General features: G+C 38.5%; 46 protein-coding genes and 1 riboswitch (1 of these 47 running past the window's edge). Of the genes, 42 read left to right on the forward strand and 4 right to left on the reverse strand.

Annotation, left to right across the window (positions count from 1 at the left end):
* The first annotated feature begins 105 nt into the window (after positions 1-105).
* The 3 genes from GJU32_RS23670 to GJU32_RS19465 all read left to right on the forward strand — a co-directional run bounded on the left by GJU32_RS23670 (position 106) and on the right by GJU32_RS19465 (position 7,710).
* Positions 106-228, forward strand: coding sequence for a hypothetical protein (locus tag GJU32_RS23670; protein WP_274381834.1), 123 nt, complete (start codon positions 106-108; stop codon positions 226-228).
* Positions 229-380: 152 nt separating this feature from the next.
* Positions 381-1,688, forward strand: coding sequence for an HD domain-containing protein (locus GJU32_RS19460; protein WP_155593583.1), 1,308 nt, complete (start codon positions 381-383; stop codon positions 1,686-1,688).
* A 625-nt stretch (positions 1,689-2,313) separates the two neighbouring features.
* A complete protein-coding gene (locus GJU32_RS19465; RefSeq protein WP_196426745.1) occupies positions 2,314-7,710 on the forward strand; it encodes a collagen binding domain-containing protein in 5,397 nt (1,798 codons plus the stop codon).
* Between the two features lie 182 nt (positions 7,711-7,892).
* Here GJU32_RS19465 and GJU32_RS19470 read toward each other — a convergent pair whose 3' ends face one another.
* Positions 7,893-8,549 carry a class A sortase gene (locus GJU32_RS19470; protein WP_155593585.1) on the reverse strand — a complete coding sequence of 219 codons (657 nt, stop codon included), beginning with the start codon at positions 8,547-8,549 and terminating at the stop codon, positions 7,893-7,895.
* Between the two features lie 88 nt (positions 8,550-8,637).
* Positions 8,638-8,823 carry a 2-hydroxymuconate tautomerase gene (locus GJU32_RS19475; RefSeq protein WP_004231516.1) on the reverse strand — a complete coding sequence of 62 codons (186 nt, stop codon included), beginning with the start codon at positions 8,821-8,823 and terminating at the stop codon, positions 8,638-8,640.
* A 166-nt stretch (positions 8,824-8,989) separates the two neighbouring features.
* On the opposite strand from GJU32_RS19475, the gene GJU32_RS19480 reads away from it, so the two are divergent.
* Positions 8,990-9,508 (forward strand): YwhD family protein, encoded by a 519-nt coding sequence (locus GJU32_RS19480; protein WP_155593586.1) that lies wholly within the window; start codon positions 8,990-8,992, stop codon positions 9,506-9,508.
* Between the two features lie 334 nt (positions 9,509-9,842).
* Here the strand turns inward: GJU32_RS19480 and GJU32_RS19485 are convergent, their stop codons facing one another.
* Positions 9,843-11,915: a transglycosylase domain-containing protein gene (locus tag GJU32_RS19485; protein WP_155593587.1), complete on the reverse strand. Its 2,073-nt coding sequence runs from the start codon at positions 11,913-11,915 to the stop codon at positions 9,843-9,845.
* A 318-nt stretch (positions 11,916-12,233) separates the two neighbouring features.
* Here GJU32_RS19485 and speB point away from each other — a divergent pair, with 318 nt between their 5' ends.
* From speB to GJU32_RS19590, 21 genes are all read left to right on the forward strand, one after another.
* Positions 12,234-13,106: an agmatinase gene (speB, locus tag GJU32_RS19490; protein ID WP_155593588.1), complete on the forward strand. Its 873-nt coding sequence runs from the start codon at positions 12,234-12,236 to the stop codon at positions 13,104-13,106.
* A 277-nt stretch (positions 13,107-13,383) separates the two neighbouring features.
* The gene (locus GJU32_RS19495; RefSeq protein ID WP_155593589.1) at positions 13,384-13,659 is read left to right on the forward strand and encodes a hypothetical protein; all 276 of its coding nucleotides are present in this window, start codon (positions 13,384-13,386) and stop codon (positions 13,657-13,659) included.
* Positions 13,660-13,683: 24 nt separating this feature from the next.
* Positions 13,684-14,316 (forward strand): membrane protein insertase YidC, encoded by a 633-nt coding sequence (yidC, locus tag GJU32_RS19500; RefSeq protein ID WP_155593590.1) that lies wholly within the window; start codon positions 13,684-13,686, stop codon positions 14,314-14,316.
* A 160-nt stretch (positions 14,317-14,476) separates the two neighbouring features.
* Positions 14,477-14,908 carry a YwiB family protein gene (locus GJU32_RS19505; RefSeq protein WP_155593591.1) on the forward strand — a complete coding sequence of 144 codons (432 nt, stop codon included), beginning with the start codon at positions 14,477-14,479 and terminating at the stop codon, positions 14,906-14,908.
* Positions 14,908-16,575: an arginine--tRNA ligase gene (argS, locus tag GJU32_RS19510; RefSeq protein ID WP_155593592.1), complete on the forward strand. Its 1,668-nt coding sequence runs from the start codon at positions 14,908-14,910 to the stop codon at positions 16,573-16,575. Before GJU32_RS19505 ends, argS begins: the two co-directional genes overlap by 1 nt.
* Before the next feature lie 317 nt (positions 16,576-16,892).
* Positions 16,893-17,282 carry a MerR family transcriptional regulator gene (locus GJU32_RS19515; protein WP_155593593.1) on the forward strand — a complete coding sequence of 130 codons (390 nt, stop codon included), beginning with the start codon at positions 16,893-16,895 and terminating at the stop codon, positions 17,280-17,282.
* Positions 17,275-18,777, forward strand: a complete 1,503-nt coding sequence (locus GJU32_RS19520) for a class I adenylate-forming enzyme family protein (RefSeq protein WP_155593594.1) — start codon at positions 17,275-17,277, stop codon at positions 18,775-18,777. The genes GJU32_RS19515 and GJU32_RS19520 overlap by 8 nt, the downstream gene beginning before the upstream one ends.
* 1 nt (position 18,778) lies before the next feature.
* Positions 18,779-20,446, forward strand: coding sequence for an acyl-CoA dehydrogenase family protein (locus GJU32_RS19525; RefSeq protein WP_155593595.1), 1,668 nt, complete (start codon positions 18,779-18,781; stop codon positions 20,444-20,446).
* 57 nt (positions 20,447-20,503) lie between these two features.
* Positions 20,504-20,686: riboswitch (cobalamin riboswitch) on the forward strand.
* Positions 20,687-20,828: 142 nt separating this feature from the next.
* Positions 20,829-21,800 (forward strand): ABC transporter substrate-binding protein, encoded by a 972-nt coding sequence (locus tag GJU32_RS19530; RefSeq protein WP_155593596.1) that lies wholly within the window; start codon positions 20,829-20,831, stop codon positions 21,798-21,800.
* A complete protein-coding gene (locus GJU32_RS19535; protein ID WP_155593597.1) occupies positions 21,797-22,798 on the forward strand; it encodes a FecCD family ABC transporter permease in 1,002 nt (333 codons plus the stop codon). Before GJU32_RS19530 ends, GJU32_RS19535 begins: the two co-directional genes overlap by 4 nt.
* Entirely contained in the window at positions 22,795-24,255 is a 1,461-nt protein-coding gene (locus GJU32_RS19540; protein ID WP_155593598.1) for an adenosylcobinamide amidohydrolase, read from the forward strand. Before GJU32_RS19535 ends, GJU32_RS19540 begins: the two co-directional genes overlap by 4 nt.
* A gap of 12 nt (positions 24,256-24,267) precedes the next feature.
* Positions 24,268-24,831 carry a cob(I)yrinic acid a,c-diamide adenosyltransferase gene (locus GJU32_RS19545; RefSeq protein ID WP_155593599.1) on the forward strand — a complete coding sequence of 188 codons (564 nt, stop codon included), beginning with the start codon at positions 24,268-24,270 and terminating at the stop codon, positions 24,829-24,831.
* 228 nt (positions 24,832-25,059) lie between these two features.
* Positions 25,060-27,294, forward strand: coding sequence for a heterodisulfide reductase-related iron-sulfur binding cluster (locus GJU32_RS19550; protein WP_155593600.1), 2,235 nt, complete (start codon positions 25,060-25,062; stop codon positions 27,292-27,294).
* 197 nt (positions 27,295-27,491) lie between these two features.
* Complete coding sequence (locus tag GJU32_RS19555; protein ID WP_155593601.1) at positions 27,492-28,697, forward strand: acetyl-CoA C-acetyltransferase; 1,206 nt, start codon at positions 27,492-27,494, stop codon at positions 28,695-28,697.
* Positions 28,697-29,548 (forward strand): 3-hydroxybutyryl-CoA dehydrogenase, encoded by an 852-nt coding sequence (locus GJU32_RS19560; RefSeq protein WP_155593602.1) that lies wholly within the window; start codon positions 28,697-28,699, stop codon positions 29,546-29,548. The genes GJU32_RS19555 and GJU32_RS19560 overlap by 1 nt, the downstream gene beginning before the upstream one ends.
* Positions 29,549-29,607: 59 nt before the next feature.
* Positions 29,608-30,744 carry an acyl-CoA dehydrogenase gene (locus GJU32_RS19565; protein WP_155593603.1) on the forward strand — a complete coding sequence of 379 codons (1,137 nt, stop codon included), beginning with the start codon at positions 29,608-29,610 and terminating at the stop codon, positions 30,742-30,744.
* A 188-nt stretch (positions 30,745-30,932) separates the two neighbouring features.
* Positions 30,933-32,069 (forward strand): acyl-CoA dehydrogenase, encoded by a 1,137-nt coding sequence (locus GJU32_RS19570; RefSeq protein WP_155593604.1) that lies wholly within the window; start codon positions 30,933-30,935, stop codon positions 32,067-32,069.
* A gap of 3 nt (positions 32,070-32,072) precedes the next feature.
* Positions 32,073-32,705, forward strand: a complete 633-nt coding sequence (locus GJU32_RS19575; protein WP_155593605.1) for a TetR/AcrR family transcriptional regulator — start codon at positions 32,073-32,075, stop codon at positions 32,703-32,705.
* Positions 32,706-32,798: 93 nt separating this feature from the next.
* Positions 32,799-36,047: a fused isobutyryl-CoA mutase/GTPase IcmF gene (icmF, locus tag GJU32_RS19580; RefSeq protein WP_155593606.1), complete on the forward strand. Its 3,249-nt coding sequence runs from the start codon at positions 32,799-32,801 to the stop codon at positions 36,045-36,047.
* Positions 36,048-36,510: 463 nt separating this feature from the next.
* Entirely contained in the window at positions 36,511-37,050 is a 540-nt protein-coding gene (rpoE, locus tag GJU32_RS19585) for a DNA-directed RNA polymerase subunit delta (RefSeq protein WP_196426746.1), read from the forward strand.
* A 443-nt stretch (positions 37,051-37,493) separates the two neighbouring features.
* On the forward strand, positions 37,494-39,086 hold the full coding sequence (locus GJU32_RS19590) for a CTP synthase (protein ID WP_155593608.1): 1,593 nt from the start codon (positions 37,494-37,496) through the stop codon (positions 39,084-39,086).
* A gap of 49 nt (positions 39,087-39,135) precedes the next feature.
* Here the strand turns inward: GJU32_RS19590 and GJU32_RS19595 are convergent, their stop codons facing one another.
* Positions 39,136-39,666, reverse strand: a complete 531-nt coding sequence (locus tag GJU32_RS19595) for a DUF2529 family protein (RefSeq protein ID WP_155593609.1) — start codon at positions 39,664-39,666, stop codon at positions 39,136-39,138.
* Between the two features lie 155 nt (positions 39,667-39,821).
* Here GJU32_RS19595 and GJU32_RS19600 point away from each other — a divergent pair, with 155 nt between their 5' ends.
* The 17 genes from GJU32_RS19600 to GJU32_RS19680 all read left to right on the forward strand — a co-directional run.
* Entirely contained in the window at positions 39,822-40,181 is a 360-nt protein-coding gene (locus tag GJU32_RS19600; protein ID WP_155593610.1) for a response regulator, read from the forward strand.
* A gap of 428 nt (positions 40,182-40,609) precedes the next feature.
* Positions 40,610-41,464, forward strand: coding sequence for a class II fructose-bisphosphate aldolase (locus tag GJU32_RS19605; RefSeq protein ID WP_155593611.1), 855 nt, complete (start codon positions 40,610-40,612; stop codon positions 41,462-41,464).
* 149 nt (positions 41,465-41,613) lie between these two features.
* Positions 41,614-42,264: a fructose-6-phosphate aldolase gene (gene fsa / locus GJU32_RS19610; protein ID WP_155593612.1), complete on the forward strand. Its 651-nt coding sequence runs from the start codon at positions 41,614-41,616 to the stop codon at positions 42,262-42,264.
* A 62-nt stretch (positions 42,265-42,326) separates the two neighbouring features.
* On the forward strand, positions 42,327-43,613 hold the full coding sequence (locus GJU32_RS19615; protein ID WP_155593613.1) for a UDP-N-acetylglucosamine 1-carboxyvinyltransferase: 1,287 nt from the start codon (positions 42,327-42,329) through the stop codon (positions 43,611-43,613).
* A gap of 94 nt (positions 43,614-43,707) precedes the next feature.
* Entirely contained in the window at positions 43,708-44,664 is a 957-nt protein-coding gene (glpX, locus tag GJU32_RS19620) for a class II fructose-bisphosphatase (RefSeq protein WP_155593672.1), read from the forward strand.
* Positions 44,665-44,892: 228 nt separating this feature from the next.
* On the forward strand, positions 44,893-46,176 hold the full coding sequence (gene rho, locus GJU32_RS19625) for a transcription termination factor Rho (RefSeq protein WP_155593614.1): 1,284 nt from the start codon (positions 44,893-44,895) through the stop codon (positions 46,174-46,176).
* Between the two features lie 130 nt (positions 46,177-46,306).
* Entirely contained in the window at positions 46,307-48,208 is a 1,902-nt protein-coding gene (locus tag GJU32_RS19630; RefSeq protein WP_155593615.1) for a helix-turn-helix domain-containing protein, read from the forward strand.
* An 89-nt stretch (positions 48,209-48,297) separates the two neighbouring features.
* Entirely contained in the window at positions 48,298-50,022 is a 1,725-nt protein-coding gene (locus tag GJU32_RS19635) for an ABC transporter ATP-binding protein (protein WP_155593616.1), read from the forward strand.
* 46 nt (positions 50,023-50,068) lie between these two features.
* Positions 50,069-50,869: an ABC transporter ATP-binding protein gene (locus GJU32_RS19640; RefSeq protein WP_155593617.1), complete on the forward strand. Its 801-nt coding sequence runs from the start codon at positions 50,069-50,071 to the stop codon at positions 50,867-50,869.
* A gap of 38 nt (positions 50,870-50,907) precedes the next feature.
* Complete coding sequence (locus tag GJU32_RS19645) at positions 50,908-51,960, forward strand: FecCD family ABC transporter permease (RefSeq protein ID WP_155593618.1); 1,053 nt, start codon at positions 50,908-50,910, stop codon at positions 51,958-51,960.
* On the forward strand, positions 51,957-52,991 hold the full coding sequence (locus GJU32_RS19650; protein ID WP_155593619.1) for a FecCD family ABC transporter permease: 1,035 nt from the start codon (positions 51,957-51,959) through the stop codon (positions 52,989-52,991). Before GJU32_RS19645 ends, GJU32_RS19650 begins: the two co-directional genes overlap by 4 nt.
* A 122-nt stretch (positions 52,992-53,113) precedes the next feature.
* Entirely contained in the window at positions 53,114-54,163 is a 1,050-nt protein-coding gene (locus tag GJU32_RS19655; protein ID WP_155593620.1) for an NAD(P)/FAD-dependent oxidoreductase, read from the forward strand.
* A gap of 199 nt (positions 54,164-54,362) precedes the next feature.
* Entirely contained in the window at positions 54,363-54,566 is a 204-nt protein-coding gene (gene rpmE / locus GJU32_RS19660) for a 50S ribosomal protein L31 (RefSeq protein WP_054611246.1), read from the forward strand.
* Between the two features lie 115 nt (positions 54,567-54,681).
* Positions 54,682-55,254, forward strand: a complete 573-nt coding sequence (locus GJU32_RS19665; RefSeq protein ID WP_155593621.1) for a thymidine kinase — start codon at positions 54,682-54,684, stop codon at positions 55,252-55,254.
* Between the two features lie 446 nt (positions 55,255-55,700).
* Positions 55,701-56,777 carry a peptide chain release factor 1 gene (prfA, locus tag GJU32_RS19670; protein ID WP_155593622.1) on the forward strand — a complete coding sequence of 359 codons (1,077 nt, stop codon included), beginning with the start codon at positions 55,701-55,703 and terminating at the stop codon, positions 56,775-56,777.
* Entirely contained in the window at positions 56,764-57,624 is an 861-nt protein-coding gene (prmC, locus tag GJU32_RS19675) for a peptide chain release factor N(5)-glutamine methyltransferase (protein ID WP_155593623.1), read from the forward strand. The genes prfA and prmC overlap by 14 nt, the downstream gene beginning before the upstream one ends.
* 44 nt (positions 57,625-57,668) lie before the next feature.
* A protein-coding gene (locus GJU32_RS19680; protein WP_155593624.1) for a stage II sporulation protein R crosses the window boundary here: on the forward strand, positions 57,669-57,671 show its 5' portion. It continues 585 nt past the right edge of the window; 3 of the gene's 588 nt are visible here — the first part of the coding sequence; its start codon is at positions 57,669-57,671; the stop codon falls past the right edge of the window.

A 57,671-nucleotide genomic window follows, 5' to 3' on the forward strand; every position in this document is an offset into this window, starting at 1 on the left:
CGCTTTTCCCGCAGGAGTCGCCGCCCTTCGTTCCAATCAACTTCTACATAAAGAAATCCATATTCATATGTGATAAAAAGTAAAATTTCGAGGTGATCAACTATGATGACGAAAAATCAAATCAATGAACGTGAACAATTAGAAATGTTAACGATTGATCAATTAGTTCCTAAAGATCATTTAGTGCGAAAACTAGAGGCTGCTATTGATTATTTTGAGCATTTTTAAGTTGCTGTGAATATTAGACCGATAGAAATTTACAATAAATAGACATATGGCGAAAAAAGGTTGTTAGTATCTATAGAAAAAAGTTAATAAGTATGCTAGTCCTAGATTAATCGCATATAATAGAACTATAACAAAATGGGGGTGCTATACAAATGACATATGCAAACGCTAAATTGCAAGAAGAAAAGGTATTTAAAGACCCTGTTCATCGGTATGTACATGTTCGAGATCAAGTGATATGGGATTTAGTGGGTACAAGAGAATTTCAGCGTTTACGTAGAATTCGTCAGCTTGGTACCACATTTTTAGTATTCCATGGAGCGGAACACAGTCGCTTTAGCCATTCTCTTGGTGTTTATGAAATTGTACGACGCATAGTAGATGATATCTTCGTAGGTCGCCCAGATTGGGATGAAGGTGAAAGATTATTAGTATTATGTGCAGCCCTTTTACACGATTTAGGGCATGGTCCATTTTCACATGCCTTTGAAAATGTTTTTGAGCTTGATCATGAATACTATACAAGGCAAATTTTATTAGGTGATACGGAGGTAAATGCCGTATTAAAAAAAGTAGCAGATGATTTTCCAGAAAAGGTATCACAAGTGATTGAAAAGACGTATCCAAATAAGCAAGTCATCAGCTTAATTTCAAGTCAAATTGATGCTGATCGTATGGATTACTTACAGCGTGATGCTTATTTTACAGGTGTTAGTTATGGTCACTTTGATATGGAACGGATTTTAAGAGTGATGCGTCCGCGAAAAAACCAAGTGGTCATAAAAGCAACAGGAATGCATGCTGTGGAAGACTATATCATGAGTCGCTATCAAATGTACTTGCAAATTTACTTCCACCCTGTATCACGAAGTGCAGAGGTTATACTAAATAACATTTTAAAACGAGTAAAACAATTAAACGTGGCAGGTTATACATTTAAGCATGAACCTACTCACTTCCTAGCATTTTTCCGTAATGCGATTACGCTAGAGGATTATCTTGCATTAGACGAGAGTATACTTTTTACATATTTTCAACTATGGATGCAAGAGGAAGATGCTATTCTAAGTGATTTAAGTCGACGCTTTGTTAATCGTAAGCTATTCCAATACATTGATTTAGATCCAGGGGTTGAGTTAGATAAATATCAAAAACTTCAGGAGCTTTTCAAGCAGGCAGACTTGAATCCAGATTATTATCTTGTTCATGATACAACGGCAGATTTGCCATATGATTTTTACAGACCTGGGGAGGAAGAAGTGCGTGTGCCCATTTTTTTAGAAATGAAAAATGGTGAGCTACGTGAGCTTTCTCGTGAATCCATTATTGTTGATTCCATCTCAGGTCGTATGAAAAGAGACCATAAAATCTATTTTCCATTAGATATTTTAGAGGATGATTCCACACATTCAGCCATTAAGCAGCAAATACTAACGTTGTTAAGAAAAGACGGAAAATAAAATATATATGAGTAAAGCAGTAAACACGTTCAATTAGAACGATTGTTTACTGCTTTTTTTGTATAAATATATGATTTGTTTAGAAATTGTTCAGTACCGTTAGTTATAATGTAGCGAAAATAATAAAAGGGGGGTGAGGCCCATTATTCAAGATATCGCAAAAGTAATGTTTGTAAAACAAAGAGTGAAAAAAACCATTTGTTGTTAATTCTAATGACCTATATTAGAATACTTATTGGCCATTATTCACATTGGCACCATGTTAATAGAAGGAAAGAGGGAGCAACCGATTGTTTGTAGCATTCCTTTCCTTAACATCGAAAGGATGCAATCGTCACAAACATTTATCTTGATTCAATAGAAGGCTCCTCCTCTATAGGGGGAAAGAATGCTTGTTTCTTTTTTAGCAAGTGTTTAAACGCCCATTGAATTAAGATAAAGCCCCAGCGGATGTCACAGATTTTGACAAGAGGTCTGTACGACACAGGAGTAACCGTTGTCACAGGACGTGACCATTTTAGGTTAATCTCCACTCGTCAGCTCAAAAAAATCTAGACGCAATTACGTCGAGGCGTAATTGATAGCTCTCTACCTATAGGAAAAGAGGAGCGATATGAGGAAAAAGATGAACATCGCAATGCTGACCATGTTGTTAGTGTTTCAAACACTACTTAGTCCACTGTCAGTATTTGCAGCAGAAGCCCCTTCTACACCACCGGTCGACAAAGACAATGTTACAGATTTAACTAAGGGAGGTACTGATGAAAACCTCTCTACATCACCAGTCGACAATGGCACAGATTTGATAGAGAGTGATTCTAATGAAGAAGACCTTTCTACAAATCAGCCAGAAAACGAAGGCACTGAGCAAGTCCCAGAAGGAGAAATTGCTGAAGATGTAGGCGATGCTAGTAAAGAAGAAGATAAAGATGAAGAAACAGCAACTGATGACTCGGCAAAAATAGTGCCGTTGAATGTGGGACCGCCTGATCAAGTTGTCGATAGAGATGGTGAAAAATTCAAAGAGCAGATCGTTCTAACAATTGATGGTACACCTGTAACTGGTACATCAGTTGAAGGAAAAGTCGGTGACACAATAAAATTTAGAGTAGATTTATCATTAGAGCCCGGGCATACCTATGGTGAAGGTTCTATACTGACTTACGAATTACCAGCACAATTTTCAGGGTTAACTGGTAATAAACAGCTATTTTATAATGGTGAAGTAATTGGAAAAGTGGCAGTTTCAGGGCAAAGTGTTAGCATTACATTTACAGATGCTATTCGAGATGAAAAAGGTGTAGGTACACTAGTTGAAGATATGTTTTTTGAAATTACAGGAACTCTACAATCTGCAAATAATAGCTGGTCAGAAACAATACAAGTACCAGGTTTCCAAGATATTACGCTTGATTTCACACCAGTAAGCAAAGGTTCAGCCATTACTAAAAGTGGTGTTGCAGATAATGATGCAAAAAATAGCGAATACATTACATGGACTGTAGATGTAAATACGAATTTAGCTGTTAATACAGATGGTGGTACAACAACATTTACAGATACACTGACGGGTGCTCATACATTTGATTCTATCGAATCAATATCAGAGCTAAATATATCTCCAAATGGTGCTATTACAGAAGGGGCAAAAATAACACCGTTACCTACTATTGTCGGAACAACAATGTCATTGGAGTTGCCTAATAAAGCACATACAGGTTACCGGATTGTCTACAAAACAAAAGTGAATGATTTAGGTATCATCCCACCAGCAAAGTTTGATAACACCGCTAGCTATAATGGGATAACAATTCCGAAGGTAACGGTAGAGGTTGGTTTCGACACACCTTTAGAAAAAATAGTGTCTAAGCCAAAGGTAGAATCTCAAGGTGTAGTAACTACTGAATGGACAATTAAATATAATCATAACAAGCGTACAATTCCAGCTGGCTCAGCAAAACTATCTGATACATGGACTACGGGTCATGAATTATATGGTAGTGTAGAAGTATATAAAAATGGCTCTCTAACTCCTGAAACTAGTGATAGCTACAAAGTTACTAGCAAAACAGATGGTCTAGGTTTTGATTTGGAGTTCCAAGATGGAGTGGCAGATGCGTATACAATTAAGTATAAAACAAAGCCAGATACTAACACTTATCCAACGACAAACCGTACTATAACAAATACAGTAACTCGTGAAGACTTTACGGACCATACTGGTTTAAAGAATAAGGTCGACACGACATACTCTCCAGAAATTTTCGTATTAAATAAAACAGCTGAAGGTGTTAATTACGAAGCTAAAACAATGGATTGGAAAATTGTTGCGAATCAAGCGAAATACACATTAGCGGTGGGTACAATATTTACTGATACGTATGGAGGGTCATACCTTACACTAAAAGATGGACTAACAGTTAAAGCAGGAGGAATCACTTTAACAGCGGGTACTGATTATGAATTAGTTAAAACGGATGATACAGTTGATGGGCAAACAAGAGAAACCGGATTTGTAATTAAATTGTTAAAATCTGTTAGTGATCAAATGGAAATTGAGTATACAACCGACTATGAAATTAAGGATACTGGTACAAACACGCGTGTATACAAAAACCAAGTAACATTAAGTGACACGGGTATACCTAATTTCGGAACATCTACAGATTCAGCTACTCAAGATATTGTAGGTGAACAAAAAGCAAATGGTAAGAAAACAGGCTCTTACAATTATGAAACAAAAACATTCCATTGGGATGTAGAGCTAAACTTTAACTACAACACTATAACGAATGCGATATTTAAAGACATATTACCAGCTAGTCAAACAGTAACAGAACTTAAAGTAGTAAAAGGTACGTTGAGTGCAGGAGGTAATTTTGTGCCAAGCACGGATCCGAATGATACGAAAACGATTGATGTTACAAATATAAAAAATGAAATTGTCCTTGAACTAGGCACGATTACAACCCCTTATAAAGTGACTTACCAATCGAAAGATGCGAATGCTGTGTATCCTCATGGTTCCCTTATTACGATTAGCAATGAAGCAAAATTATTCTCACAAGGTAACGAAAATTCACCTAATGCAACATGGCATAAAGATGTACCAGTTGCACATACAGAAAAAATCATAGACAAAAAAGGGACATCAACATCAACTTCACCACAAGTAAATTGGAACTTTAAATTTAACTATGCACAGTCACAATTAAGCAATATTGTGATTACAGATACAGTTGGTAAAATTGATGGCGACCCAGCACAGTTAATTTTAAAAGATTCATTCAAAGTGTGGGAAATGAATTTTAAAGGTACTGACTCAACACCTGTTAAAGGTCAGCAAGTTACGTTAACAGATGAAAACTTAACAGTTGATACAGTAGCAGGAACGTTTGAATTAAAATTACCAAATGGCGATAAGGCGTACTATGTTGAGTATTCTACTGTGTTTATGGGACCAAGTGGCAGTAAGGTAGATAACATAGTAAATGTTAGCTACGTAAGTGAAGAAGGAAATAGCGGTTCTAGCGTGGTTAATGACCTTGTATTCAAATATGATGCTGGTGGTAAAGTTGGAACAGTACCATTCGTTATTTTAAAAACAGACGCAGCAACAGGCATGCCTATGGATAACGTTAAATTTGATTTATATGGTCCATATACAGGTAATACGTTATTAACATCTGGTTTGACTAATGCTGATGGTTATTTAAACTATGGATTAAAACTGGCACCAAGCGCAAATGCAACTAAGAAATACAAAGTAGTGGAAGAAACACAAGTTGGTTACGAACCTCTGACACAAGAGTTTGTGCTTGATCGTGATAAAATTGAAAAATCGGGTAAATATGCTGGTTATCAAGTAATCAAAATTGAGAACAAGCCATTAACAGGTTTTAAATGCGACAAATTTGAATTAACGATATACGATGTTGACGGAAATAAAGTTAACAATGAAAAAGTAAAATTAGTGAATAAAACAACAGGTGTAGAAGAAGAGTATACTGTAACAAATGGCACAATGATATTTAAACGTGAAGCTGCGGTATCAGGTTCAGAACCTATTCTTCAGGCTGGTAAATATGATGTTATTTATGATGGTGAAACGTTAAAAGAGATTACAGTTGAATATAATGACATGTGTAATGCTGAAATCCAACCAGCACCAAAATGTGAAAACTTCACAATTGTTGTGAAAGATGAGCAAGGCAATATTCGTAAAAATATTACAGAACTAACATTAAAGCAAGGTACAACGGTGGTGAAAAAGGTATCACCAGGTGCAGAAGGTAAGTTTATTGTTGATTCCAATAAAAACAATCCTGCAGATGGTGTGAAACCAGGTGAATACACATTGTACGAGGGCAATCAATTCTTAGGAACAGTCGTACTAACATATATGAAAAGCTGTGATTATGAATTTACAGTTATACAAGCACCGAAATGTGAAACATTCGAATTAACTGTCAAGGATGTTGATGGAGAATTAGTAGCTGATAATACTGAAGTAACGATTAAAGATATATCAGGTAAGACGGTAGCTACTGAAAAAACAAAAGATGGTAAAGTAGAATTAAAAGATTTAGAGCCAGGTGTTTATCAAGTGTTTGATAAGGATGGCAATAAAATTGGCGATTTTTCAAGCAATATTAATTGTCAAGCAGTAGTTCAACAGAAACCAGCTTGCGACCGCTTTACAGTAGAGCTGAAAGATGAAAATAATGTATTGGTTAAAGCGGGTAAGGATGTTGTCATTAAAGATAAATCTGGCAATGTTATACCGACAGTGATAGAAGCAGATGGTAGTATGACTTTTGCTTCTGAAGATGTACCAGCAGGTGAGTATCTAGTATATGACAATAAAGTTTATTTAGGTAAAATTGTAGTTTCCTATAAACTAACTTGTAAAACAGCGTTAACAATTGCTCCTTCTTGCCCAGACTTCACATTAACAATTAACAACATGTATGGTCAGCCACGTGTAGGCGTGAAAGTTACCATTACAAGTGAAGATGGTTTAGCAGTAGAAGAAAGTGGTTCGCCAGAGTTTGTTACAGATAGTAAGGGTCAAATTACAATTAGTAATTCCATAATTAAGCCAGGTAAGTATATTGTTAGAGAGAACGGTAAAACAATTATTGGTACAGTTATAGTAGGTAATACATGTGAGGCTAAAATACAACCGATACCACCTACTACAGATCCAAATAATCCAGATCCGGGACAGCCAGTAGATCCGAACAATCCAGATCCGAATAAACCGGTAGATCCGAACAATCCAGATCCGAATAAACCGGTAGATCCAAACAATCCAGATCCAAATAAACCAGTGGATCCAAACAATCCAGATCCAAATAAACCGGTAGATCCAAACAATCCAGATCCAAATAAACCGGTAGATCCGAACAATCCAGATCCAAATAAACCGGTGGATCCAAACAATCCAGATCCAAATAAACCGGTGGATCCGAACAATCCAGATCCAAATAAACCGGTAGATCCAAACAATCCAGATCCAAATAAACCGGTAGATCCGAACAATCCAGATCCAAATAAACCGGTGGATCCAAACAATCCAGATCCAAATAAACCGGTGGATCCGAACAATCCAGATCCAAATAAACCGGTAGATCCAAACAATCCAGATCCAAATAAACCAGTAGATCCGAATAATCCTTCGACTCCTGGTGATGGTGGTACATCTGTACAAAATATCATTGATCAAGGGAAACAACTGCCACCATACAATCCATCTAACGCAACAAAAGATACGTTAGATGCTTATAAAGATTTCCTTGATAACTATAGTAAGCTATCAAAAGATCAGCAGGCTGAGGTAGCTCAATCTATTGATATTAATAAAATCAAAGCAGATGCAGAACGCTTAGAAGCGCTGTTAAGAGCACAAGGGAAATTACCGCAAACAGATGGAGCGAATCAAACAGCTCTTGTATTTGTCGGTTTACTTCTTGTATTTGGAGCAGTTTGGTTAATGCGTCGTCGTCAAACAGAGGCATAATAATAAAAAGAGGCTGGGACAAAAAGAAAAAATGTTAGACCGATTGTATTTCGGTCTAACACTTTTTTGATTTAGGAAGGAACACTCTATTCATTGAAGCAAAAAAGTTATTATCTGTTTTCGCTATTTTTCAAAATAGTCGAGTTCTGTCCCAGCCTCTTTTTGTGTAGACATTGAACATTTTAAAAGGTTCCTTTGGCATTTTCTAATGAATAGCTTTGAACAAAGTCTGCTTGTATAGCCAGTCGTTTGGAACCTTTCTCTGCACAAGTAATCAATGTTAATGTAGTTTGATCAGGAATATCATCAATGATATAAACATCTGTTGCAGCGATGATTTTTTTCATTGATAATTTATACTCATATACATCCGTCATATTCGTGACATAAATGATGTCGCCTACCTGCGCTTGATAGAGTGGACTAAATAAAATATTTTTATCCTCAAAATAATGGCCTGCCAAAGCATAGTTCCCCTGACCGAGCTGTTGATTGGGTTTCATTGTACCGGCTCCAATGGCAAGTACAGAATTCCCAACCCCCTTTAAAACGGGCAGTTGCATATGTACGCTTGGAACGGCAATACTTCCGATAACAGGCAAATCGCTTGCCTTAAGCTGTGCTTGGAGTACTTCAGCAATGGATAGTGATTGTACGGCATCAAACTCAAAATCAGCATCGGCTTGATTGTTATTTTCAATGTCCTCTGCACTGTAATCAGTTGTATTTAATTGGTCACTCAAATGAGCAATAATAGCATTTTGAAGCGGATTAATAAAAATTAATAACAGGCCAATGATTAGTACACCAATGAGCAGGGCCAGTTTAAGTTTATTCATTTTGTACATCACATCCTAGTAAAAAATGATGGCGTGGTTGTAAATTTAAAAATGGGCAGAGCACTAGGCCACTCTACCCGTTTTCATCTTATTTATCACTAAAACGGACCCCTGCAACGCCGTAATGGTTTTTAGACATTTCTTCGATAAAAACTGTTACATTTTCTGCAGGTGCATTGACTGTGCGAGAAACGGCCTCTGTTACTTCCTTTACAAGGGCACGTTTTTGTTCCTCTGTACGACCTTCAAGCATTTTCACTGTTACGTATGGCATAATATTGCCTCCTTTATAGAATAATGTTGTATAGTTAGTTTATAAGAAAGTATAAACTTCTTACTTGCGTTGAGGCATATACGCGATGTCGAAAATTGTGTTTAATATGACAAAAAGTGCGTCGATATGCTTTCCTTTATAATAGCAGAACGGAGGATATTTAAGTATGACAAATGAAGAAAAACCAAAACAAAAAATGGGCTTTACCATTATAAAAAATGATCCAACAGATGGGCATAAAGGGTTTGGAATCGGTTCACTTTCATTAGAGAATGTATCGCCCGTTATTATTGATGTAGAAGAAGGAACGGCTTCTGTTGAAATCGGTGCAATGCATGCTCGTAGTGACGTTGAGCGAGGGATAAAATTTACAATGGACCGTGCTGATTCTGAGGGTGGAAAACCATATTGGTTAGTGTGGGTGACGATAGATCATAAAGAAGATGGACCATATTATGCGGGTGTAACAGCTTGTGAAATGATAGTGAACCGTGAAAAAAGACGGGGCTATAAAATTCTAGCTGATCATGTGAACAAAATGGATAAATCCATGAAGCGTCATATTATTGTAGAGCATATGGATGCACCGTCTAAAAAAGTATTGGCTACTTTCCTAGAGCAACTTAATCCGGAGCTATGGGGACGTAGTGATGAACAATTGCGTCAAGATTTATTTGTCGAATAGACCTATAATGATTGAACAATCTGTGACATTTTGCGATCACTTTCGATATTAGGTTGAAAGTGGGTTTGAAACAAAGTAAACTTGAGGCAGAGCTTACATTTTAGTAAGCTAGGACACTTGGTATCGCGAATGTGATGAGCGCTATGCGGCATTTGAACAACCCAAGCCAAATGCCCCATGATGCTCATACTTCGCTTACCATAAAAAAGAAAAGCTTTCTGTTCCCACGGACACGTTTCCGGGGAAGAGAAAGCTTTTCTTATTTTTTTATATCAGTTACTTTGTCGAGAGCCTTCATAAAATAGAACGTGTTATGATTGAAAAGGTTTCCGAGCTATTGTTTATTTTTTTCTTCGCCTTTAAAAAGTGAGAAGGGCAACATGTTCCAAAATTCTCCCCATGTATTACTGTCGAGAATATCGAAGTTTGTACATTTTTCAGTAGGTACATCCTTCGCCTCTATATAGACAAGACGTTGTTTAGGACAAGCATCAGTCGCAAGTTTACCTGTTTCGATATCAATGACAACGCCTTCTACACCTTTAGGTTTTTTGAAATCCTCATTTTTCGTCCCTTTATTGACATTCTCCATAAAGTCAATCCATATTTGCTTTGTGGCAGCAGTATCTTCTTTTGTTGTAAGGTTTTTACCTTGGTCATAGCCATTCCACACACCAGCGGTTAGATTCGGTGTAAATCCGATTAGCCATTGGTCACTATTGGTAGAACCTGATTTAGCTGCATATGTGTGTGTCATACGAGAGCGAATACTAATTCCCGTAGCAGGTGAGTAATCACTGAAAACTGGGTCAAAAATACCTGTCATCATCTCTGTTAAGATGTAGGCATTTTCTTTTGAAATGGCCGTCTCTGTTTTGCCCGTAACACCTTTGTTTTCATAAATAACGTCACCGTGTGCATTTTTAATGGACACAATGGTTGTTGGGATTGTTTGCTGTCCTTGTGACGCTAAAATATTATAAGCATTCGTCATTTCATATAACGTCGTTTCAATAGTTCCGAGTGCGATTGATAAATTATCCTTCGCCCCAATCCCTACACTAAATCGGTTTGCCATATCATGAAATTCTTTGAAGCCAATGTCCTCTAATGTTTTCACTGCGTAAATATTATCTGAAATCGCAATCGCTTGTGCCATAGTCATATCGTGATCAGCAAACTGACCATTCACGTTTTTAGGTGCATAAGTTCCACGTCCATTATCATAAGTAAAGGTTGTTTCACCAACATCTAAAAAAGTAAGGGGTGTGTAGCCATTTTCTAGTGCTGCTGCATATAAAATGGGCTTAATAGTAGAGCCTGGTTGACGTTTAGCCTGTGTGACACGATTAAAGGAACTTACTGAATAGTCACGACCTCCAACTAATGCAGTGACAGCACCGGATGTAGATTCCATACTAACGAACGCTGTTTGGAGATCATTCGCAGGCATGTTTTTCGCTACAGCCTCTTCGGCAGCTTTTTGATGTTCAAGATTAAGCGTTGTTTGAATCGTCCAACCACCTTCACTAATATCGAGGTTTTTTGATTTTAAAATTTCACTTGCCTCTTGCCATGCCACATCAAGGAAATAAGGGGCAACAGATTTTGTTGCAACCCAACTATCATTTTTTAAGACGAGCTGTTCATTTTCAGCACGGGTTTTTTCCTCTTGAGTAATAGCACCTTGATCTCCCATTAGTTTTAAAATAACGTGTTGTCGATTCGTTGCCTTTTCTAAATTGGCAATTGGTGAATAGATGCTTGGTCCTTTTGGTACACCTGTTAACATTGCTGCTTCTGCAAGTGTTAAGTCAGCAGCAGATTTACCGTAGTAAAATCGACTGGCGGCTTCTACGCCATACATGCCATGGCCGTAGTATACGGTATTTAAATAGCCTTCTAGTATTTCATCCTTGTCATAAAAAACTTCTAATCTATAGGCATACAGAGCTTCATTTAATTTACGTGTCCAAGATTTCTCGTGGGAAAGATAAAGGTTACGTGCATATTGTTGCGTAATTGTACTAGCCCCTTGTACTTTTCCACCGGCCTTAATATCCACTAAAATGGCACCAGCAATACGTGAATAATCAAAACCACTATGTTTATAAAAATCTTTATCCTCAACAGCGACTACTGCTTCTTTTAAATAGGGTGACATCTCATCTAGACTAACCCAATAACGTCGTTGATTTGTAAAGTGATCTCCAATTTGGTTCTCATGTTCATCTAGGAAAATGGAAGCTTTCGGTACGGTTAAAGGGGGTGCACCAGCCATTTGAACATAGATGCGTAGTGCAACAAATGCTACGACAATTGCAGATGCAAAGGCAACAAAAAGAGTAAGGGTTTTACGTGTGCGCTTTACACGCTTTTGCTTTCGATGATAGCTTTTTCGTTCCATCCGACTTCACCTCGTTTTCTCACAACTTCGAACTTAGCTTTAGTATGTGTTCGAACATGCATCTTTAATCGAAATTCTAACTAAAAACTATTGCACTTTATTCAAAAACATCTATACTTTTTTTGTACTACTTGAAATGATAGCATTCGACAGAAAAATCACGCCTTGTAGATTTTAATCGAAATTTGCTAGACATTCCAATAATGTATACGAGGATGAAAGGATACAGGTTTCATTACAATCCTGTAAGCCATAATAGAAGAAATTTAAGTAATGTACTATTAAAAACAATATTTTAATAATAACGGAGGGCTAACAATGAGATTTGATGAAGCTTATTCAGGAAATGTTTTTATAAAAAGTCATCCTACTTATGAGGATGCACAGGCAGTGATTTATGGAATGCCAATGGATTGGACTGTAAGTTACCGTCCTGGATCACGTTTCGGTCCACAGCGTATCCGTGAGGTATCTATTGGTCTTGAAGAATACAGCCCATATCTAGATCGTGAGCTTGAGGAAGTAAAATACTTTGATGCAGGCGATATCCCACTACCTTTTGGGAATGCACAACGTTCATTAGATGAAATTGAAAAATTTATTGAGAAATTAGTAGCGGATGGCAAAATTCCTGTCGGTATGGGTGGGGAGCATTTAGTATCTTGGCCTGTGATGAAGGCTGTATCTGCAAAGTATGATGATCTGGCTATCATTCACTTTGATGCTCATACGGATTTACGTGTGGAATATGAGGGGGAGCCATTATCTCACTCAACGCCAATTCGCAAAATTGCAGAACATATCGGACCGAAGAATGTTTATTCATTTGGGATTCGTTCAGGAATGAAAGAAGAATTTGAATGGGCAAAGGAAAACGGTATGCACATTTCAAAATTCGAAGTGCTTGAACCGTTAAAAGAGGTTCTACCAACATTAGCTGGACGCAATGTTTACGTAACAATTGATATCGACGTTTTAGATCCAGCACACGCACCAGGCACTGGTACAGTAGATTGTGGCGGTATTACATCGAAAGAATTACTAGCTTCGATCCACGCTATTGCAGCAAGCGGAGTAAATGTTGTAGGTTTTGACCTAGTAGAAGTAGCACCTATCTACGATACATCAGAAATGACAGCAAACACAGCCTCTAAATTATTACGAGAAATGATTTTAGGCTGGGTAAAATAAGGAAGACTTTATAAAGGTTGATATGAAGCGGTTTGAGTGGGGTTTAGCTATGAGCTAGCCCCACTTTGTATTTTTATCTCAATTAATAGCTATAAAATAATTATTCGGATATTTCATTTTCTGAAAAAAATATCGAAAATTGATCAAACTATCTGCTTGTTTTATTTGTTAACTATGGATGTACTAATATAGTAAAAATTTTATCATGTGGATTTATTTGACTCATTATTCATAATACGAATATAATTTTTGTAAATAAAAGGGGAGGAGGAGTATTATGATTTGGTCAGTTCTCATTAATGATCTATCCATCTTTATCAGTACAATGGAATACTTTTGGCTAGTTGCTTCTTTGGTTTTAACTGTTTTAAGTGTTCATTTACACCTATACTTTGCCAATAAAATAACAGTTCAAGAACTGAAAGATGAAGAATTTGAAATTGACTATGACATCACAAATACTTGGACTCCACCTATGCTAACGTGGTTTGTACTGTGTATTAGAACGTCAGAAGACAATGAGGAAGAAAGTGTATCTCCTAGTTTAATTTAGATTTTAAAACTAGGAGGAATAGCATTGTTTACTTTTTTAACACAACCTATCATTTACTTGATTCATTTCATACATTCTTTTACAGGAAGCTATGCGATTAGTGTCATTGGCATTACGATTGCAGTAAGGTTAATTCTTATGCCGTTATTTATTCAATCGGCAAAGCACCAGAAGAACTCGAAAGAATTAATGACGTCAATCAAGCCTGAATTAGATGAACTTACTGCTAAATTGAAGAATAGTAACGATGAATCTGAAAAACAAATGGTTCAACATCAAATTCAACAGTTAACATCAGATTCATTGAAAAGTACTCTAGTAGGTTGTTTACCAATCATCATTCAATTACCTATATTATTTTCACTGTACTACGCGATTAAGTTAGATGCTGTCATTGCAAGTGAAAATTTCCTTTGGATGAATTTAGGTACGATAGATAGTGGGATTTCGATTATTGCTTGTTTAATTTATTTCATTCAAAGCTGTATCACTTTAGAGAAAAATCAACCAATAAATATGAAGGTTATGGTGTTCATTAATCCAATCATGATCCTCATTTTCAGTCTGTTTAATCCTGCGATTATTCCAATCTATTGGACAGTTAGTGCTTTATTATTAATAGTTCAACAATTGATCATAAAAAAATGGTATAGATAGAATGACAGACAATCCTCTCTTTCGATAATGTGAAGAGAGGGTTTTTATTTTCTGTAATAAACTCGTTTCGGTGCTCTACATGACTTCTATCTTGAAAAAACAATGGTATTCATCCTATAATAAAAAGGTTATAGTAAAAGATTAAAAAGGAGCGTCCGTTATGGCGAACGAAGTAAGATCGCAAGTGAACATTAAGCTCATTTCTACGATTCGTCCAAGTGATGGAGAGTCCGAAAGTTTTGAAATGTGGCTCAAAGGGCAGCTACTTGAAAAAGCAGGAAGCTTGTATTTGAAATATGAAGAGGTGCAGGAGGATAAAACCGTCCGCACTACGATGAAGTTAGGTCATGAAAAGGCATTGATTATGCGTGCTGGAGCTGTCAATATGCGGTTACCACTTAACATAATTGAACAACAAAGAGGGCATTATGAGAGTGAGTTTGGTTCAATGCCCCTCGTTATAGACACGAAAAAAATGATGTTTACGAAACAGGCAGTAAGCGGAGATTTCCATGTACAGTACGATTTACTAATGGGTGGGCAATCCGTTGGCAACTATACATTAGATATTACATTTACGGAGGTACAATGATGAACGCAGTAGAACAAGTACAACAGGCTATTAAAGCAGCAATAGCTAAGGCTGTTGAAAAAGCAGGCTTAGTTGAGGCTGGCACAGAATTATCGATTCACTTGGAAACACCAAAGGATAAAGCGAATGGTGATTATGCAACAAACATTGCGATGCAATTAACAAAGTTAGCTAAAAAGCCACCTCGTGCGATTGCGGAAGCTATTATAGAAAACCTTGATACGGCTGGTACAGACATTGAAAAAATCGACATTGCTGGACCTGGTTTCATGAATATCACAGTGCGTAAAGATTTCCTAACAAGTGTAGTTACACAGGTTCTTGAGCAGGGTGTTGACTATGGTCGTTCGAATGCTGGCGTAGGGGAAAAGATTCAAGTGGAGTTCGTTTCCGCGAATCCTACAGGCGACCTGCATTTAGGGCATGCACGTGGAGCATCTGTCGGCGATTCATTGTGTAATGTATTAGATATGGCTGGTTACAGTGTCTCTCGTGAATACTATATTAATGATGCAGGGAATCAAATTAATAACTTAGCATATTCATTAGAAGCACGTTATAAACAAGCATTAGGCTTGGATGCTGAAATGCCAGAGGATGGGTATCATGGCCAAGATATTATTGACATTGCAGGTAAGCTAGTGAAAGAGCATGGCGATGCGATTCTATCAAAATCAGAGGAAGAGCGTTTTGCATTCTTCCGTCAGCACGGTTTAGCGTTGGAATTAGATAAATTAAAAACAGATTTAGCAAACTTCCGTGTAAACTTTAATGTCTGGTATTCTGAAACGTCACTTTATGAAAACGGTAAAATCGAAGTAGCATTAGATAAATTAAAAGCAAACGGTCATGTGTTTGAAGAGGACGGTGCAACGTGGTTCCGCTCAACAACATTTGGTGATGATAAAGACCGTGTATTAATTAAAAATGATGGTTCTTTCACATATTTAACACCAGATATTGCTTACCATGAGGATAAAATTGTCCGTGGCTTCGATAAACTAATTAATATTTGGGGAGCTGACCACCACGGCTATATCCCACGTATGAAAGCAGCGATTCAAGCACTTGGCTATGATCGTGACACATTAGAAGTAGAAGTTATTCAAATGGTTCAGCTTTATAAAAACGGTGAAAAATTCAAAATGTCTAAACGTACAGGAAACGCAGTTACAATGCGTGAGCTTGTGGAAGAGGTTGGCTTAGATGCAGTTCGTTACTTCTTCGTGAAAACAGCGGGCGACTCTCATATGGACTTTGATCTAGATCTTGCTGTATCTCAATCCAATGAAAACCCAGTGTACTATGCGCAGTATGCACATGCACGTATTTCATCCATTTTACGTTCAGCAAATGAACAAGGTTTTGCTGCAACAACAGAACATCTTAACCTGTTAACAGCAGAAAAAGAAATTGATTTACTGAAAAAAGTGGGCGATTTCCCAAGAGTGGTAGCTGAAGCTGCGAAACACCGTACACCACATCGTATCGCAAACTATATTCAAGAAACAGCAGCTGCTTTCCATAGTTTCTATAATGCGGAAAAAGTATTAGATGCTACAAACAAAGAGTTAACAGAGGCTCGCTTAGCATTAATTACGGCTGTACGCACAACAATTGCCAATGCGCTACGCGTAATCGGCGTATCTGCACCAGAAAAAATGTAATACCATTTTTAGCCCCTAACATGTGTTAGGGGCTTTTTAAATGGAAAAATTTTGAAAGTGGTGGATAAAACAGAAAAAGTGACGGATAGTATTTCGAAAGTGACGGATAGTATTTCGAAAGTGACGGATAGTATTTCGAAAGTGACGGATAGTATCTAGAAAGTAACGGATAGCATCTAGATAGTAATGGTTAGCACACTCACCACACGCAGAATAGCTGTTTTAAACATTATTTTTTCTGTTAATTCAGAAAATTTTGTTGCGGTTTACGTTAACGTCAATGGTATACTGTTGCCAAATAGGGAGGGGGAGATGGTTTGAAGACGATACAGGAAGTGGCACAGCAGTTTAATGTGTCTACACGAACAATTCGTTATTATGAGGAACTTGGACTTCTTTGTCCTCATCGTTCATCGGCCAACCAGCGAACCTTTTCGAAAAAAGAATTGGCGAAGCTCAAGCTTATTTTCAGAGGGAAGCGTTATGGATTTTCATTGGAGGAAATCAAGGAGATGGTTTTACTGTTTGATTTTGATCGCTCGGGAATTCAACAATTGGAGCGAACTGTTGCATACGGTGAACAAAAAATTCAAGAGATTGATAGTAAAATAGCTGAACTTACGCAAATGAAACACGAATTACAACAAATGCATGGCATGTTTAATGAAAAATTAACGACTTTAAAGGGAGAGATACATCATGAATAGTTCCAATTTGTTAGCGCGTAATGCCCGTAAGTATCCGAAAAACGAAGCCGTAATTTGTCATGGCAGAAGAATGACTTATTGTGATTTAGATGAGCAAGTGACACGTTTTAGTCATGCTTTGCTGGAGCAGGGAGTAAAGCAGGGTGATAAGGTTTTAATTTTTATGCCTAACGTTGCAGAGTTTGTTGTAAGCTATTTTGCCATTCAGCGTATTGGAGCTATAGTAGTTCCGGTCAATGCAAAGTTTACATTGCAGGAAGTAGAATATGTGGCACAGCATGCCGAAGCGAAAGTGATTGTCGCTCATGAAGCCATTTTTGCTACAGTTGAACATATAATGGTCATCCCATTAAAAATTAAAACAGGTCAAGAGAAAGCTGGCTGGCTTCATTACGAAACAATGATTCAAAATGCTAGCACACAACCGATAGATTGTCAGCTTCATGAAGATGATGCTTCGACTATTTTATATACATCAGGTACGACAGGGAAACCAAAAGGTGTGTTATTTAGCTATCGTAATATTATAACTGTGGCACAAATGATTGCAGTCGAAATGGAAGTAAAACCTGAAAGCCGTATTTTACTGATGATGCCACTAACACATTCAGCACCATTACATTTATTTTTAATGGCAGGTGTACTTGTAGGGTCGACAAATGTATTAACACCAACATTTACACCAGACTTATTCATCGATTCCATTGAGCAAGAAAAAACTACTCATTTCTTTGGTGCACCTGTTGCCTACTTATTAACGGCACAGATACCAAGATTACAAACAGCCGATCTATCATCCATGAAATGGTGGGTATATGGTGGTGCACCATTATCTCAAAATGAGGTTCATTTCATTCAACAGGCATTTCGAACAAATAATTTAACCTGTGTGTATGGATTGACGGAGGCAGGTCCAAGTGGTTCGTTGCTATTTGGCAAGGAGCATGAAACAAAAGGAGGGAGTATTGGCAAGAGAGCACCGCTTGGGACAGAGCTGCGTATTGTCAATGACAATGGTGAAGATGTGCGTGTGGGTGAAGTAGGAGAAATTGTCTTGTTGGGGGAGGGCAATATGCTTGGCTACTACAAGGATGAAATGGCAACCAATGCTGCTTTTATTGATGGCTGGTTAAAATCAGGGGATCTAGCTCGTATGGATGAAGATGGCTATATTTGGATTGTTGATCGAAAAAAAGATGTGATTATTTCGGGAGGCGTCAATATTTATCCAAAAGAAATTGAAGATTGTATTGTAGGTTTTGAGGGGATATTTGAAGTGGCTGTGATTGGTGTACCACATCCACAGTGGGGGGAAACTGTAAAGGCAGTTTATTCCGCGAAACAAGATATTGATGAAAATGCTCTAAAAGCGTATTTAGAGGAGCAGCTTGCAAAGTATAAAATACCGCGAATTTTTGAAAAAGTGGAAGCGCTACCACGGAATGCTTCAGGCAAAATATTAAAACAATCATTGAAGGGACAAGAGGTGAGGTAGCATGAAGGTTTTACAACAGGAAGTAACGCAAATTACTAACTTTTTTACAGATGATGAAACACTTCAAAACGTACTAGAAATGATGCTAGATAAAGAGTTTTTATCATATGCCCAGAGAGAGCTGACAGACTTCGGTGAGTTATGTGCGGGTGATATTGATGTGAGGGCAAAACATACTGATCGGCAGGGGGAGCCACGCCTACAAAGGTATAATGCCTATGGTGAAGAAGTATCAGAGGTTTGGGTCAATGATGGCTACAAGAAAACGATTGAGGCGACATATAATGCGGGCATTGTTGGCTACGTGCATAAGGAAATACCGCAACTAGGTCACAAGGGAAATTACGTCTATAGCTTTGCGCAAGGTTATTTACTGTCACATGCAGAACCCGGTTTTTATTGTCCCGTGACATTGACGATGGCTACTGCCTATCTATTAGACCATTATGCTGATGAAGAAGTAAAGCAACGTTTCTTACCACATGTTTGTGCAACGGGGAATACGGAGTTATATGAAGGTGCGACATTTTTAACAGAACGTCAAGGAGGATCAGACGTTGGGGCAAATGTTGTAGAGGCAAGAAAGGAAGACAATCAATACCGTCTCTATGGTGAAAAATACTTCGCATCCAATGCAGGTATGTGTGGGGTAGCAATGGTGTTGGCACGTCTGGAAGGTGCTCAGGCAGGTTCAAAAGGTTTAACTTTATTTGCAGTACCGTGGCGTAAAGAAGATGGAACGACGAATAATCTTCGCATTCGTCGGCTTAAAGATAAATTAGGTGTTCGAGCAGTTCCATCGGGAGAGGTTGAGTTTAATGGCGCACTTGCTTACGTTGTAGGTGAACAAAATAAAGGGATTTATTACATGCTAGAAGCCCTAAATCTATCAAGAATTTGTAATGCAGTAGCATCCATTGGTATTATGCGTCGTGGCTTCTTAGAGGCGAAGCATTATGTAACAAATCGATATGCATTTGGCAAGCCCTTAACGCAATATCCGATGATTCAGGATACATTAGGTAAATTCGCAGCTAAGCTACATGTAGAAGTAGCAACTGTATTTGATCTTATTCAATTATATGATAAAGTGACGAGTGGTCAGGGGACACAACAAGATATAATTATGAATCGCTTATATATTGCTATTATGAAAAAGGAAACGGCAGAGCAAGCAGTGCATTATGCAAGTGAAGCCATCGAATTACATGGAGGTAATGGCTATATTGAGGACTTTGTAACACCTCGCTTACTGAGAGACGCGCAAGTATTGACGGTATGGGAAGGAACAGCTAATATTCTGGCCTTGGAACTTATTCGTTTAGTTGATAAGTTTCATGCACATGAACTATTTGTCCGTGAGATGGAGGAACGGTTAGAAAGATTAACGGATAGTCCATTAGTGCAGATCGTTAAAGAACAATTAACTAATTTAGAGGCAACATTACAAATTTTTAGTGCTTTAGACGAAGCAACTAAAACGTTTGAAGCAAAAGATGTTGCGAAAAAAATGGCTCAGCTGTATGAAAGTGTAGTAGCAGTTGAATGGGCACAAAAATTTGGTGGGAAATATGAAAAGTTAGCGGACGTTTATTTAGAGCAGACGTGGTCATTGCGACAAATAGGATCTCAAATGAAAACAGTTCAATATTTTTCTGAAATTGTATAATAGTGTAGGAGTCGTCTTGAATGGAGGCGACTTCTTTTATTTTCATGTATAATGAAATCAACTGAATATTATAAAGGTTCTTTACTTAAGTAAAGTGAAAAGGGAAATCAGTGCAATTCTGATGCGGTCCCGCCACTGTAAGTGTGAGTTTTTTCAAATGATGCCACTGAATATTTCGGGAAGGCTTGAAAAAACGTAATGAGCACAAGCCAGGAGACCTGCCTTTATAGCATAGACATAACAGCCTACGAGGATAGGATGGTGGAATTTGTATCAGTTTTTTGGTGCGATTTTGCCCCCTCATCATTCGAAGATGAGGGGGCTTATTTTGTCAAAAAAGTAGTAGAACAAATGACGCACAGATCAACGAAGGAGGATTCACATGAAGAAATTTTGGAAAATAGGGTTATCAGCATTTTTAGCAGTAGGGTTACTAACTGCTTGTGGCCAAGAAGCGAAAAATGACAAGCCAGCAGCTACTGAGCAGCAAACACAGCAAGAGTCAACACAGGTGGATGAAGCAACATTCCCAATGACCGTAACAGATGCGATTGGCAAGGACATTACACTTGAATCACCTCCTGAAAAAATTGTTTCACTAATCCCAAGTAACACAGAAATATTATTTGGCCTGGGGTTAAACGATGAAATAGTAGGTGTGACAGACAACGATGATTATCCAACAGAGGTAGCTGAAAAAGAAAAGGTTGGCGGCATGGAGTACAATATTGAAAAAATTATTGCTCTCCAGCCAGATATCGTTTTTTCACATGAATCTAGCATGTCGCTTTCAGAAGCAGCCATTGAACAGCTTGAATCAGCAGGTGTGAAAGTATTTGTGGTGAAAAATGCACAAGATTTTAATGAAACATACACAACGATTGAGCAGCTTGGCCGTGCTACAGGGAAATTACCAGAGGCTGAGAAAATTATTACAAACATGAAGGCAAAAGTGGAAGAAGTTCTAGCTAAAGTAAAGGATGTTGAACCTAAGAAAGTTATAGTAGAAGCATCTGATGAACCAGATATTTATACAGCTGGTAATGGTACATTTATGAATGCAATGCTTGAGATGATTCATGCAGAAAATGTAGCGGCAGATGCTGATAATTGGTATAAAATTGATGCAGAACAAATTATCGCGAAAAATCCAGATGTCATCGTAGTGACCTATCACTATGTACCTGATATTTTAACAAAAATACCGCAGCGTGCTGGCTTCGATACAATTAATGCCGTGAAAAATAATGCAATTGTACAAGTAGATGAAAGCACAACAAGTCGTCAAGGACCCCGTTTAGGAGAAGGTCTTGAAGAATTAGCGAAAGCCATCTACCCAGAGGTATTTAAGTGAAAAAAATAGCAGTAGCCTATGTATTAACATGTACGCTTCTTATCATAAGCATCTGGTGTGGCGTAGCTATAGGCTCAGTTCATATTCCATTAGAGGTTATATGGAATCAGGCAGTTGATGAAACAGCTGCCAATATCTTCTGGAAAATCCGCTTACCACGTGTGCTTTTAGCGGGACTAGTAGGGGCATCTCTCGCCATCGCAGGAGCAGCTTTCCAAGGTTTATTAAAAAATCCATTAGCAGATCCGTATACGTTAGGTGTTTCCTCTGGTGCTTCTGTTGGTGCAGTTATGACCATCTTTTTTAGTATATCCATACCTGTTGTAGGTCTGTATGCCTTACCAACCTTTAGTATGATTGGTGCTATGATTACCATGATAATTGTTATGAGCTTTGCTAGAATCGTAGATCGTTCATTGAGGATGGAAACGTTGATATTAACAGGTGTTATTTTTAGCTCATTTTTAGGTTCTCTCATTTCTTTAATGATTGCTTTATCTGGAGAGGAACTACGTCAAGTAATTGGCTGGTTACTTGGTTCTGTGTCAATGCGAGGATGGCCGTATGTCCAAATGATTATCCCGTTTGTCGTTGTAGGAACACTCATGCTATGGACACAAAGACGAGAGCTAAATGTTTTGTTATATGGTGAAGAACGAGCGAAACATTTAGGTGTCAATGTGAAGCGGAGTAAGTATTTGATTTTAGCAGGTGGGTCCATGCTAACTGGAGCTGCCGTAGCTGTTTCCGGCACAATTGGCTTTGTAGGCTTAGTTGTTCCACATATGACAAGGATGATTTGGGGTTCAGACCATCGCCATCTACTACCATTATCGTTTTTAAATGGTGCTACATTACTCATTATTTGTGATTTAGTAGCACGAACAATCATTTTGCCAAGAGAGCTACCAATTGGTGTTATAACTGCATTTATTGGGGCACCTGTTTTTTCCTACATTTTTTATAAGCAGCGAAGAAGCAAGGGGGTAAGGGCATGATTGTTGTCAAACATTTAGCAGGAGGCTATGAAGACGTACCAATCGTCAAGGATATTAGCTTTACCGTTGAAAAAGGAAAAATTCTTGGGATTTTAGGACCAAATGGCAGTGGGAAATCCACATTATTAAAAGTAATGAGTGGTATCTTACCAGCTACTGCTGGCACGATTACGATTGATGGGCAAGATATTCTTTCTTATAATGCTCGTGCTTTAGCAAAAAAGATGGCTGTACTACCACAGCTTCATGCAAATGCTTTCTCAAACAGTGTGAGGGAGGCCGTTTCTCTTGGGCGCTACCCACATCAAACAGGCTTTTTTTCAAGCTGGTCTGAACGTGATGAACAGGCTGTTCAACATGCTATGCTTCAAACCGGCGTGAAGCGTTATGAGCATACGCCAATGGAATTTTTATCTGGCGGTGAACAACAAAGGGTTTTCGTAGCACAAGCACTTGCTCAAACAGCAGAAATTCTACTGCTAGATGAGCCAACGAATCATCTAGACATTGCACATCAACGTCAAATCTTAGATTTGGTACGGAAAGAAGCCGTGGAGTGTGGTTTAACAGTTGTCATGGTACTACATGATATGAATTTAGCTTCGCTGTATTGTGATGAATTACTACTCATGGAGAGTGGCCAAATGAGAGCACTTGGTGCACCACATGAAGTATTAATTGCATCCCAAATTGAAGAAGTTTATCAAGCAAGAGTTGCTACATATGCACATCCTGAAATACCAAAACCACAAATTACAATGATGCCTGCAGCAACCGATTATCAGCAGCGGGCTGTAATAAAAAAACAACAATTCATGATAACGGAACATTATATTCAACTCCAAACAGAGATTCCTTTAAAAACAGTGTCTTCAGCAGTTCATAATCCAGGTATTGGCTGGCATAATTGTTTATTAAATCGCTCTGTACCTGCTGATTATGTAATCAGTGATGTAAAGAGAGAAGTTAGTGAATTTTTGCAAAGGGAAAATTTCTCACCTACAAATACTGTTGTCATGCTGACAGCAGTGCCAACAGCTCTTGTGGCAATCAATGAATTTTCTGCTCCTTTTGGTAGTATGATAGTAGCTGTAACAGCTGGAGTGGGCAATGCGGTTGATGTTTCGCGTGTACACGAAAGGCAAGATGATCCATATATTGGTACTATTAATACTTGGGTCATTATCAATGGCTGTTTATCGGAGGAAGCATTTTTTCAGGCGATGATGACCGCTACGGAAGCAAAAACGAAAGCTTTGCAATCAGAAAATATTCGTGATGAACGAAGTGGAACTATTGCTACAGGTACTGCTACAGATAGTCTATTAATTGCGGCAACTCAAAAAGGGGAAGAAATGCTGTATGGTGGCCCAATTACGGAAGTTGGTAAAATGATTGCAAAGGGCGTTTATGAAACAACGGTTCAGGCGATTAGAAATTATAAAAATCAATATTAGGAGATGAGAGAAATGAAACTTTACACGAAAACAGGCGATACGGGGAAAACAAGTCTTATTGGAGGTCGCGTTGATAAAGATAGTTTACGTGTTGAAACATATGGGGCGATTGATGAATTAAATTCTTTTATTGGTAAGGCTGTAAGCGAGTTAGATCAAACACTTTTCAAGGATATTTTGACTGACTTAGAAACGATTCAGCATGAACTTTTTGATGCTGGTGGAGATCTTGCCAATGTAATGAAAGAACGAAATTATAAGCTAACAGAGCAACCAATTGAAGTGCTAGAAGCACGTATCGATGCATTATCAGATGAAGCACCACCATTACAACGTTTTATTTTACCAGGAGGCGCACCAGCAGCAGCAACTTTACACATTGCTCGTACAGTTGCACGTCGAGCAGAGCGTGAGATGGTGACGCTTATGAAGGAAGTTGAAGATGTGCCGAAGGTTGTGCAAAAATATTTAAATCGATTATCAGATTATTTATTTGCAGCTGCTCGTGTTGTAAATGCCCGATTAAATGTAGCGGATGTTGAATATATTCGCAGTGGGAATGTCTTTAAAAAGTAAAAATTAGTTTTGTAAAGAAAGTAAAAATGGCTACTTTGAAAAAATTCAGGGTGGCTTTTTTTCTTGTAAAATGTAAGAATATAAAATTATCAGAAATATTTCCGTTTTATGTTGACTGAATGCTCACTCATTTATTAGAATAGGAATATAATGATGTACATTTCCGTATGAACTAGCAAATTTACCACAAAGAGAGAAAATTACGACAAACTAAAGGGGGGACCAACCATGAGTCCATTATTAATTGCTAATATTGTTTTAACAGTCGTGGTTGTGCTTTATGCAGTAGGATTGTTCTTCTATCTGTTGAAAACACGCTATAAGTATGTGCAATTGGGGAAAAAGGTTGAGTTTGATGAGAGTGTAAAAGAACGACTGCGCTATATTATGGTCAATGTATTTGGTCAAAATAAGCTTTTAAAGGATCCAAAAAGTGGTTTAATTCACGTTATGTTTTTCTATGGATTTTTAATGGTACAGCTTGGTGCCATTGATTTAATTTGGAAAGGATTAGCGCCAGGATCACATCTGCCATTAGGCATTTTCTATGGTGTCTTTACATTCTTCCAAGAACTTGTGGTTCTAATGATTTTAATAGCGGTTGTGTGGGCATTTTACCGTCGCTATGTAGAAAAGCTAGTGCGTTTAAAACGAGGGTGGAAAAACGGACTTGTATTAATTTTCATTGGTGGCTTAATGGTATCAACATTAATCGCTAATGGTATGGGGTTAGTTTGGCATGGTGAGGGATTAACATATACGGAGCCAGTTGCTTCTAGCATAGCTGCTATTTTTGGCTTCCTACCTGCATCTGTAGCTGTTGGAGTGTTCTATGTCATGTGGTGGGCTCACCTATTAATTCTATTAACATTCCTTGTGTATGTACCACAATCTAAGCATTTTCATTTAATTGTAAGTCCTGTTAATGTTTACATGAATCGTTTAGATCGTACAGGTACATTAACACCAATCGATTTCGAGGCTTTAGAAGAAGCTGGAGAAAATGCTGAGAGTGAAGAGGATATGCCTTCTATTGGGGTCGGACGCATACAGGACTTCACGCAAAAGCAAATGCTTGATCTGTATTCTTGTGTAGAATGTGGTCGCTGTACAAATATGTGTCCAGCAACAGGAACAGGAAAAATGTTATCGCCTATGGATTTGATCGTGAAGTTGCGTGATCATTTAACATTTACGGGTGCTGTTGTAACGAAGCAAAAGCCATGGGTGCCTTATCAATTCTTTGCTAATACACAAGGCAATCAGCTTGCAATGGCAGCTGGTGCTGAAGGAGCGGTGATTGAAGACATCTACAATCCATCTTTAATTGGCGATGTGATTACAGAAGAAGAGATTTGGGCTTGTACAACTTGTCGTAACTGTGAAGATCAATGCCCTGTAATGAATGAACATGTTGACAAAATTATTGACCTTCGTCGTTATTTAACAATGACTGAGGGTAAAGTAAATCCAGATGCGCAACGTGCCATGACAAACATCGAGAGACAAGGAAATCCTTGGGGATTAAACCGTAAAGAAAAAGAGAATTGGCGTGATCTAGATCCAACTATCCATATTCCAACAGTGAAAGAGCTTAAAAAATCTGGTGAGGAAATGGAATACTTATTATGGGTTGGTTCAATGGGTGCATTCGATAACCGCTCTCAAAAAATTGCTTTAGCTTTCTGTCGCCTATTAAACGAAGCTGGTGTGAAGTTTGCTATCTTAGGAAATAAAGAGAAAAACTCTGGGGACACACCTCGTCGTTTAGGGAATGAATTCTTATTCCAGGAGCTGGCTACGGCAAATATTGATGAGTTTGTTAAGAACGATGTAAAGAAAATTGTGACTATCGACCCTCATGCTTACAACATCTTTAAAAATGAATACCAAGACTTTGGCTGGAAAGGTGAAGTGTATCATCATACTGAATTATTAAATCAGTTGATTGAAGAAAATCGCCTAGCGCTAAATTATGAGGTTCAAGAAACAATTGTTTTCCATGATTCTTGTTACTTAGGTCGTTACAATGATGTCTATGACGCTCCACGTGAGATTCTACGTGGTATTCCTGGAGTGAAGCTTGTGGAAATGGAACGAAACCGCGAAACAGCCATGTGCTGTGGTGCAGGTGGTGGCTTAATGTGGATGGAAGAGCATGTCGGAAATCGCATTAACGTAGCTCGTACGGAGCAAGCTCTTGCAACAAATGCATCGGTTATTTCTTCTGGCTGTCCTTATTGCTTAACAATGCTGGAGGATGGTACAAAGGCAAAAGAAGTAGAAGATTCAATTGGAACGTTTGATGTTGCGGAATTACTAGAGCGTTCAGTGTTTGGTGAAAAAGTGAAGGCTGTTGATCATTCTTCAGAGGAAGTAGTAGAAGAAACGCTCGAAGAGGTGCTAGCATCAGTAGAAAATGCTCAACAAGACAAAAATACTGAAGCAAGCGCAGAAAAATGATCGTTATTGCAGAAATATTTTAGTTATCTGAAAAATATAAATTGCACAATAAAAAATTGTTTTGTAGAATAAGATTAAATGGAAATGGGAGTTGAAATGAAAACTCCCATTTTTCATCGATAGAAGTCGAGCGAGCGTTCAGTCAATAAAATGCTGCACTACTTCATCGTGTACGTAAAACAAAAGGGGTGTTTTACTTGAATAGAGCTGTAATTTTAGCAGGAGCAAGAACTGCGTTTGGCAAATTTGGTGGTTCATTATCAGCATTAAATGCAAGTGATTTAGGTGCCATTGCAATTAAAGGTGCGCTACAAAAAGCAAATATTGCACCTAACGAAGTGGATGAGGTGATTTTAGGCTCTGTTTTACAAGGGGGACAGGGGCAAATTCCTTCTCGACAGGCTGCGATGAAAGCCGATTTACCAACAGCGGTAAAAACAGAAACAATCAATAAAGTTTGTGCGTCAGGGATGCGTGCAGTGACATTAGCAGATCAATTGATTCGATTAGGGGACGAAGAAGTGATTGTTGCTGGTGGGATGGAGTCTATGTCTAATGCTCCTTATTATCTGTTAAATGGTCGAAACGGCTTGCGTATGGGCGATTCAACAATGGTTGATGGTATGCTTTATGACGGCTTAACATGTGCTTTCGATAAAGCGAGACCACATATGGGTAGCTATGGGAATGCAACTGCTAAAGATTTCTCGCTAAGTCGTGAGGACCAGGATGCTTGGTCAGTTCGTAGTCATGAACGTGCACTAGCAGCAATTGAAAACGGTAACTTTGCTGAAGAAATCGTACCAGTCGAGATTCCACAACGAAAAGGTGAGCCATTTGTTGTTGATACAGATGAAGCACCAAGAGCAGGTACATCTTTGGAAGTGCTGTCAAAGCTGAAACCAGCCTTTGACAAGGATGGCACGATTACAGCAGGAAATGCACCTGGTGTTAACGATGGTGCATGTGCACTTGTAGTCATGAGTGAGGAACGTGCAGAACGTGAAGGCAGAGAGCCATTAGCCATTATTCTTGGACATGACGAGCTAGCGATTGAGCCAGAAAACTTCCCACAAACACCGGGTCTTGTCATTAATAAATTATTGAAAAAGACCAATAAATCATTAGCGGATATTGATTTGTTCGAAATCAACGAAGCCTTTGCAGCAGTTGCTTTAGTCAGCAAACAACTGGCGGATTTAGATGCAGAAAAGGTTAATGTTAATGGTGGTGCAGTTGCTTTAGGTCATCCAATTGGTGCATCTGGCGCACGCATTATTTTAACGCTTGCACAAGAATTGAAGCGTCGCGGCGGTGGCATTGGTATTGCTGCAATCTGTTCAGGCGGTGGTCAAGGTGATGCAATTATGATTGAAGTACCAAAAACAGGGGGACTGAACTAATGGGAATCCAAAAGGTAATGGTCATTGGTGCAGGGCAAATGGGCTCTGGCATTGCACAAGTTTGTGCGCAAGCAGGCTATGAAGTGAAATTGAACGATATCAAACAAGAGTTTTTCGAGCGTGGACTAGGGGTTATTACGAAAAATCTTTCACGCGATGTAGAAAAAGGCCGTAAAACAGAAGATGAAAAAGCAGCCGTTTTAAGTCGAATTAGTATGTCACTAGAGTTACAGGATGCTAGTGATGTAGATATTATCATTGAAGCGGCTGTAGAAAATATGGAAATAAAGCAATCTATCTTTAAGCAACTTGATGGTATTGCACCAGCACATGCTATTTTAGCTACGAATACTTCTTCACTACCTATTACAGAAATCGCAGCTGTAACAAATCGTCCAGAGCAAGTGATTGGTATGCACTTTATGAATCCAGTGCCTGTCATGAAGCTTGTCGAAATCATTAGAGGTTTGGCAACAACTGATGAAGTGTACAAAGCTGTTGAAGAGATGACAACTAAGTTATCGAAAACACCAGTAGAAGTGAATGACTTCCCAGGATTTATTTCAAACCGAATTTTACTACCGATGATTAATGAAGCGATTTATGCACTATATGAAGGTGTAGCTACGAAGGAAGCAATCGACGATGTCATGAAGCTGGGTATGAACCATCCGATGGGACCGCTGACATTAGCAGACTTCATTGGCTTGGATACTTGTCTTTACATCATGGAAATTTTACATGAGGGTCTAGGAGATAGTAAATATCGCCCTTGTCCACTGCTTCGCAAATACGTTGCAGCTGGCTGGCTAGGAAAGAAATCAGGAAGAGGCTTTTACGTTTACGAATAATCCTATGGGGATGGGGTTATTTAGATGCTACGGGACAACTAAGAGGGGTGACATTATAGATGCATTTGCTATTTACAGATGAGCAAATTATGATGCGCGATATGGTACGTAATTTTGCTCAGGAAAAAATTCAACCATTTGTAGAGCGAATGGAAGCAGGGGAATTCCCTCGAGAGCTTCTTCAACAAATGGGTGAACTTGGCTTAATGGGAATCACAACACCAGAGGAGTTAGGTGGCTCTGGTATGGATTTTACATCGTATATTATTGCGATTAATGAACTATCGAAAGTAAGCGCTGTAATGGGCGTTATTTTATCAGTGCATACTTCGGTTGGAACGAATCCAATCATTTACTTTGGGAATGACGAACAAAAGAAACGTTATGTACCAAAGCTTGCAGCAGGGGAATATTTAGGTGCATTTTGTTTAACAGAACCAAGTGCGGGTTCAGATGCAGGCTCTCTACAATCAAAGGCAGTGCGAGATGGCGATGAGTATGTCATTAACGGCTCTAAAGTATTTATTACAAATGGTGGCGAGGCTGATGTGTATATTGTATTCGCATCGACTAACCCTGCTCAAAAAACACGAGGCATTTCTGCATTTATTGTCGAAAAGGGAACACCTGGCTTAATCATTGGAAAAGATGAAAAGAAGATGGGCTTACACGGTTCACGAACTGTTCAGCTGACATTTGATAATTGTCGTATCCCAGCAGACAACCTCTTAGGGGAAGAGGGAGAAGGCTTCAAGATTGCGATGGCTAATTTAGATGTTGGACGAATTGGCATTGCGGCACAGGCTTTAGGGATTGCTGAAGCAGCACTTGAGGCGGCTACCGCTTATGCCAAAGAACGTGTTCAATTCGGCAAACCGATTGCGACGCAACAAGGTGTTGGCTTTAAGCTAGCTGATATGGCAACGGCTGTTGAATCAGCAAAACTATTAGTCTATCGTGCAGCAGATTTACGTGCAAAGGGTTTACCGTGTGGAGCCGAAGCTTCAATGGCCAAACTTTTCGCATCACGTACAGCGGTACAAACTGCAATTGAAGCTGTTCAAGTTTTCGGTGGCTATGGCTATACAGAAGATTATCCAGTAGAGCGATATTTCCGCGATGCAAAGGTTACTGAAATCTATGAAGGTACAAGTGAAATTCAAAGGCTAGTCATTAGTAAACATTTACTGAAATAAAGCCTGATGTTAGGTAGTTGGATAGTGCATTATGCGTGGGAAGATAAATTAATTAATCAAGTAGCAATCGCTCATTAGTGTGAAAGATGCTCAATAAAGTGGGGGAAGAAGATACAATACCCGCTCAATCCAACATAACAAGACACAGTCACACAGAACAGAGTCTAATAAAAAAGGGGAAATGGACAATGAACTTTCAGTTAACAGAAGAACATGAACAATTACGTGAAATGATTCGTGATTTTGCTATTAATGAAGTGGCTCCAACAGCGGCAGAACGTGACGAAAATGAAGAATTTGACCGTACAATTTTCGATAAAATGGCGGAGCTTGGTTTAACAGGTATTCCGTGGCCAGAGGAATATGGTGGTGCAGGATTTGATTATCTTGCGTATGTCATTGCTGTCGAGGAATTATCACGTGTCTGTGCTTCAACAGGGGTAACGTTATCTGCACATACTTCACTTGCAGGATGGCCCCTTTACAAGTTCGGTACAGAAGAACAAAAACAAAAATACCTTCGTCCAATGGCTGAAGGAAAGCATATTGGAGCGTACGGATTAACAGAACCAGGATCAGGTTCGGATGCTGGTGGCATGAAAACATATGCAAAGCGTGATGGCGATGATTATATTATAAATGGCTCAAAAATCTTTATTACAAACGGTGGCGTGGCAGATACATACATTGTATTTGCGGTAACAGATCCAGAAGCAAAAAATGGTACATCAGCATTTATCGTGGAAGCTGGATTTGAGGGATTCTCTGTAGGTAAGAAAGAAAAGAAATTAGGCATTCGTTCATCTCCTACAACAGAGATCATTTTTGATAACTGTCGTGTTCCAAAAGAAAACCTACTAGGAGCTGAAGGAGAAGGTTTTAAGATTGCCATGACGACATTAGACGGTGGACGTAATGGTATTGCGGCACAGGCTGTGGGAATTGCTCAAGGGGCACTTGATGCAGCAGTCGAATACGCTAAAGAACGTGTACAATTTGGTAAACCAATCGCTGCAAATCAAGGTGTATCCTTTAAATTAGCAGACATGGCTACTCAAATTGAAGCTTCTCGACTTCTTACATACCAAGCAGCTTGGTTAGAGTCTAATAATCTACCATACGGTAAGGCATCTGCAATGGCGAAATTAATGGCTGGCGATACTGCAATGAGTGTAACGACAGAGGCGGTTCAAGTATTTGGTGGCTATGGTTATACAAAAGATTATCCAGTAGAGCGCTTTATGCGTGATGCTAAAATTACACAAATTTACGAAGGTACGCAGGAGATTCAACGTCTTGTTATCTCGCGTATGTTAACGAAATAATTGATGACTGAAAAAGATAAAAGGCCCCAAGTACAGTCAACTGTAAAAGATGAAAATTTAATCGCCATTCGCCGTGAACAAATGATTCAGGGAGCTATAAAATTATTTAAAGAAAAAGGCTTTCATCGAGCCACGACGAGAGAAATCGCAAAAGCTGCAGGCTTTAGTATCGGTACCTTATATGAATATATCCGAACTAAAGAAGACGTTCTTTACCTTGTTTGTGATAGTATCTATCATCATGCAATGGAGCGACTTTCAAGTTACGAGATTAAAGCAGGAACAATCGATGAGTTAAAAGAAATGATTCGAGAATATTTCCTGCAAATTGATAGCATGGTTGATGAGCTAACAATCATGTATCAAGAAACAAAATCATTGTCAAAAGAAGCGCAACGTTATGTCTTTAGTAAAGAGTTTGAAATGGTTGCCACATTTGAGCGGTTGCTACAGCGTTGTGTGCAGTCGGGAGAACTAACTATGACAGACAATCAAATCCATTTAGCGGCCAATAACTTAGTTGTGTCGGGACAAAGTTGGGCGTTCCGCAAATGGGCATTACATCGTCAGCATTCAATTGATGAGTTTATTGACATGCAAATCACATTGTTCATTTCAGGCATAAAGGGGTTCTAATATTTTGTAAGGGGTTGGTCGGCAATTGCATAAAGCGACATTGCAATTGCCGGCTTTTTTCAATTCATTAAGGGGAGAGAGTGGGGGTTTCATATGACAAAGGTAGACGTATATCGTCCAAAAAATCACGTACGTTTTGTGACAGCATCGAGTCTCTTTGATGGACATGATGCTTCAGTCAATATTATGCGACGTATTTTACAATCGAGCGGTGTAGAAGTAATCCATTTAGGTCATAACCGTTCAGTTGAAGAAGTCGTGAATGCTGCGATACAAGAAGATGCGCAAGGTATTGCTGTTTCTTCTTATCAAGGTGGGCATATGGAATACTTTAAATATATGTATGATTTACTGCGTGAAAAAGGTGCACCACATATTAAAATTTATGGTGGTGGTGGTGGGGTTATTCTACCACGTGAAATAAAAGAACTTCATACGTATGGTATTGCTGGGATATTTTCACCAGAGGATGGCCGTGTATTAGGGCTACAAGGAATGATTAATGAGCAAATTAAAGGAACGGACTTTCCAACAGCAACTGGTAGCTATTTAGAAAAATTAGAGGCTTTAACGACAAAAACTCCTGAAATTTTAGCGAATCTAATAACAGCAGCTGAATCAAATGAGGATGAAGCTACGAAAAATATGCTGGATGAGGCACGAAAGCGTTCAAAAGGTACACCTATAATGGGGATTACAGGAACAGGTGGCGCAGGGAAATCTTCGTTAACGGATGAGCTGATACGCCGATTCTTGAAAGAATTCCCAGAAAAACGTGTAGCCATTCTTTCAGTCGATCCGACAAAGCAAAAAACAGGTGGGGCATTACTTGGGGATCGAATTCGCATGAATGCTATCTTCAATAACCGTGTCTATATGCGTAGTTTAGCAACACGAGGTTCTCGCACTGAATTATCTGCATCGATTGGTGATGTGCTAGATGTAGTACGTGTAGCAGGCTATGATTTAATCATCGTTGAAACAAGCGGTATTGGTCAGGGTGATGCCGAAATTACAAAATACACGGATCTATCCATGTATGTCATGACAAGTGAATTCGGTGCACCAACACAGCTTGAGAAAATTGATATGATTGATTTTGCAGATGTTATTGCTATCAATAAGTTTGAGCGTAAAGGCTCTGAGGATGCACTGCGTCAAGTCCAAAAACAATACCAACGTTCACGAGAACTTTGGGATGAATCACTGGATAATATGCCAGTTTACGGTACGATTGCTAGTCAATTTAATGACAAAGGGACAAATGCATTATTCGCAGCCTTAGTTACGATTATTAACAAAAAAACAGGTTACAATTGGGAAACGAGCTATGAGCAGTTCGCTAAAACGCAAAAGCAAGATGTCATCATTCCAAACGATCGTCGTTATTATTTACGTGAACTTACTGACACTGTTCGTGGCTATCATAAAAAATCAGAGCAGCAAGTGGCATTTGCTAGACGTTTGTTCCAATTAGAAGGTGCCATTGTAGCAGTTAAAGAAAAAGCGCCAGATGATGTACTTGTCGCATCACTTACTTCCTTAGCAGAAGGTGTCAGAGATGAATTAACAGCTGAATCCAAGCGTATATTAGAAAATTGGCAAGCTTTAAAAGAAGCTTATGCTGGTGATGAGTTTGTGACGAAAGTTCGAGATAAAGAGATTCGCACAATCTTAAAAACAACAAGTCTTTCTGGCACAAAAATCCCAAAGGTTGCATTGCCAAAATTTGAGGACTATGGTGAAATATTGCGTTGGGTTTATAAAGAAAATGTTCCAGGGGAATTTCCATATACAGCAGGTGTTTTCCAATTCAAACGTGAGGGAGAAGATCCGAAACGTCAATTTGCTGGGGAAGGAACTCCGGAGCGTACAAATAAACGATTCCACTATTTATCCAAGGACGATGATGCGAAACGTTTATCCACAGCATTTGATTCAGTAACACTGTACGGTGAGGACCCAGATTATCGACCAGACATTTATGGTAAGGTTGGGGAATCAGGTGTATCTATCTGTACACTTGAGGATATGAAAAAGTTGTATGCAGGCTTTGATTTATGTGCACCATCTACATCTGTGTCTATGACGATCAATGGTCCAGCACCTATTATTTTAGCGATGTTCATGAATACGGCAATTGATCAACAAGTAAAATTGCGTGAGCAAGAGCTAGGACGAACTTTGACAGTTGAAGAGTTTACAGAAACACGTGAGAGAACATTGCAGGTCGTGCGTGGAACAGTGCAAGCTGATATTTTAAAAGAAGATCAGGGGCAAAATACATGCATTTTCTCAACAGAGTTTGCTTTACGTATGATGGGGGATATTCAGCAATACTTTATTGACCATAAAGTACGAAACTACTATTCAGTTTCAATTTCTGGGTACCATATTGCGGAGGCTGGAGCGAATCCTATTTCCCAATTAGCCTTCACTTTAGCAAATGGTTTTACGTATGTAGAGTATTATTTAAGTCGTGGCATGAATATTAACGACTTTGCACCAAATCTATCGTTCTTCTTCTCTAACGGGCTTGATCCAGAGTATACAGTAATTGGACGTGTTGCTCGTCGTATTTGGGCCATTGTTATGCGGGATAAATACGGTGCAAATGAGCGGGCGCAAAAACTGAAATATCATATTCAAACATCAGGTCGTAGTCTACATGCACAAGAGATTGATTTTAATGATATTCGTACAACATTACAGGCATTGATGGCGTTACAAGACAACTGTAACTCATTGCATACAAACGCTTATGACGAGGCGATTACTACACCTACAGAGGAATCAGTACGTCGTGCTATGGCCATTCAAATGATTATTACGAAGGAGCATGGTCTAGCGAAAAACGAAAATCCACTGCAAGGTGCATATATTGTTGAAGAATTGACAGATCTTGTGGAAGAAGCGGTTCTTGAAGAATTTGATCGTATTAATGATCGTGGTGGTGTGTTAGGTGCAATGGAAACGCAATACCAACGAGGGAAAATTCAAGAAGAGTCTATGCACTATGAAATGCTAAAACATTCAGGAGAGTTACCAATCATCGGCGTCAACACTTACTTGAATCCAAACCCTCCTTCAGATGCTGATATAGATAATATGGAAATTGCACGTGCATCAACAGAAGAGAAAGAAACACAAATTCACAATTTACAAGCATTCTGGAAGACACATGAAGAAGAAAGTGAAGCAGCGATTGCGCGTTTACAAGAAGTTGCTGTCAACAACGGTAATATTTTTGCTGAGCTTATGGAATCTGTAAAAGTAGCTAGTTTAGGACAAATTACAAAAGCCTTATATGAAGTTGGCGGACAATACCGTCGTAATATGTAGTGCTAGTCGTTCAAAACTTCTTGCTTTCTATCATTTTTTCTAATTTATGGGACGTACTTCTCTAATTTCTAGTGTCTAGTCATAAGATTAGGCACTTCTTTTTATTTCAGCTATAATAGAAATGTAAAAAAAAGGGGAGGCGCAGTAGAGGATGAAATCAGCTATTCACTACATAATTATATTAGCTTTAGTATTGGGAGCCATTTTCCTGTATAATAAGCAAATTGGCGCTATTCCTTTACTACTATTATCTGTCTATTTGTTTTATCTTGGAATAAAAAAAATGCGTAATATAAAAAACAGTAATTGAAGCTAGCAAAGGGGCTAAAACTTTGTATATAATGGGTATTATGCTTATTGTATGGAAAGTACCTTTTGCGTGGCCTTTTTTGCTGCGCTTGGAAAATAAAGCTCCATGTAATTTTATAACGTCCATTGTGATGAGGGAAAGGAAGTGCACGAATTGAATTTTCGTGAAATGACAAAGGAACAATTAACTGAAGAATCGTTAATTAACTTAGCTTATGCAGTATTAAATGAAAAACGTGCCTCAGTGTCTTTTAATGATTTGTTAAAAATAATTCAAGAACTTGTGGGCTACAGTGATGAAGAAATAAAATCCCGTCTGCTACAATTTTACACAGATATGAATGTAGATGGCCGTTTCTTGTATAATCAAGAAGCAGGCTGGGGCTTACGTGAATGGTTTAAAGTAGAGCAAATTGAAGAAGAAACAGCACCTTCTGTTAAGACACAAAAGAAAAAATCTAAAGCTGCCTTTGATGAAGAAGATGATCTTGAAGAAGATTTGGAAGAAGAAGACATCGACTTTGACGAGGATTTTGAAGAGTTCGTTGATGAAGATGAAATTGAAGAAGATGACGATAAAGAAGATATTGATTTTGAAGACGAAGAATTAGAAGAAATCGATGAAGAAATTGATGAAGACTTTACTGAAGAAGATGATGAAGAGTTCGATGAAGAAGAAGAGGAAGAGAACTAATACAGTACTCTTTGAATTTTCTTTCTTTTAAGCTTGATGTAAAAAATCTTGACTTCTATCACGGTTACGTTTAATCTTTTACTTGGGCTCCTTAAAAGAAGGAGAAAGAACGTGTATATAATACGCTCCCCCTGCAAACCTATGCAGGAGGAGCGTTTTTTTTGTTTTTAACTTTATTCAGTCTAGTTCTCCCAGCCTTTAGTACTGATATGAATATAAATATTTTTATTTAATCATGATGTATAGTAAACGGTGACTGAATAGATGTTAGCTTTTTAAGGTTTAAAGGAAAGTGGAAAAGAGATAAAACCGATTACAGCTTCGAATCGACTACATTTTTGTAGACATTCTCGGCTTTTCTTTTTTTAGGGTATTTGAATGAAAGTTGTTCTGATCCCTAAGTGATCTAGTAATTTTAGAACATCATAAGGAGGAATTTATTCATGACGAAGTATATTTTTGTAACAGGTGGGGTTGTATCATCACTTGGAAAAGGGATTGTTGCAGCATCTCTTGGCCGTTTATTAAAAAACCGTGGTTTAGAAGTTACGATTCAAAAATTCGACCCATATATCAATATTGACCCAGGTACAATGAGCCCTTATCAACATGGTGAGGTTTTTGTAACAGATGATGGTGCTGAAGCTGACTTAGACTTAGGGCACTATGAACGTTTCATTGATATTAATCTTGGCAAACATTCTACAGTAACTTCAGGTCGTGTTTACCAATCTGTATTACAGAAAGAACGTCGTGGAGATTACAACGGTGGAACAGTACAAGTAATTCCTCATATTACAAATGAAATTAAAGATCGTATCCAACGTGCTGGTCGTGAAACAAATGCAGACGTTGTCATTACAGAGGTTGGTGGAACAGTAGGGGATATTGAATCATTGCCATTCCTTGAAGCAATCCGTCAAATGAAATCAAATTTAGGTCATGACAATGTAATGTATATTCACTGTACGCTTATTCCATATATTAAAGCAGCTGGTGAGCTTAAAACAAAACCTACTCAACATTCTGTTAAAGAATTACGCTCTTTAGGTATTCAGCCGAATATTATCGTAGTACGTACAGAACAAGAAGTGCCACAAGATATGAAAGAGAAATTAGCATTATTCTGTGATGTTCAACCACATGAAATTATTGAATCTCGTGATGCTGAGCATTTATATGAAGTACCATTAAACCTTCACGCACAAGATATAGATGATATCGTTCTTGATCATTTTGGCATCAAAGCACCAGAGGCAGACATGGAAGAATGGTGTGACCTCGTAGAAAAAGTGAAGAACTTACCAAACAAAAGAAAGGTAGCACTAGTAGGGAAATACGTAGAACTACAAGATGCTTACATTTCAGTAGTAGAGGCATTAAAGCATGCAGGCTATGCATATAATTCTGATATTGAAATTGACTGGATTAATGCAGAACACGTAGATGCAGATAACGTAGCTTCTTTATTAAAGGGTGCTGACGCGATTTTAGTACCAGGTGGCTTCGGTGATCGTGGTGTTGAAGGGAAAATTTTAGCGACACAATATGCGCGTGAAAATGATGTACCTTTCCTAGGTATTTGTTTAGGTATGCAATTAGCAACAATAGAATTTGCTCGTAATGTAATTGGTTTAAAAGGCGCTCATTCAACAGAGCTTGATTCAACTACAGAGTATCCGATTATCGATTTCTTACCAGATCAAAATGATAATGTAGATATTGGTGGTACATTACGTTTAGGGTTATATCCATGTAAATTAAAAGACGGTTCTAAGGCAAGTAAAGCTTATGGCAAAGAGCTTGTTTATGAGCGTCACCGTCACCGTTATGAATTTAACAATGAATATCGTGAAGCAATGGAAGCAGCAGGTCTTGTCTTCTCAGGTACAAGCCCTGATGGTAAATTGGTTGAAATTATTGAGCTACCAGAAAACAACTTCTTTGTAGCATGTCAATTCCACCCAGAGTTAGTTTCACGTCCAAATCGACCACAGCCATTGTTCCGTGATTTTATCGGCGCAACATTCAAATAATCAAAAAAGAGTTGTCTCGTCTATTGAGACAACTCTTTTTAATGGATGTTTACAGCTCTTCATCATCAAATCCAAGCATTTCATCATAAGCAATTTTCACTGCTTCATATACAAAAAGTCCGGCAATCGTATGTGGCACAACAATTCGCTGTCCTAAATCATTTGGCAATAAACCACCTCTGACGCGTGTAGAAATATACGTATAGGCCAAATCTGCAAGAGGGTTTTCCGCATTGGCTACTTCACTAGCAACAGCAGCGAAAGGAATAAAACGATTATTTAATTTTTGAGCAAGAGCTAGTGCCTCTTCATCATGCGCGCTACGAGTGAAAATGCAAACGCGGTCAGATTCAGTTAAGTTTGTATCCGAAGACCAAGCAGCTAACTTGCTAAAAGGTTCAACTGCTTGAAATGCATTGAACTCAACAACTTGCATTTCACCAAAGCAAGCGAAATATACATTTCCTTCGCCAATGGCTGCTTGTGCAAGGAGCCTTGCTGTTTCTTCAATGGCATCCTCTTCATTTTGAGTTATTCTTTGTAATAATCCGCTTAATTGTGTTGTTAGAATTTTTGACATGTTCCCACCTCTATCAATATTATAGGGGGGAGAAAGGTAGAAAGCAAAAGCAGATAATTTATAATACTAGAAGGTATTAAGCTGAAAAAGGAGAATTATACATAATAAAGAAAGTTTTTATGTAAGAATAAAAATAAAAAAGGGCGGAATGAAATGTGAAACGATTACTAATTGTCGACGATCAGCAGGGAATTCGTTTACTTTTAAATGAAGTGCTGAAAAAGGAAGGATATATTACATATTTAGCAGCAAATGGTTCAGAGGCATTAAAGTATGCAGATGAGCAAGCGATGGATTGTGTCTTACTGGATATGAAGATTCCTGGGATGGATGGTATTGAAATTTTGAAACGTTTAAAAGAAAAATTTCCAAAGCTCCCTGTATTTATGATGACGGCATATAGCGAGCTCGATGTTGTGCAAGAAGCTTTAGAATTAGGAGCCATTCGTTACTTTACGAAACCTTTTGATATTTTTGAAGTGCGTGATGAGGTTAATAAAGCTTTACAAGTTTAATGAACAGGCAGTGGACACCACACGGCCTGTTTTTATGTTTATATTAGTAATGAGCAAAATATACTTTTACTTATGCATTTCGGGTGCTACCTACACTACGGCTGACACTGCCGCTACGTTGCACTACGCTTTCGTGTAGAAAATAATAGCCCCTGCTTTTCAGGGGCAGCCTACGTTACGTTGACACTACACTACGGCTGACACTGTCGCTACGTTGCACTACGCTTTCGTGTAGAAAATAATAGCCCCTGCATTTCAGGAGCAGCCTACGTTACGTTGACACTACACTACGGCTGACACTGCCGCTACGTTGCACTACGCTTTCGTGTAGAAAATAATAGCCCCTGCTTTTCAGGGGCTATTATTTTTGCTATGATTGAGTAGCATATTTATGTAGAAAGAATAGTCCTATGAGGAGGATTTTTAGTATGGCATTAGTATCTATGAAAGAGATGTTAATTAAAGCGAAAGCAGAAGGTTATGCTGTAGGTCAATTCAACATTAACAACCTTGAATGGACACAAGCAATTTTACAAGCAGCTGAAGAAGAAAAATCTCCAGTGATTCTTGGTGTTTCTGAAGGCGCAGGTAAATATATGGGCGGATTTATTTCTGTTGTTCACATGGTAAAAGGTTTAATGGAATCTTACGGTACTACAGTTCCTGTAGCGATTCATCTTGACCATGGTTCTAGCTTTGCAAAATGTAAAGAAGCAATTGATGCAGGATTTACTTCTGTGATGATTGATGCATCACATCACTCATTTGAGGAAAATGTGAAAATTACTTCAGAAGTAGTAGAATACGCACATGCTAAAGGCGTTTCTGTAGAAGCAGAATTAGGGACAGTTGGTGGAGATGAAGATGGCGTAATCGGTGGTATTATTTACGCTGATCCAGAAGAATGTCGCAAAATGGTTGAGCTAACTGACATCGACTGCTTAGCACCAGCACTTGGCTCTGTACACGGTCCTTACAAAGGAGAGCCGAACCTAGGCTTCAAAGAAATGGAAGAAATCTCTAAACTGGCTGATCTTCCACTTGTTTTACATGGTGGTACAGGTATCCCAACGAAAGATATCCAACGTTCCATTTCATTAGGTACAGCTAAAATCAACGTCAATACTGAAAATCAAATTGAAGCAACAAAAGCAATTCGTGAAATTCTTGAAAACGACAAAGTTGTTTACGATCCTCGTAAATTCCTGGGTCCAGCACGTGAAGCCATTAAAGCAACAGTTATTGGTAAAATTCGTGAATTTGGTAGTGCACAAAAAGCATAATTTTTGCATTTAATATGTTACAAAAGCATAGATAAATACACATAATAAGAGAAGTGTTGATGCTTTCAATCGACCTTCTCTTGTTTTTGACATAATGAAATTTTGGAAAATATTTAACAATATCAGAAAAATGATCAGGAGGAAATAGTATGAAATTTTTTATTGATACAGCAAACTTTGAAGAGATTAAAGAGGCACATGCATGGGGTATTTTATCAGGAGTTACAACAAACCCATCATTAGTTGCTAAAGAAGAGAATGTTTCTTTCCATGATCGTCTTCGTGAAATCGCGGAGCTTGTTGACGGCTCTGTAAGCGGGGAAGTTATTGCACTTGATGCAGAAGGTATGATTAAAGAAGGTTTGGATTTAGCTGCTATTGCTCCAAACATTACTGTGAAATTACCAATGACACCAGCAGGATTAGAGGCGTGTCGTTTCTTTGCAAACAAAGGTATTAAAACAAACGTGACATTAATCTTTAGTGCAAACCAAGCATTGATGGCTGCTCGTGCTGGTGCTACATACGTATCGCCATTTATCGGCCGTTTAGATGACATTGGTCAAAATGGTGTAGAGCTAATTGAAACAATTGCAGATATGTTTACAATTCATAATATCGACACGCAAATTATTGCTGCCTCTGTTCGTCATCCACAACACGTTACGGCAGCAGCTTTAGCGGGAGCACATATTTCAACTACGCCATTTAAAGTATTAAAGCAGCTTTTCAACCATCCATTAACTGAAAAAGGAATTGAAGGATTTTTAGCGGATTGGAATAAGAGAAAAGGCGAATAATAAGAATATAAAGTGAGCCAATCGCAAAAATACTACTTTCCAATCATGAGGGAGAACGCAAAATGGATGTTTATAAAATTACTGGCGAAAATCGTCTACGAGGTACAATTAAAGTTAGTGGTGCAAAAAATAGTGCAGTCGCCTTAATTCCTGCATCAATTTTGGCGAACTCTCCAGTGACTATTGGAGGGATACCCGAAATTTCAGATGCTTGGACGTTAAAGGCTTTATTAGAGGAAATTGGTGGGGAAGTTTCGTTTGAGGATGGCACAATGACAATCGATCCAACAGATATGATTGCATTGCCTTTACCAAACGGTAATGTTAAAAAGTTACGCGCTTCCTATTATTTAATGGGTGCTATGCTTGGACGTTTTAAGAAGGCTGTCATTGGATTACCTGGTGGCTGTTTCCTAGGACCACGGCCAATTGACCAACACATAAAGGGCTTTGAGGCATTGGGGGCTAAAATTACCAATGAGCATGGAGCTATCTATTTACGTGCAGATGAATTGATTGGGGCAAAAATTTATTTAGATGTGGCAAGCGTTGGAGCAACAATCAATATCATGTTAGCTGCTGTGCTTGCTAAGGGACGTACTGTCATTGAAAATGCTGCTAAGGAACCTGAAATTATTGATGTAGCTACACTTCTAACGAACATGGGTGCCAATATTAAAGGTGCAGGTACAAGTGTCATCCGTATTGAAGGTGTAGAAGAGCTACATGGTACCGAGCATACGATTATTCCAGATCGTATTGAAGCATCCACATTTTTGATAATGGCTGCGGCAGTCGGTGATGGTATTACAATTGATAACGTTATTCCACTGCATTTAGAAGCAATTATTGCAAAGCTTCGTGAAATGGGTGTGAAAATTGAAATTGGTGAAGAAAGTATCTATGTACCAAAAACAGACTTCTCCACATTACAGGCAGTGGATGTCAAAACATTGGTATACCCTGGATTCCCAACGGACATTCAGCAACCACTTGCTGTGCTAATGTCACAAGCATTTGGTTCCTCAAAAGTAACAGATACTATCTATACAGCTCGATTTAAGCATATCGATGAGCTTCGTCGTATGAATGCAGATGCTCGTGTAGAAGGAAATACGGCTATCATAAAAGGGCCAAGTAAACTACATGGCTCAACCGTAACAGCTACAGATCTTCGCGCTGGTGCAGCTTTAGTATTAGCTGGTCTCTTAGCAGAAGGTGAAACTGAGGTTCAGGATATCTATCATATCGAACGTGGCTATAGCTCACTTATTGAGAAATTACGTGAGTTAGGCGCTGATATTCGACGTGAAACAATCATGGCACGCGTAGCTGAGACAAAGGAATAATGAGAGCTAAAAGTTTTCAGCCAATTATGTTACAATAGAGGTAATTTGAATGTTTTGGCACGTAAAGATGCCGATAACGGGAGGCAAAGCAACAATGGAACGTAGTTTATCGATGGAAGTAGTACGAGTAACAGAAGCAGCAGCAATCGCATCCGGGAAATGGATGGGGCGCGGTTTAAAGATTGAGGCAGACGATGCAGCAACAACAGCGATGCGCAAGATGTTCGATACAATTCCAATGCATGCTACAGTAGTAATTGGTGAAGGTGAAATGGATGAAGCACCAATGCTATATATTGGTGAAGAACTTGGTTTACGAAATGGTGGTCCACAAGTAGATATCGCAGTGGATCCTTTAGAAGGTACAAATATTGTGGCAAAAGGTACGAATGGTGCAATGACGGTACTAGCTATTGCAGATAAAGGCAAACTGCTAAATGCACCAGACATGTATATGGAGAAAATTGCTGTAGGGCCAGAAGCAGCTGGTAAAGTCGATATAAATGCTTCTGTAACTTTTAACTTATTACAAGTAGCAAAAGCTAAAAATAAAGATATTTCTGATGTTGTAGCAACCCTTTTAGATCGACCACGTCACCAAGCAATTGTTGATGAAATTCGTGAAGCTGGTGCACGTATTAAGTTTATTCAAGATGGCGATGTTGGCGCAGCAATCAATACTGCTTTTGATGAAACAGGTATTGATATTATGTTTGGAACAGGTGGAGCACCAGAGGGTGTTATTGCGGCAGTAGCCTTAAAATGCCTAGGTGGAGACTTCCAAGCAAAACTAGTACCAGAGGATGAGGAGCAATTAGAACGCTGCACAAAAATGGGTGTAGATGTTGAAAAAGTTCTTTATTTAGATGACCTAGTAAAAGGTGATGATGCTATTTTTGCAGCGACAGCTGTAACAGATTGCGAGCTTTTAAAGGGTGTTCAATATAAAGGTGCTTATGCCTTAACTCATTCAGTCGTTATGCGTGCTAAATCTGGTACGGTCCGTTTTGTTGAAGGCCGTCACGCTCTTGAGAAAAAACCTAGATATTAATGATATTTTCTTCTAAAATATACCTAGTACATCTATTGTGCTAGGTACCTTCTTCTTAAATTAACCATCCCATATTTTTAAGGCAATGTTTAGTTATATGGTGGAAAATGTACCAGTAGGAATTGTTAAACTGAGGTAACCATATAAGCGTTAAAGAGCCTATTGTAAAAACTTCAATGATAACCCCAATAATTGTATTATATTTTGAAAAAGACTGGAGTTGTGCATATGTCTGCATTGACAATCGCTCAATTAGAAAACATGACGTTAAAAGAGCTTTACGCCCTTGCACGCCAATATAAAATTTCATATTATAGCAAGCTAACGAAAAAAGAATTAATATTTGCTATTTTGAAAACGCGTTCAGAGCAAGAGGGCTATTTCTTTATGGAAGGCGTACTAGAAATTGTTTCGCAAGAGGGCTTTGGCTTCCTTCGACCAATTAACTATTCACCAAGTAAAGAAGATATTTATATTTCTGCATCCCAAATCCGTCGCTTTGATTTACGTAATGGGGACAAGGTGTCAGGAAAGGTGCGACCACCGAAAGAAAATGAACGCTATTATGGTCTATTACAAGTGGATGCTGTCAATGGCGAAGATCCTGAAGTAGCGAAGGAACGTGTTCATTTCCCTGCATTAACACCTTTATATCCAAATCGACAAATTAAGCTTGAAACAACACAGCGTGATTTATCAACACGTATAATGGATTTAGTTGCACCTGTAGGTTTTGGACAGCGTGGTTTAATTGTTGCACCGCCAAAGGCAGGTAAAACATCATTATTAAAAGAGATTGCAAACGCTATAACTACCAATCACCCAGAAGCAGAGTTAATTGTCTTACTGATTGATGAACGTCCTGAGGAAGTTACAGATATTGAACGTTCTGTGAATGCAGATGTCGTAAGCTCAACATTTGATGAAGTACCAGAGAACCATGTAAAAGTGGCGGAAATTGTATTAGAGCGCGCACGACGTTTAGTGGAGCATAAGCGTGATGTGATTATTTTAATGGACTCCATCACACGTTTAGCACGTGCATTTAACTTAGTAATTCCGCCAAGTGGACGTACACTTTCAGGTGGTATTGATCCGGCTGCTTTCCATAGACCGAAACGTTTCTTTGGTTCAGCGCGTAATATTGAGGAAGGCGGTAGCTTAACTATTTTAGCGACAGCTTTAGTAGATACGGGGTCTCGTATGGACGAAGTCATCTATGAAGAATTTAAGGGAACAGGTAATTTAGAGCTTCATCTTGATCGTCAGTTGGCAGAGCGCCGTATTTTCCCTGCGCTTGATATCCGTCGTTCAGGTACACGTAAAGAAGAGCTTCTTCTTGAGCCAGAACAACTTGAAAAGCTATGGGCTATTCGTAAAACATTTTCGGATGCGCCTGATTTCGCAGAACGCTTCCTGAAAAAGCTACGCACAACAAAATCGAACGAAGAATTTTTTGAAAAATTGAACGAAGATATGAAAAAGGCAACAAAAGGTAAGGGCCTTTTATAAAACAACATCACCATTGACAAACAAATTGTCGATGGTGATTTTTTTGTATATTTTTTACTACTGTATATTGAAATTGATAATCATTATCAATATAATGGTGCTATAAACATGTTTATTGAAGGAGACAAGTATGAATTTTGATGCCTATATGCTTCTTTGGGAAAATGCATTTATCCAGTTGAAGCATATCGATTACATAAATAAATCAGATGTTCAAGTATCAAAGGAATTAACACATAGTACGTTTCTTATCGTAACAGCGGGTGATGTACAAATTGCTATTGATGAACAACCCTATCATGTGCAACGCTTCAGTATTTTTCATATTGGGAAATCCCAATGTCTTCAGATAACAGCACAACAGAATGTCAGCTATTTCCTCATTAGCTATAAGGGTGATGTTATGTATAAAGATGCTTTTATGCAACATTTACAGATGCACTATCAACCCTTTCAAACACATTTCTCTTGTGTGCCCTCGAATCCTATAGCCATTTATAGCATTCTCCAAGATATGAACAGTAAATGGCAGTCCGGCTCTATTCAGGAGCATTTATCTGTGAAGGCCTCTTTCTATGAGCTCATCTACAGAGTGTTTCAAGAATTAGCTGAAGGACAGGGTAAACCACATGAAATCGATAAGGCTGAATTAGCACGATTATATATCAAGCAACACATTCATCAACCATTATCTATACAGACATTAGCCGATATGCTTCAGATAAGTACACGTCATTTATTACGCATCTTTAAAGCCCGTTATGAAGTAGGTCCACAAATTTATTTACAGCAATTGAGAATAGAGCAAGCTAAACAGTATTTGCTAGCCAACCAATATGGCATAAAAGAAATCGCTATTTCTCTGGGATTTGAAGATGAATATTATTTTAGTCGTGCTTTTAAAAAAGCAACAAATATGGCACCAAGTAGTTTTAGGCTGAAATATACATCTAGCATGTCCGAAATTGCCATTACAAGTGAGAATCATTTTCAATACAATAAGAATCAGCTCGCGCAAGCAAAACGATTTGAGAATGAAGAAAATGAAATCATGAAGGAAAAGGTGATTCAGCATATAAAACTACCTTTTTTACTAAGCCTGTTAGTTTTACTTGCAGCATGTAATGAAGATACAAACCAAACTAAGGTAGCTGAACAAACTACTTCAAATACTGCAGAGACTAGAACTGTAACAGATGATAGTGGGCGGGAAGTAGAGATTCCGGTGAGGGCAGAGAGAGTTGTAACCGATTGGTATCTTGGTCAAATTTTAGCGTTGGATGTTGTACCAGTTGGGGGTGTGAAGGCTAACCTCGATTATGCTGCTTTTTTAAAGCAACACTACAAGGATGGGGAAATTACGAATATTGGAACAGATGGTAAGGTGTCATTAGAAAAAGTATTAGAGTTAAAACCAGACTTGATTATTACATGGAATGCAGAGGATGTAGAGAAATACGAAAAAATTGCTCCGACAATTGTCTTTGCCGAAGATGCTCATCAATCTGCGACTGAGGAAATTAAGGCGATGGCTAATTATTTAGGAAGAGAAGAAGAAGCGGAAGCATTTACAAAGGAATTTGAAGATCGTATAGCAAAAGCTAAAGAAAAAATTAAAGATGTCATTCCAGAAGGAGCATCATTTACTATTTATGAAATGTTTGTAAAAAATGCAACGATTGTTGGGAATTCAAGTGTATCAGGCGGTAGAGCACTCTATCAAATTTTGGGCATGAAACCTCAAGAAAAGGTGCAGGAGTTATATGATACAAAGAAATCGAGTAGGGGACGTTATGAAATTTCCTATGAGGTAGTAGGTGACTATGTAGGTGACTATAACTTCATGATTAACTTCTTTAACAAAGATAGGAAGATGCCAGCGACATGGACTAATTTAGATGTCGTTAAAAATAATCAAATAGTAGAGCTTCCGTCTGAATATTATTTTGCTTCTGATCCACTCTCTGGTTTACATCAAGCTGAAGAACTAGTTGATAAAATAGTTGATTTTACGAAGGCTCAGCAACAATAACTGTGAAAACATGTGAGCTAATTGTTTGTATAAGCAGATTGCTCAATTATTAGATACGTAGAATGATATTGCAAAAGGAGGCTGCAACCATGTTATTAAAGCGCTTTTTTTCATATTATAAGCCCTATAAAGGCTTATTTATTTTAGATTTTAGTTGTGCCATATTAGTGGCGCTAATCGAGCTAGCGTTTCCGATGGTTTTAAATAAAGTAATTGATGATATTCTGCCAGATGGAGAAATAAAATGGATCTTTATGGCAAGTTTATTGCTGTTTGCCTTATATATATTTAATTCCATTCTACATTTCATCGTATCGTATTGGGGACATATGTTAGGAATTAATATTGAAACCGATATGAGGAAGGAATCTTTTAGCCATGTGCAAAAGCTATCTTTTAGATATTTTGATAATAACAAAACAGGGCATCTTGTTTCTCGATTAACAAACGATTTAATGGATATTGGTGAACTTGCTCACCATGGTCCAGAGGATATCTTTATTGCGGCAATGACGATTATAGGGACGTTTGGTGTCATGTTCTATATTGACCCAACCTTTACTATTCTTATTTTCCTACTTGTACCTATCATCTTAATTTTGACGATTATTTTTGGGAAGTTAATGTCCAAAGCATTTCGTCAAATGTTTGGAGATATCGCAGATTTCAATGCACGAGTTGAAAACAATGTAAGTGGTATTCGTGTTGTACAAGCCTTTACAAATGAAGATCATGAGATTAAACGCTTTAAAGTAAATAATGAAAGATTTCGTATGACAAAGCTGTTTTCCTATAAAGTAATGGCTTGGAATGAAGCAATTTCAGGCATACTTACGAAGGTTTTATCACTATTTACACTATTAGTTGGTGCTTATTTTGTATTAAATGGACATTTAACAAATGGTGATTTTATCGCATTTATTTTACTTTCAGGTATTCTTTTAGGTCCAATTAATAAAATAAATATGTTTATAGAAAGTTATCCAAGGGGGATGGCAGGCTTTAGACGATATATTGAATTCCTTGAAACAGAACCTGAAATTGCGGATCGTCCAGAGGCAAAAGACATCAATGAAATCGATGGCGAAATTACTTTCTCCAATGTATCGTTTGGCTACGCTGCCAATAATCGTGCCTTACATCAAATTAATTTAAAGGTACGTCCTGGTGAAACTGTTGCCTTAGTAGGTCCATCTGGTGCAGGAAAATCTACAATTTGTAGTTTATTGCCACGTTTTTATGAAGTAAATGAGGGTTCCATTAAAATTGATGGTCTTGATATACGTGATTTTAAACTGCAATCTTTACGTTCGCATATTGGGATTGTTCAACAGGATGTCTTTTTATTCGATGGTACCATTCGTGAAAATATCGCTTATGGTAATTTAAATGCCAGTGAAGAAGATATTTGGTATGCAGCACAACGAGCGCAACTTACAGATGTGATTAATGCTTTACCTGAAGGCATGGATACATTAATTGGTGAGCGTGGCGTTAAATTATCAGGTGGCCAAAAACAAAGATTATCCATTGCCCGTATTTTCTTGAAAAACCCAAAAATCTTAATACTGGATGAAGCAACATCCGCATTGGATACAGAAACTGAACAGGCTATCCAACAAGCATTAAACGAGCTTTCCATTGGACGTACTACATTAGTGATTGCCCACCGTTTAGCGACGATTAAGGATGCAGACAGAATTGTCGTTGTATCGAAAAAGGGCATCATTGAAGAGGGCACACATGAGCAATTAATGGAACGCAAAAATGCATACTATGGCTTGTATACAGCTCAATTTGGATTACAAATATAAGAGCGAAAATTAGCGTAGCATTCTCAAAAATGAAAGGAAGTTAAAGATGTCAGTACTTGAAATAGATCATGTTGCGATTGGTTATTCCTCAGCACTCATCGTCAATGATTTAAGTGTGGAGATTCCTAAAGGGCAAATCTCCACGATTATCGGTCCAAATGGTTGTGGCAAGTCTACTTTATTAAAGGCTGTTGCACGTGTTTTACGAACACAGAACGGTGCTGTCTATTTAGATGGCAAAGCTATACACCAATTAAAGACAAAAGAAGTGGCCAAAAGAATGGCTATTTTACCTCAAACAGCAACAGCACCAGGAGGGTTAACGGTTTTTGAATTGGTATCATATGGCCGCTTTCCTCACCAAGTAGGGTTTGGTACATTGCAAAAGGAAGACTATGAATATATCCATTGGGCTATCGATGTTACGGGGCTGAGAGAATTTAGTGATCGACCAATTGAGGCATTATCAGGTGGCCAGCGTCAGCGAGTATGGATTGCCATGGCATTGGCGCAAGGCACGGATATTTTAGTACTGGATGAACCTACTACTTATTTAGATTTAGCCCATCAGTTGGACATTTTGTTGCTGCTGCAAAAACTAAATAAGGAAGAAGGACGAACAATTATTATGGTCTTGCATGATTTAAATCATGCGTCACGATTCTCTCAATTTATGATGGCTATGAGAGACGGAAATTTAATGGTGAGTGGCAATCCAAAAGAAGTGATGACAAAGGAGAATTTACAAAAGGTATTCAATATTGATGCAGAAATGGCTGTTTGTCCATATAGTAAAAATCCAATCTGCCTATCTTATCAGTTGTACGATATGAAGGGAAAAATCTAGTCAGCACTTTTAATTGGAAGTTATGAGGAGGAAATAAAATGACTACGTCGACAGGAGTAGGAGAGCTCCACGATTTAGAGGAGCTACAGAAACGATCTCATCCGATCCGTGGAGTAGTAGCTTTAATCGTAGGAGTAATTGGATTAATATTTGCCATTGGCTTATCGATTTCTTTTGGTGCAGCAGATATTTCATTGGGTACTGTTTGGACAGCAGTTACCCATTTTTCACCAGAATTAACAACACATCAAATTATCCATGATATTCGATTACCACGAGTGCTTGGAGCAGCACTAGTAGGTGCAAGCTTTGCAGTAGCGGGTGCGATTATGCAAGGCATGACACGTAACCCATTAGCAGACTCTGGGTTACTTGGCTTGAACTCCGGAGCGGCATTTATGTTAGCGGTGTGCTTTGCCTTTTTCCCCGGACTACCTTATATGTTTTTAATTTTATGTTCCTTTGTAGGAGCAGGTCTTGGTGTTGCCATTGTTTATGGTATTGGCTCACTTTCAAAAGGTGGCTTAACACCAATGCGACTAGTTCTGGCTGGTGCTGCTGTTAGTGCTTTACTTGGAGCGCTAGGAGAAGGAATTGCTCTATATTATCGCATTGGACAAGACCTAGCATTTTGGTATGCGGGTGGTGTTTCGGGCACAAAATGGAGTCATCTACAAATATTATCTCCATGGATATTTGTTGCGATGATAGGAGCACTTATTCTATCACGTTCAATCACTGTACTGAGCTTAGGAGAAGAAATTGCAGTTGGACTTGGGCAACGTACGGCAGTTGTAAAAGTATGGGGAATGATCATTGTTTTAGTTTTAGCGGGTGCAGCCGTGTCGGTTGTCGGTGCGGTTGGATTTGTAGGGTTAATTATCCCTCATTTAACGAGATACATAGTTGGACATGATTATCGCTGGATTATCTCTTGTTCTATAGTATATGGGGCATTGCTTGTTGTGTTAGCTGATTTAGTGGCACGTATAATCAATCCACCTTATGAAACGCCGATTGGCGCACTAATTGCCTTTATCGGTGTACCATTCTTCCTTTATTTAGCACGAAAAGGAGGAAAAGAACTATGAGTAACAGCTATTTAACACCAAGTCAGCTTAAGGCGAAAAGAAAGAATTTCTCCATCCTTGTTACACTCATCGTGTTAATCATCATTACCTTTGTTATTAGTATGAATACTGGGGTTATTAAACTGACACCAATGGAAGTTCTGCGGACACTTTTTGGTCAAGGTGATGCACAACAGCAGCTTATATTATTTGAATTCAGACTTCCGAGAATTGTGATTGCTGTATTAGTAGGTATGGGCTTGGCGATATCAGGTGCTATTTTACAGGGCATTTCTAAAAATGCTTTAGCAGACCCGGGTATCTTAGGGATTAATGCAGGGGCAGGACTTGCCGTCATGCTATATGTATCATTTTTTCCTACAACAAAAGCAGCACCTGTTTTTTTACTACCAGTATTAGCTTTTGTAGGGGCAGGATTGACAGCGGTGTTGATTTATTCACTTTCTTATAAAAGACATGAAGGTATTACTCCGATGCGTTTAATCTTAACAGGGGTAGCTGTAGCAGCAGGGATTAGCTCGGCTATGATTGTGCTAACACTACGCCTATCACCAGAAAATTATCAATTTGTAGCAACGTGGCTAGCAGGTAGCATTTGGGGCTCGAATTGGCGATTTGTGCTGTCGTTGTTACCCTGGTTAGTCATCTTATTGCCTTTTGTCTATGCAAAATCACGTGTATTAAACGTATTAAATTTAGGTGAATTAACTGCTGTTGGGCTAGGTGCTTCTATTGAAAAAGAGCGCCGTTGGCTGTTGGCCGCTGCTGTTGGTTTAGCTGGAGCTAGTGTTTCTGTAAGTGGAGGCATTGGTTTCGTGGGACTTGTAGCACCACATTTAGCTCGACAGCTTGTTGGAGCGAAGCATCAGTTTTTACTGCCAACCGCAGCACTGTTAGGAGGCTTTTTAGTCTTAATGGCTGATACGATCGGTCGTTCTATTTTAGAACCTTCTGAAATTCCAGCGGGGATTGTGGTAGCTGTTTTAGGAGCACCTTACTTCTTATATTTATTGGCACGATTGAAGGAATAAATGTCGTTTTTTTATTGAAAACGAATAGTGTGTTTATTGAAGGGAAGAATAACAAGTTGTAGTTTAGTGCTTGTCACAAAACTTTATGATCGAATCAAGATTGAAGGGAATGGGTACTAGAAATGACAAAGGAACTATATGATGTAACGATTGTTGGCGGAGGTCCAGCAGGTCTCTATACTGCCTTTTATAGTGGAATGCGAGATTTAAAAACGAAAATTATTGAGTATAGCTCGCAGCTGGGCGGTCGTATGTTAATTTACCCTGAAAAAATGATTTGGGACGTCGGTGGGGTAACGCCTATATTAGGTGGCAAGCTTATTGAACAACTCGTTGAACAAGCTGAAACTTTTGATCCTACAATTGTTTTAAACCAACAGGTCGAAAAATTAACTAAGCAACAGGATGGGACATTTATTTTAACATCTTCTACAGGTGAGAAGCATTATTCTAAAACGGTTATTTTAGCAGTAGGTTATGGCGTTCTTTCTATGCAAAAGCTTGAAATAGAAGGTGCAGACCGATATGAAGTAACGAATTTACATTATACAGTACAGGAATTAGAGATTTTCCGAAACAAGCATGTTTTAATTTCAGGAGGCGGCAATTCTGCTGTCGATTGGGCAAATGAGCTAGAGCCAATTGCTGCAAGTGTTACGGTCGTTCATCGCCGTGATGACTTTGGCGGACATGAAAGAAATGTTGTGCGAATGAAAGAATCCTCAGTACGTGTGAAAACGCCATATGAGGTTGTTCAACTACATGGTGATGGTGATTTAATACAGTCTGTATCCATTGTGAATAAGGAAACAGATGAGGTTGAGCGTATAGAGATCGATGCCGTTATTGTGAATCATGGTTTGAAATGTGATTATGGTGCACTTGAAGAATGGGGATTAAACATCAAAGATGAGGTAGCAATCGTCGATGAGAATCGTGAAACAAACATAGCTGGTGTCTATGGGGCGGGCGATTTTATTGATCATCCAAGTAAAGTAAGATTAATTGCTGGTGCATTTACGGATGGAATACTTGCATTAAATAGTGCTAAGCTATATTTGGAGCCAGATGCACCAAAAGTAGCCTATGTATCTTCACATAATATTCGTTTTAAAGAACGAAATGAAAAAATAGGATTAGTAGACAATGATTATCGTGAAGTTCGTGGATAAGGATTAGAGAAGTCTTATGTTCAATATTTTTTTCTTGAAAATAATGAAATGACTATGCTATAATCGAAAAGTATGCAACGTGTACATATGTAGCTGACCCTTTCGACACAAATTTTGTAGTCGACATATTCGGGCTATGTAAGGTACAGTTCGATAATACTCTGTTCCAGATGGTTCAGGGCGAGAGGAGAAAACGAATATGAAACAAGGAATTCATCCTAACTACAAAGAAGCAACAGTAACTTGCTCTTGTGGGAACACTTTCAAAACTGGTTCAGTAAAAGAAAACATCGTTGTCGAGTTCTGCAACGAATGTCACCCATTCTATACTGGCCGTCAAAAATTCGCGTCTGCTGATGGTCGCGTGGATCGTTTCAACAAAAAATACGGTCTTAAAAACTAATGTTAGTTTAATACCTGCCAAGCATGCGCTTGGCAGGTATTTTTTTCAGTAAATAATACATGTTGATGCAAGTCTTTTCAAAATCCATATAGACACAAGAAAGGGAGAAGACAAAATGGCACAGCTATATTTTAAACATGGTGCAATGAATAGTGGGAAATCAATAGAAATTCTAAAAGTTGCCCATAATTATGAAGAACAACAAAAGCCTGTAATGATGTTTACTTCAGGTTTAGATACGCGTGATGAGGTTGGTTTTGTTTCCAGTCGGGTAGGTTTAAGACAACAAGCCATTCCCGTTTATGAAGATACAAATATTTTTGAACTAGTCAAAAATAATGACCTCAAACCATACTGTGTGCTTGTGGATGAAGTTCAATTTTTAAAAAAGGCACATGTTTTACAACTAGCTAACATTGTGGATCAATTAGATATTCCCGTGATGGGCTTTGGTTTAAAAAATGATTTTCAAAATGAGCTATTTGAAGGTAGCCAGTACATGCTTACATATGCAGATAAAATTGAGGAAATGAAAACAATTTGTTGGTTCTGTCATAAAAAAGCAACAATGAATTTACGAGTAGATGAAAGTGGAAAGCCAGTTTACACAGGTGATCAAATCCAAATTGGTGGTAATGACTCCTATTATCCGGTTTGCAGAAAATGTCACGCACATCCACCGCTGTAAAGCTACATCCAAATAGTATGCCTATGGAAGCGCTAAGAAAAAGTAGCGTACATGCGAAATTTTCCTTATACTAAGTAGTGAAAATCAATTACGCTGTGGCGTAATTGACGCTGAGCTTTGCTTTGGCGCAGATAAACAATACGCCCAGATTTTTTCAAGCTGATGAGTAGAAGTTAACCTTAAACCGTCACGTCCTGTGACAACGTTTAACGGACCTAAGTCGTGCAGGCCTATCTTAAAATCTGTGACATCCGCTAGAGGATTTATCTTGATTGCCCCTATAGAGGGGGAGTCTCCTGTACCTGACCCTTCACTTTCGGTACAAAAACATTTGCTGATTCAAGATAAATTATGTAAATGACCGTTATGCCTTAGTGGAATTTCGATTGAAAGCTTCTCTGTAAAAGAAGGAGCATATTATAAAAAACTAAATAGAGGTGAAATCCATGTTTGATCGATTACAAGCAGTGGAAGATCGCTATGAAAGGCTAACAGAGCTTTTGAGCGATCCGGATATTGTTAATGATAATAAGAAATTACGTGAGTATTCCAAGGAACAATCAGATATCCAAGAAACAGTGGATACTTATCGTGAATATAAAAGTGTTAAAGAGCAGTTAGCCGATACACGTGAAATGTTAGATAGTGAAAAAGATCCTGATATGCATGAAATGGTGAAGGAAGAATTTAACCTATTAAAAGTACAGCAGGAAGAGCTAGAAGAACGTTTGCGCATTTTATTAATTCCAAAAGATCCAAATGATAATAAAAACGTTATTATGGAAATTCGTGGTGCAGCTGGTGGTGACGAGGCCAATATTTTTGCAGGCGATTTGTTCCGTATGTATTCTCGTTATGCTGAGACGCAAGGCTGGAAAATTGATATTATGGAAGCTACGCCAAACCCAATGGGCGGCTATAAAGAAGTGATCTTTATGATTAACGGACAAGGTGCTTATTCAAAATTCAAATTTGAAAATGGTGCACACCGTGTACAACGTGTTCCTGCTACAGAATCACAAGGCCGTATTCATACATCAACGGCAACAGTAGCGTGTTTACCTGAAGTTGAGGAAGTAGATGTTGAAATCCATGAAAAAGATATTCGTGTAGATACATTTGCTTCTTCTGGTGCAGGTGGTCAATCTGTTAATACAACAATGTCTGCTGTTCGTATGACCCATTTACCAACAGGTGTTGTGGTTTCGATGCAGGATGAACGTTCACAAATTAAAAACCGTGAAAAAGCAATGAAAATTCTACGTGCTCGTGTTGCAGATATGTATTTGCAGGAAGCGCAAAAAGAGATTGATGCTACACGTAAATCTGCTGTCGGCTCTGGCGATCGCTCCGAGCGTATTCGCACATACAACTATCCACAAAACCGTGTTACTGATCACCGTATCGGTTTAACGATTCAAAAGCTAGATCAAATCGTCGAAGGTAGACTAGACGAAATTATCGATACGCTAATTTTGGAAGAGCAAGCATCGAAGTTAGAGCGTTTAAATGATGACCTATAAAAATGTGAATGAGGCCCTTGAGTGGGCTTCTTCTTTTTTAATGGATAATGGTCGTGAGCCAACAGCAGCGCGTATCGTCATGCAACATGTACTGGGTACTAGCTATTCAGGGGTTATGTTGCATTTACAGAGTGAGCTAACAGCGGAGCAACAAAAAAAATTTAAAGCATTGATAGAAGAACATGCAAGTGGACGTCCTGTACAATATTGTGTTGGTAGTGAGGAATTTTATGGCCGCTCCTTCATAGTAGATGAATCTGTATTAATTCCTCGACCTGAAACAGAGGAATTGGTATTTGGTACAATTAATCGCATACCTAAATTATTTCAACATCAAACATTGAAGTTAGCTGATATCGGTACAGGAAGTGGTGCCATTGCCATTTCGATGAAGATGGAATGCCCAGAGTTAACAGTTATAGCTACGGATTTATCGAAGGAGGCACTAGCAACTGCACAAAAAAATGCCCAGCGATTAGAAGCGGATATAGATTTTAGATTGGGTGATTTAACAGCGCCGCTTGCAGGAGAGAAATTTGATATTGTATTATCGAATCCACCGTATATCGCCTTTGATGAGGTACAAGTAATGTCGAGTGTTGTGCTTGAGCATGAACCACATAGTGCGCTATTTGCAGAGGAAGAAGGTCTTATTTTATATAGACAATTAGCTGAACAATTACCAGCCTGTATGAATAGACCAGCATTGATTGGGTTAGAAATCGGTTATACACAAGGTGAAAAAGTAGCCAAATTCTTTCAAGATAGTTTTCCACAGGCTACAGTTTCAATAGAGAAAGATATTAATGGTAAACCTCGAATGATTTTTTGTGAGATTCATGTATAAAGTATCTTAATCTTGCCAACAATGTTGAGCAAGGAGGGATTTTTATG

The sequence above is a fragment of the Lysinibacillus cavernae genome, assembly GCF_009724685.1.
Lineage (GTDB): Bacteria > Bacillota > Bacilli > Bacillales_A > Planococcaceae > Lysinibacillus > Lysinibacillus cavernae.

Coding starts and splice junctions, on each gene's coding strand:
- GJU32_RS23670 (WP_274381834.1), top strand. CDS start 106: ATGACGAAAAATCAAATCAATGAACGTGAACAATTAGAAATGTTAACG.
- GJU32_RS19460 (WP_155593583.1), top strand. CDS start 381: ATGACATATGCAAACGCTAAATTGCAAGAAGAAAAGGTATTTAAAGAC.
- GJU32_RS19465 (WP_196426745.1), top strand. CDS start 2,314: ATGAACATCGCAATGCTGACCATGTTGTTAGTGTTTCAAACACTACTT.
- GJU32_RS19470 (WP_155593585.1), bottom strand. CDS start 8,549: ATGAATAAACTTAAACTGGCCCTGCTCATTGGTGTACTAATCATTGGC.
- GJU32_RS19475 (WP_004231516.1), bottom strand. CDS start 8,823: ATGCCATACGTAACAGTGAAAATGCTTGAAGGTCGTACAGAGGAACAA.
- GJU32_RS19480 (WP_155593586.1), top strand. CDS start 8,990: ATGACAAATGAAGAAAAACCAAAACAAAAAATGGGCTTTACCATTATA.
- GJU32_RS19485 (WP_155593587.1), bottom strand. CDS start 11,915: ATGGAACGAAAAAGCTATCATCGAAAGCAAAAGCGTGTAAAGCGCACA.
- speB (WP_155593588.1), top strand. CDS start 12,234: ATGAGATTTGATGAAGCTTATTCAGGAAATGTTTTTATAAAAAGTCAT.
- GJU32_RS19495 (WP_155593589.1), top strand. CDS start 13,384: ATGATTTGGTCAGTTCTCATTAATGATCTATCCATCTTTATCAGTACA.
- GJU32_RS19505 (WP_155593591.1), top strand. CDS start 14,477: ATGGCGAACGAAGTAAGATCGCAAGTGAACATTAAGCTCATTTCTACG.
- argS (WP_155593592.1), top strand. CDS start 14,908: ATGAACGCAGTAGAACAAGTACAACAGGCTATTAAAGCAGCAATAGCT.
- GJU32_RS19520 (WP_155593594.1), top strand. CDS start 17,275: ATGAATAGTTCCAATTTGTTAGCGCGTAATGCCCGTAAGTATCCGAAA.
- GJU32_RS19525 (WP_155593595.1), top strand. CDS start 18,779: ATGAAGGTTTTACAACAGGAAGTAACGCAAATTACTAACTTTTTTACA.
- GJU32_RS19530 (WP_155593596.1), top strand. CDS start 20,829: ATGAAGAAATTTTGGAAAATAGGGTTATCAGCATTTTTAGCAGTAGGG.
- GJU32_RS19540 (WP_155593598.1), top strand. CDS start 22,795: ATGATTGTTGTCAAACATTTAGCAGGAGGCTATGAAGACGTACCAATC.
- GJU32_RS19545 (WP_155593599.1), top strand. CDS start 24,268: ATGAAACTTTACACGAAAACAGGCGATACGGGGAAAACAAGTCTTATT.
- GJU32_RS19550 (WP_155593600.1), top strand. CDS start 25,060: ATGAGTCCATTATTAATTGCTAATATTGTTTTAACAGTCGTGGTTGTG.
- GJU32_RS19560 (WP_155593602.1), top strand. CDS start 28,697: ATGGGAATCCAAAAGGTAATGGTCATTGGTGCAGGGCAAATGGGCTCT.
- GJU32_RS19565 (WP_155593603.1), top strand. CDS start 29,608: ATGCATTTGCTATTTACAGATGAGCAAATTATGATGCGCGATATGGTA.
- GJU32_RS19570 (WP_155593604.1), top strand. CDS start 30,933: ATGAACTTTCAGTTAACAGAAGAACATGAACAATTACGTGAAATGATT.
- GJU32_RS19575 (WP_155593605.1), top strand. CDS start 32,073: ATGACTGAAAAAGATAAAAGGCCCCAAGTACAGTCAACTGTAAAAGAT.
- icmF (WP_155593606.1), top strand. CDS start 32,799: ATGACAAAGGTAGACGTATATCGTCCAAAAAATCACGTACGTTTTGTG.
- GJU32_RS19590 (WP_155593608.1), top strand. CDS start 37,494: ATGACGAAGTATATTTTTGTAACAGGTGGGGTTGTATCATCACTTGGA.
- GJU32_RS19595 (WP_155593609.1), bottom strand. CDS start 39,666: ATGTCAAAAATTCTAACAACACAATTAAGCGGATTATTACAAAGAATA.
- GJU32_RS19605 (WP_155593611.1), top strand. CDS start 40,610: ATGGCATTAGTATCTATGAAAGAGATGTTAATTAAAGCGAAAGCAGAA.
- fsa (WP_155593612.1), top strand. CDS start 41,614: ATGAAATTTTTTATTGATACAGCAAACTTTGAAGAGATTAAAGAGGCA.
- GJU32_RS19615 (WP_155593613.1), top strand. CDS start 42,327: ATGGATGTTTATAAAATTACTGGCGAAAATCGTCTACGAGGTACAATT.
- glpX (WP_155593672.1), top strand. CDS start 43,708: ATGGAACGTAGTTTATCGATGGAAGTAGTACGAGTAACAGAAGCAGCA.
- rho (WP_155593614.1), top strand. CDS start 44,893: ATGTCTGCATTGACAATCGCTCAATTAGAAAACATGACGTTAAAAGAG.
- GJU32_RS19630 (WP_155593615.1), top strand. CDS start 46,307: ATGAATTTTGATGCCTATATGCTTCTTTGGGAAAATGCATTTATCCAG.
- GJU32_RS19635 (WP_155593616.1), top strand. CDS start 48,298: ATGTTATTAAAGCGCTTTTTTTCATATTATAAGCCCTATAAAGGCTTA.
- GJU32_RS19640 (WP_155593617.1), top strand. CDS start 50,069: ATGTCAGTACTTGAAATAGATCATGTTGCGATTGGTTATTCCTCAGCA.
- GJU32_RS19645 (WP_155593618.1), top strand. CDS start 50,908: ATGACTACGTCGACAGGAGTAGGAGAGCTCCACGATTTAGAGGAGCTA.
- GJU32_RS19650 (WP_155593619.1), top strand. CDS start 51,957: ATGAGTAACAGCTATTTAACACCAAGTCAGCTTAAGGCGAAAAGAAAG.
- GJU32_RS19655 (WP_155593620.1), top strand. CDS start 53,114: ATGACAAAGGAACTATATGATGTAACGATTGTTGGCGGAGGTCCAGCA.
- rpmE (WP_054611246.1), top strand. CDS start 54,363: ATGAAACAAGGAATTCATCCTAACTACAAAGAAGCAACAGTAACTTGC.
- GJU32_RS19665 (WP_155593621.1), top strand. CDS start 54,682: ATGGCACAGCTATATTTTAAACATGGTGCAATGAATAGTGGGAAATCA.
- prfA (WP_155593622.1), top strand. CDS start 55,701: ATGTTTGATCGATTACAAGCAGTGGAAGATCGCTATGAAAGGCTAACA.
- prmC (WP_155593623.1), top strand. CDS start 56,764: ATGATGACCTATAAAAATGTGAATGAGGCCCTTGAGTGGGCTTCTTCT.